General features: G+C 32.1%; 47 protein-coding genes and 5 tRNA genes (2 of these 52 cut by a window edge). 42 read left to right on the top strand and 10 right to left on the bottom strand.

Annotation, left to right across the window (positions count from 1 at the left end):
• The 5 genes from RBH29_RS03090 to RBH29_RS03070 form a co-directional block, all read left to right on the top strand.
• On the top strand, window positions 1-449 hold the 3' end of the coding sequence (locus RBH29_RS03090) for a tetratricopeptide repeat protein (RefSeq protein ID WP_306695056.1). Its footprint begins 1,324 nt before the window's first position; 449 of the gene's 1,773 nt are visible here — the last part of the coding sequence; its start codon lies off the left edge, out of view; it ends in the stop codon at window positions 447-449.
• Window positions 450-704: 255 nt separating this feature from the next.
• Complete coding sequence (locus tag RBH29_RS03085) at window positions 705-3,140, top strand: GH36-type glycosyl hydrolase domain-containing protein (protein ID WP_306695054.1); 2,436 nt, start codon at window positions 705-707, stop codon at window positions 3,138-3,140.
• Window positions 3,141-3,238: 98 nt separating this feature from the next.
• Window positions 3,239-4,054, top strand: coding sequence for a rhomboid family intramembrane serine protease (locus RBH29_RS03080; protein WP_306695052.1), 816 nt, complete (start codon window positions 3,239-3,241; stop codon window positions 4,052-4,054).
• A gap of 21 nt (window positions 4,055-4,075) precedes the next feature.
• Window positions 4,076-7,906, top strand: a complete 3,831-nt coding sequence (locus RBH29_RS03075) for a carbohydrate-binding protein (RefSeq protein ID WP_306695050.1) — start codon at window positions 4,076-4,078, stop codon at window positions 7,904-7,906.
• 163 nt (window positions 7,907-8,069) lie between these two features.
• Window positions 8,070-8,819, top strand: coding sequence for an alpha/beta hydrolase (locus RBH29_RS03070; protein WP_306695048.1), 750 nt, complete (start codon window positions 8,070-8,072; stop codon window positions 8,817-8,819).
• Between the two features lie 8 nt (window positions 8,820-8,827).
• On the opposite strand, the gene RBH29_RS03065 is transcribed toward RBH29_RS03070, so the two are convergent.
• The 8 genes from RBH29_RS03065 to argC all read right to left on the bottom strand — a co-directional run bounded on the left by RBH29_RS03065 (window position 8,828) and on the right by argC (window position 17,085).
• On the bottom strand, window positions 8,828-9,481 hold the full coding sequence (locus RBH29_RS03065) for a response regulator transcription factor (RefSeq protein ID WP_306695047.1): 654 nt from the start codon (window positions 9,479-9,481) through the stop codon (window positions 8,828-8,830).
• An 83-nt stretch (window positions 9,482-9,564) separates the two neighbouring features.
• Window positions 9,565-11,310: a sensor histidine kinase gene (locus RBH29_RS03060; protein ID WP_306695046.1), complete on the bottom strand. Its 1,746-nt coding sequence runs from the start codon at window positions 11,308-11,310 to the stop codon at window positions 9,565-9,567.
• A 28-nt stretch (window positions 11,311-11,338) separates the two neighbouring features.
• The gene (locus tag RBH29_RS03055) at window positions 11,339-11,812 is read right to left on the bottom strand and encodes a GNAT family N-acetyltransferase (protein ID WP_306695045.1); all 474 of its coding nucleotides are present in this window, start codon (window positions 11,810-11,812) and stop codon (window positions 11,339-11,341) included.
• 89 nt (window positions 11,813-11,901) lie between these two features.
• Window positions 11,902-12,819, bottom strand: coding sequence for an ornithine carbamoyltransferase (gene argF / locus RBH29_RS03050; protein WP_306695044.1), 918 nt, complete (start codon window positions 12,817-12,819; stop codon window positions 11,902-11,904).
• Between the two features lie 28 nt (window positions 12,820-12,847).
• Window positions 12,848-14,044, bottom strand: a complete 1,197-nt coding sequence (locus RBH29_RS03045; RefSeq protein WP_306695043.1) for an aspartate aminotransferase family protein — start codon at window positions 14,042-14,044, stop codon at window positions 12,848-12,850.
• A gap of 251 nt (window positions 14,045-14,295) precedes the next feature.
• Window positions 14,296-14,961, bottom strand: a complete 666-nt coding sequence (locus RBH29_RS03040) for a PilZ domain-containing protein (protein ID WP_306695042.1) — start codon at window positions 14,959-14,961, stop codon at window positions 14,296-14,298.
• Between the two features lie 106 nt (window positions 14,962-15,067).
• Window positions 15,068-15,964 (bottom strand): acetylglutamate kinase, encoded by an 897-nt coding sequence (gene argB, locus RBH29_RS03035; RefSeq protein WP_459076752.1) that lies wholly within the window; start codon window positions 15,962-15,964, stop codon window positions 15,068-15,070.
• An 80-nt stretch (window positions 15,965-16,044) separates the two neighbouring features.
• On the bottom strand, window positions 16,045-17,085 hold the full coding sequence (gene argC, locus RBH29_RS03030) for an N-acetyl-gamma-glutamyl-phosphate reductase (RefSeq protein ID WP_306695040.1): 1,041 nt from the start codon (window positions 17,083-17,085) through the stop codon (window positions 16,045-16,047).
• Window positions 17,086-17,427: 342 nt separating this feature from the next.
• Here argC and RBH29_RS03025 point away from each other — a divergent pair, with 342 nt between their 5' ends.
• The 15 genes from RBH29_RS03025 (at window position 17,428) to RBH29_RS02955 (ending at window position 28,037) form a co-directional block, all read left to right on the top strand.
• Window positions 17,428-18,540, top strand: a complete 1,113-nt coding sequence (locus RBH29_RS03025) for an ABC transporter ATP-binding protein (RefSeq protein ID WP_306695039.1) — start codon at window positions 17,428-17,430, stop codon at window positions 18,538-18,540.
• Window positions 18,541-18,736: 196 nt separating this feature from the next.
• Window positions 18,737-19,825 (top strand): PucR family transcriptional regulator, encoded by a 1,089-nt coding sequence (locus RBH29_RS03020; RefSeq protein WP_306695038.1) that lies wholly within the window; start codon window positions 18,737-18,739, stop codon window positions 19,823-19,825.
• A gap of 218 nt (window positions 19,826-20,043) precedes the next feature.
• Window positions 20,044-20,751, top strand: a complete 708-nt coding sequence (gene ftsE / locus RBH29_RS03015; protein ID WP_306695037.1) for a cell division ATP-binding protein FtsE — start codon at window positions 20,044-20,046, stop codon at window positions 20,749-20,751.
• The gene (ftsX, locus tag RBH29_RS03010) at window positions 20,720-21,604 is read left to right on the top strand and encodes a permease-like cell division protein FtsX (RefSeq protein ID WP_306695035.1); all 885 of its coding nucleotides are present in this window, start codon (window positions 20,720-20,722) and stop codon (window positions 21,602-21,604) included. The genes ftsE and ftsX overlap by 32 nt, the downstream gene beginning before the upstream one ends.
• Window positions 21,605-21,660: 56 nt before the next feature.
• Entirely contained in the window at window positions 21,661-22,785 is a 1,125-nt protein-coding gene (locus RBH29_RS03005) for a murein hydrolase activator EnvC family protein (protein ID WP_306695034.1), read from the top strand.
• A 138-nt stretch (window positions 22,786-22,923) separates the two neighbouring features.
• Window positions 22,924-24,207, top strand: coding sequence for a S41 family peptidase (locus RBH29_RS03000; RefSeq protein WP_306695033.1), 1,284 nt, complete (start codon window positions 22,924-22,926; stop codon window positions 24,205-24,207).
• Window positions 24,208-24,585: 378 nt separating this feature from the next.
• A complete protein-coding gene (locus RBH29_RS02995) occupies window positions 24,586-24,762 on the top strand; it encodes a small, acid-soluble spore protein, alpha/beta type (protein WP_306695032.1) in 177 nt (58 codons plus the stop codon).
• A 161-nt stretch (window positions 24,763-24,923) separates the two neighbouring features.
• Window positions 24,924-25,679 (top strand): class I SAM-dependent DNA methyltransferase, encoded by a 756-nt coding sequence (locus RBH29_RS02990; RefSeq protein ID WP_373463286.1) that lies wholly within the window; start codon window positions 24,924-24,926, stop codon window positions 25,677-25,679.
• 293 nt (window positions 25,680-25,972) lie between these two features.
• Window positions 25,973-26,176, top strand: coding sequence for a cold-shock protein (locus RBH29_RS02985; protein ID WP_306695031.1), 204 nt, complete (start codon window positions 25,973-25,975; stop codon window positions 26,174-26,176).
• Window positions 26,177-26,503: 327 nt separating this feature from the next.
• Window positions 26,504-27,382 carry an Hsp33 family molecular chaperone HslO gene (gene hslO, locus RBH29_RS02980; protein WP_306695030.1) on the top strand — a complete coding sequence of 293 codons (879 nt, stop codon included), beginning with the start codon at window positions 26,504-26,506 and terminating at the stop codon, window positions 27,380-27,382.
• A gap of 155 nt (window positions 27,383-27,537) precedes the next feature.
• Window positions 27,538-27,613, top strand: a tRNA-Val gene (locus tag RBH29_RS02975).
• Between the two features lie 5 nt (window positions 27,614-27,618).
• Window positions 27,619-27,695 (top strand) — tRNA-Asp (locus RBH29_RS02970).
• Window positions 27,696-27,699: 4 nt separating this feature from the next.
• Window positions 27,700-27,775: transfer RNA gene (locus tag RBH29_RS02965), tRNA-Phe, on the top strand.
• A gap of 54 nt (window positions 27,776-27,829) precedes the next feature.
• Window positions 27,830-27,904, top strand: a tRNA-Gly gene (locus RBH29_RS02960).
• A gap of 58 nt (window positions 27,905-27,962) precedes the next feature.
• Window positions 27,963-28,037, top strand: a tRNA-Cys gene (locus tag RBH29_RS02955).
• 210 nt (window positions 28,038-28,247) lie between these two features.
• Here the strand turns inward: RBH29_RS02955 and RBH29_RS02950 are convergent.
• A complete protein-coding gene (locus RBH29_RS02950; protein WP_306695029.1) occupies window positions 28,248-28,478 on the bottom strand; it encodes a hypothetical protein in 231 nt (76 codons plus the stop codon).
• Window positions 28,479-28,776: 298 nt separating this feature from the next.
• On the opposite strand from RBH29_RS02950, the gene RBH29_RS02945 reads away from it, so the two are divergent.
• From RBH29_RS02945 to RBH29_RS02920, 6 genes are all read left to right on the top strand, one after another.
• Complete coding sequence (locus RBH29_RS02945; RefSeq protein ID WP_306695028.1) at window positions 28,777-29,709, top strand: GGDEF domain-containing response regulator; 933 nt, start codon at window positions 28,777-28,779, stop codon at window positions 29,707-29,709.
• A 32-nt stretch (window positions 29,710-29,741) separates the two neighbouring features.
• On the top strand, window positions 29,742-30,602 hold the full coding sequence (locus tag RBH29_RS02940; RefSeq protein ID WP_306695027.1) for a HEAT repeat domain-containing protein: 861 nt from the start codon (window positions 29,742-29,744) through the stop codon (window positions 30,600-30,602).
• A gap of 56 nt (window positions 30,603-30,658) precedes the next feature.
• Entirely contained in the window at window positions 30,659-32,296 is a 1,638-nt protein-coding gene (locus RBH29_RS02935; protein WP_306695026.1) for a peptide ABC transporter substrate-binding protein, read from the top strand.
• 84 nt (window positions 32,297-32,380) lie between these two features.
• Entirely contained in the window at window positions 32,381-33,343 is a 963-nt protein-coding gene (locus RBH29_RS02930; RefSeq protein ID WP_306695025.1) for an ABC transporter permease, read from the top strand.
• Between the two features lie 69 nt (window positions 33,344-33,412).
• Entirely contained in the window at window positions 33,413-34,246 is an 834-nt protein-coding gene (locus tag RBH29_RS02925) for an ABC transporter permease (protein WP_306695024.1), read from the top strand.
• Between the two features lie 34 nt (window positions 34,247-34,280).
• The gene (locus tag RBH29_RS02920) at window positions 34,281-35,765 is read left to right on the top strand and encodes an ATP-binding cassette domain-containing protein (protein ID WP_306695023.1); all 1,485 of its coding nucleotides are present in this window, start codon (window positions 34,281-34,283) and stop codon (window positions 35,763-35,765) included.
• Here the strand turns inward: RBH29_RS02920 and RBH29_RS02915 are convergent.
• Window positions 35,743-37,455: a GAF domain-containing sensor histidine kinase gene (locus RBH29_RS02915; RefSeq protein WP_306695022.1), complete on the bottom strand. Its 1,713-nt coding sequence runs from the start codon at window positions 37,453-37,455 to the stop codon at window positions 35,743-35,745. The genes RBH29_RS02920 and RBH29_RS02915 overlap by 23 nt on opposite strands.
• A 319-nt stretch (window positions 37,456-37,774) precedes the next feature.
• On the opposite strand from RBH29_RS02915, the gene RBH29_RS02910 reads away from it, so the two are divergent.
• The 16 genes from RBH29_RS02910 to RBH29_RS02835 form a co-directional block, all read left to right on the top strand.
• A complete protein-coding gene (locus RBH29_RS02910; protein WP_306695021.1) occupies window positions 37,775-38,602 on the top strand; it encodes a dockerin type I repeat-containing protein in 828 nt (275 codons plus the stop codon).
• A gap of 236 nt (window positions 38,603-38,838) precedes the next feature.
• Complete coding sequence (locus tag RBH29_RS02905; RefSeq protein ID WP_306695020.1) at window positions 38,839-39,354, top strand: PH domain-containing protein; 516 nt, start codon at window positions 38,839-38,841, stop codon at window positions 39,352-39,354.
• Window positions 39,347-40,807: a PH domain-containing protein gene (locus RBH29_RS02900; protein ID WP_306695019.1), complete on the top strand. Its 1,461-nt coding sequence runs from the start codon at window positions 39,347-39,349 to the stop codon at window positions 40,805-40,807. The genes RBH29_RS02905 and RBH29_RS02900 overlap by 8 nt, the downstream gene beginning before the upstream one ends.
• Window positions 40,808-41,019: 212 nt before the next feature.
• A complete protein-coding gene (locus RBH29_RS02895; RefSeq protein WP_306695017.1) occupies window positions 41,020-42,018 on the top strand; it encodes a hypothetical protein in 999 nt (332 codons plus the stop codon).
• A gap of 443 nt (window positions 42,019-42,461) precedes the next feature.
• Window positions 42,462-44,186, top strand: coding sequence for a phage tail sheath family protein (locus RBH29_RS02890; RefSeq protein WP_306695016.1), 1,725 nt, complete (start codon window positions 42,462-42,464; stop codon window positions 44,184-44,186).
• A gap of 48 nt (window positions 44,187-44,234) precedes the next feature.
• Complete coding sequence (locus RBH29_RS02885; RefSeq protein ID WP_306695015.1) at window positions 44,235-44,657, top strand: phage tail protein; 423 nt, start codon at window positions 44,235-44,237, stop codon at window positions 44,655-44,657.
• 136 nt (window positions 44,658-44,793) lie between these two features.
• Window positions 44,794-45,165, top strand: coding sequence for a phage tail assembly protein (locus tag RBH29_RS02880; RefSeq protein WP_306695013.1), 372 nt, complete (start codon window positions 44,794-44,796; stop codon window positions 45,163-45,165).
• Complete coding sequence (locus tag RBH29_RS02875) at window positions 45,162-45,344, top strand: DUF6760 family protein (protein ID WP_306695068.1); 183 nt, start codon at window positions 45,162-45,164, stop codon at window positions 45,342-45,344. The genes RBH29_RS02880 and RBH29_RS02875 overlap by 4 nt, the downstream gene beginning before the upstream one ends.
• Complete coding sequence (locus RBH29_RS02870) at window positions 45,341-45,934, top strand: phage tail protein (protein WP_306695012.1); 594 nt, start codon at window positions 45,341-45,343, stop codon at window positions 45,932-45,934. The genes RBH29_RS02875 and RBH29_RS02870 overlap by 4 nt, the downstream gene beginning before the upstream one ends.
• Window positions 45,935-46,026: 92 nt before the next feature.
• Complete coding sequence (locus tag RBH29_RS02865) at window positions 46,027-49,365, top strand: hypothetical protein (RefSeq protein WP_306695011.1); 3,339 nt, start codon at window positions 46,027-46,029, stop codon at window positions 49,363-49,365.
• Window positions 49,366-49,404: 39 nt separating this feature from the next.
• Window positions 49,405-50,070, top strand: a complete 666-nt coding sequence (locus RBH29_RS02860) for a CIS tube protein (RefSeq protein WP_306695009.1) — start codon at window positions 49,405-49,407, stop codon at window positions 50,068-50,070.
• 64 nt (window positions 50,071-50,134) lie between these two features.
• Window positions 50,135-51,238 (top strand): phage late control D family protein, encoded by a 1,104-nt coding sequence (locus RBH29_RS02855; RefSeq protein ID WP_306695007.1) that lies wholly within the window; start codon window positions 50,135-50,137, stop codon window positions 51,236-51,238.
• Entirely contained in the window at window positions 51,235-52,005 is a 771-nt protein-coding gene (locus tag RBH29_RS02850; protein WP_306695005.1) for a phage baseplate assembly protein V, read from the top strand. Before RBH29_RS02855 ends, RBH29_RS02850 begins: the two co-directional genes overlap by 4 nt.
• Before the next feature lie 14 nt (window positions 52,006-52,019).
• Window positions 52,020-52,430, top strand: a complete 411-nt coding sequence (locus tag RBH29_RS02845; RefSeq protein ID WP_306695004.1) for a GPW/gp25 family protein — start codon at window positions 52,020-52,022, stop codon at window positions 52,428-52,430.
• A 37-nt stretch (window positions 52,431-52,467) separates the two neighbouring features.
• Window positions 52,468-55,464 carry a baseplate J/gp47 family protein gene (locus tag RBH29_RS02840; protein WP_306695003.1) on the top strand — a complete coding sequence of 999 codons (2,997 nt, stop codon included), beginning with the start codon at window positions 52,468-52,470 and terminating at the stop codon, window positions 55,462-55,464.
• Window positions 55,465-55,479: 15 nt separating this feature from the next.
• Window positions 55,480-57,671: the 5' portion of a baseplate J/gp47 family protein gene (locus RBH29_RS02835; protein WP_306695002.1), read on the top strand. Its footprint extends 7 nt past the window's final position; the window shows 2,192 of its 2,199 coding nt (coding positions 1-2,192); the start codon lies at window positions 55,480-55,482; its stop codon lies off the right edge, out of view.

The following is a 57,671-nucleotide window of genomic DNA, read 5'->3' as shown; positions in this document are numbered from 1 at the left end:
TTTTAGAAAAAGAAGATTACGATGAAGCAATAAAACATGCAGATATTGCAATTGAATTAAAGGAAAAAACTCATAAGGCTTATATTGTAAAAAGCGGAGCTTTCTTGGGAACCTATCAAGGGGAAGATGCTTTAGAGTACGCTTTAAAGGCTATAGATACAAAGCCTGACAGTTTTTTAGCATACAAAAGTAAAGGTCTAGCACTGGAAAGGCTAGGAGATTTAGAAGAGGCTGTTATTGCTTTTGATAAGGCAATTGAACTGGACTCTCATGGTGAAATAACTGATTTAGTGGAATATAGAAAAAGAAACGTGGAAGCAAAAATAGCACTTAGAAAAGTACTTACATTTTTTCTGGTACTTGTATTAATATCAGTTGTTTTAATAGTTATAATAATTATAAGGATGAGAAAAAGGAAAAAAGGTTCACAAAATAGAATGGACTTTTAAATGAGCATTAATAAAATACACTCTTGAATTATTAATCAAACCTCTATATAATAATTAAGAAGCGAAAGGGAATACTCTGTAAATAGTTGTATAATACTGTTTTAAAAAATGTAACTAAGGAATGCTTTAGAAATAACTGCGTGTTCTCAAGGACAAAACCTTAATGATTTAACGGGTATTGGACGATGAGAATCGGATTTTACTAATAATGAAAAACATAAATAAATTTTATAAAAACAAATAGGAGGATTAAAAATGAAATTTGGTTTTTTTGATGACGTAAATAAAGAGTATGTTATTACTCAACCCAAGACACCTTATCCGTGGATTAACTATTTAGGAACGGAAGAATTTTTTTCACTGGTTTCAAATACAGCTGGAGGATATTCATTTTACAGGGATGCAAGATTAAGACGTATTACAAGGTATAGGTATAATAATGTGCCTATAGATATGGGCGGTCGTTATTTTTACATACATGATAATGGGGATTTCTGGTCTCCAGGATGGTCACCTGTTAAAAAAGATCTTGAAAGCTATGAGTGTAGACATGGTTTGGGATATACAAAAATTAAGGGAAAGAGAAATGGAATAAGCAGTGAAGTTACATGCTTTGTTCCACTTAATTATAATGGTGAAGTGCAAAAGGTGGTCTTAAAAAATGAGACTTCAGAAAACAAAAAGATAACACTATTTTCATTTGTTGAATTTTGTTTGTGGAATGCACAGGATGATATGACAAACTTCCAGAGAAACTTTAATACTGGTGAAGTTGAAATTAAAGATTCTGTTATATACCATAAAACTGAGTATAAAGAGCGTAGAAATCACTATTCATTTTATTCTGTAAATGAAAAAATAACTGGATTTGACAGTGACAGAGAAAGTTTTATAGGGCTTTATAATGGTTTTGAAGCTCCTGATGCAGTTGTAAATGGAAAGTCTAAAAATTCTGTTGCTGATGGATGGTCCCCTGTAGCATCTCACAGCATTGATGTTGAATTAAAGCCAGGTGAGCAAAAAGATCTTGTGTTTATACTAGGCTATGTTGAGAATAAACAGGAAGAAAAGTGGGAGTCAAAAGGTGTAATCAACAAAAAGAAAGCTAATGAAATGATAGATAAGTTTAAGACGTCAGAAGATGTGGACAAGTCTTTAGAAGAGCTAAATAAATATTGGACGGATCTTCTTTCTAAGTATACAGTTGAAAGTAATGATGATAAATTAAACCGTATGGTTAACATATGGAACCAGTATCAGTGTATGGTTACATTTAATATGTCAAGAAGTGCATCATATTTTGAATCAGGTATAGGAAGGGGAATGGGCTTTAGAGACTCAAATCAGGACTTGTTAGGATTTGTTCATCAGATACCTGAAAGAGCAAAGGAAAGACTTCTAGATATTGCGGCGACACAGCTTGAAGATGGTGGAGCATATCACCAGTATCAGCCTCTTACTAAGAAAGGTAATAATGAAATAGGTGGAAATTTTAATGACGATCCACTATGGCTTATTATGGCAGTTGCTGCTTATATTAAGGAAACTGGAGATTATGCAATACTAGACGAAATGGTTCCGTTTGATAATGATGACAGCAAAGCAGATACAATGCTTGAGCACCTTAAGAGATCTTTCTATCATGTTATAAACAATTTAGGGCCTAATGGTCTACCTCTAATAGGAAGGGCAGACTGGAATGACTGTTTGAATTTAAACTGTTTCTCAAATGAACCAGGAGAATCTTTCCAGACAACTACAAGTAAGGATGGTAAGGTTGCAGAATCTGTTATGATTGCAGGTATGTTTGTATATATTGGAGATGACTATATTAAATTATGTGAACACAGAGGTCTTCATGATGAAGCTAAAGCTGCAAAAGGACATATTGACAAAATGAAGGAAACTGTAATGGAGCATGGCTATGATGGAGAATGGTTCTTAAGAGCATATGATGACTTTGGGAAAAAAGTTGGAAGCAAGGAAAATGAAGAGGGTAAGATTTTTATTGAATCCCAGGGTTTTTGTGTAATGGCAGGTCTTGGACTTGAAGATGGAAAGGCATTAAAGGCAATGGATTCAGTTAAAAAATATCTGGATACGCCTTATGGATTGGTTCTTCAAAATCCTGCATTTACAAAATACTATATTGAATATGGTGAAATATCCACTTACCCTGCTGGATATAAAGAAAATGCAGGAATCTTCTGTCACAATAATGCTTGGATAGTATGTGCAGAAACTGTTCTTGGAAGAGGGGACATGGCGTTTGACTATTATTCAAAGATTGCTCCTGCATATACAGAGGAGATTAGTGAAATACACAAACTTGAGCCATATGTATATGCTCAGATGGTTGCAGGTAAAGACGCTAAACGTCATGGTGAAGCAAAGAACTCATGGCTTACAGGAACAGCAGCTTGGAACTTTGTTGCAATATCCCAGTGGATACTTGGAATAAAGCCAGGATTTGACGGACTTGAAATTGATCCTTGTATTCCAAAAGACTGGGATGGATATAAAGTTTCAAGATGGTATAGAGGTTCAACTTATGAAATTACAGTGAAAAATCCTGACCGGGTTTCAAAAGGAGTGAAGAAGGTAGTTGTAGATGGAAAAGAAATAGAAGGTACTTCACTTCCAGTATTTAATGACGGCAAGGAGCACACTGTTGAAGTAACAATGGGCTAAAAATGAGACAGGTGAGACAGGGGGACGGTTCTCTTGTCTCACTTTTTTTGAAAGTGGGACAAGAGAACCGTCCCCCTGTCTTGCGAGGGAGAATTTTTATGAGATTACTTGATAAAATGGAAAGAAAGTTGGGAAGGTTTGCAATAAAGGGATTAATTATGCACATTGTAGTATTTAACATGCTTGTGTATCTATTAAGCTTTGTTCAAGATGATTTATTTAATGCTGATATCACCTTAAGACTTGCACTTATTCCCGAGCTTGTTATGCAGGGTGAAGTGTGGAGGCTTATAACATTTATCTTTATACCTCCTCCAGCAAGTCCTATATTTATTATCTTTGCTCTGCTTTTAATCTACAGGTTTGGAACAGGATTAGAGCAGGAGTGGGGAAGCTTTAAATTCAATATATACTATTTGGTAGGGATTTTGGCTACTATAGCAGGGGCGATGATTAGTGGTTACCCACATGTAAGTCCTCACTATTTAAATTTGTCTCTTTTATTTGGATTTGCAAGATTTCATCCAAATTATGAAATTCGATTATTACTAATGCTACCTGTTAAGTTGAAATATATAGCCTGGGCTAACTGGGGGCTTATGGGATACATGTTTTTAGGCGGAAACACACCTATAAGAATAGCAGTGGGAGCAGCGGTGCTTAATTATTTTCTTTTCTTTGGAAAAGAAATATTCTTTAAATCAAAAATGAGAAGTGGCTCTGTTGTTAGAAAGGCAAAATATCAACAAGGTTTAAAAATAAAAGATACCATCCATAAGTGTACAGTTTGTGGTATAACAGAAAAAGATGATCCCCAAATGGAGTTTAGATACTGTTCTACTTGTGAAGGTGATTATGAATACTGTATGGATCATCTTAAGAATCATGAACATATAAAAAAACCAAAATATTAAAAAAACTAAGGAGGAAAAAGAATGGCTAATTGTAGAAAAACTATTGCATTGCTCACAGTTATGGTTTTTACTTTGTCAGTGATTTCAGCAGTATCTTTTGCTGAAAGTGAAGAAGTAATATCATACTGTGAAAGAGTTGATGTACCTGTTATGGAAGTTAATTTGGGTGGGGAAGATGTTACTGTTGATGGGGCACCCTTTAGCGGGCAGAGAAATGTAGAAAATATAAAGACCTATGAGAGGGAACCTGTTGAGGTGGAAAGACCCCACAATACAGTAAACGCACTTTCGAGAATTGAAGCAGAGGACTTTACATTAAACAATGGTGTAGAGGTTGAAGATACGGGGGATGTTGATGGAAGGAAAAACCTTTCATATATTTCTAATGGGGACTATGTTTCTTATGAGGACATATATTTTCCAAAAGGTACAAAGGGATTTATAGCTCGTGTTGCAAGTGACACAGAAGGTGGATATATTGAATTAAGACTTAATTCACCATCAGGTGAATTGGTTGGAAGGACTCGAGTAAATAATACAGGAGATTGGCAGGATTATACGGAAGTTTACTGTGAGTTAAACAGAAATGTCTCAGGTGTGCACACACTTTATTTAGGTTTTGTAGGAGACAGAGAAGGACTTTTTAATGTTAACTGGTTCAGGTTCACAAAAAGTGCTTACGATCCTGTTAATGTAGATAGTTATGATGAAAAAGATAATGGTGCTTATAAATACAATTTTATGGACTTTGGAGAAGGTGGAAGATTAAATTTTAAGGCCGATTTTTCTCAAAAAGTAGATGGAACTATTGATGTGAGATTGGGAAGTCCTACCGCATCACCAATTGCATCAATTGATGCGTCAAATGAATCCAGTACATATATAAGTTCAAGTGTTAAAGGGGTAAACGAACTATATCTTACTGATAGTAAAAATGGTGAATTAATATCTAAAATGAATTGGTTTGTTTTTGAGCCTGAACAAAAAAAGATAAATTTTACTGATAGTAATTTCGATAAACTTTTTAATACAAGCATAAAAGGTTATACGGTGGATATTGAAGCTGATTTAGATAAAAATAATATATATGAAATATATATATATCCAACAGAATACCATAATACAAACAGGCAGGTATTTGATTTGTATATTAATGACGAGTTAGCTGATACAATTGATATGGAAGAAAATTATGGCGGATGGGATAGAAAAGGTCCCTACCTTACAAAAGTTTTAGATGACGGGAAGCTTTCAATTGAATGCAAATCAATACAGGGTTTGGCATCTATTGCAGCTGTTGAAATAAATAAAGTTACTTATACAGAAGAATTTGATGATGTAAATATTAGAGATTGGTTTTATATACCTGTAATGGAACTTGCTAGCCAGGGAGTTATTTTTGGAAAAGGAAATGATCAGTTTAGCCCTGGAGATCATATTATTGGAGAGCATGTTGCATACATGACATTTAATGTGATGAAAAGATCTATTGCAGAGAATGATAGTGATTTTAAACCAGAAAGGTACAGGCTTTTAGCGGATATATCTCCTGATTTTTGGGCATATCACTATATGAGTGCATACTATGATTACTTCTTTACTGAAAAAATGTTAAGATATGACCTTGAAACACGTATTCCTTACAGTGCAGAGGAATATCGACAAAACAGAAAGGTAAGGCGTGAAGAATTTGCAATGGCAATAATAGGTGCAAGACGTCTTGACTACAATGAAGATGGAAGAGTGTTTGTACTTGATCCAGAACTTGAACCTGGAGCAAACTTAAATAGATATACAGATAAAGACGCTGATGAAATTACAGATTCATATAGATATTTTATTGAACTAGCACTTGATAAAGGACTTATGAGAGGTGATCATTTAGGAAACTTAAATCCTAAAGATCCAGTTACCAGAGCAGAGGCAGCAGCATTTATTTATAATGCACTAAACTTAGAGGAAAATAACTTTATAAAACCAGAAGAGGAAGAAACTTTAGCTGTTCCAAGAATAACGGCTAAAAAGAGAGATGTTAATGTGGGAATTCTTATTTTGCCTGCACCTGCATGGGATTCTATAAATGACAAAGCTGTAGATGATCCAAATCCGGATTTTACTTTGCTAGAACTTCTAGACAGAAATATAAATAAGCCGATGGACTGGGTGTTGGTAAATCCTCATCCTCCTGCATTTGATAAAAGTGAATATAGAGACATTATGCACTTGAATTCGACAGAAATCCCCGGTATCGATAATGAGAGCTTTAGTGACTTTTCAAATTACTTCAATGACTTAAGAAGTGTTGCAAAGGCACAAACAGATTTAGAAGCTGATATAACTCACTCAGGAGTTGTAGGGTATACAGAAAACATAGACAAATCTAAATTCTTTAAGTACTGGGAAGTGTCAATTGACGATTCTTCATTGACACCTGAGCAGATAGCAAAAGATTATGATATTTTATTCCAGACATCCCATGGTGAAATCTCATATCCTGAAGACGTTCAGGATAAGGTTAAAGCCTTTTTAAATGCAGGTGGACAATTGTGGTGGGAAAACTGTGATGGACTTGTTATAGAACCTGGTGATGGCTTTACAGAAGCAGTTAGCTTTGAGTCAATAAGACCAGGTGGAAATATTAAGTTTCCTCAAATTCCTGTTCTAGATGATGATAAAAATATGCATCCGCTGTTTGACAATATTTTTAGAATTGATCCTGACAAATCAACACGAGTTATGGCACCGGGTATGTTTACAGAAACCAGTGAAATATCACTGTTAGGAGATGGAGAAGAATGGCTTAACGATGATAATCGTTATCTTGATGATTTGCTACCTACAGATGAAGTTATACTTCATATTGAGGATACAACAACCGGTGAAAAACTTCCTAATCTTGCTATAAGGAATATTAAAAATGAAGATGAGTCGGCAGGAAGAATTGTTATTACCACAAGTGATATAGGATGCGGCATTACAAAACATGTATATCGTGGAGGTGGAAAGGCGGTAGAAGATTATAAATTCTGCTATAACCTTTTCGGGTGGATGTCAAAGGTTGGAGTAAGCTTTGATGAAACCAGAGCAAATACATGGGATGGAGGAAATGAATTTTCAATAGAGGCTACCTTTACAAACCATGGTGCAAGAGCTCAGACATATGATATTGAAAAGATAATCGACACTGGTCTATGGGAAGTTACATCTACAACAGCTTTAAGAGATTATGAAATATACCATCCATGGATTAAGGAACTTGACGATAAAGGCTATCCAAAGAAAATAGAACTTGAACCAAATCAGTCAGAAGTTGTAGAGTATAGCCTTAGAATTAAAACACCGGATATTCAGTATTATAACTTTGCTCTAAGGGCAGCTGAGTCAGGAGTGGAGAATCCAAGGGATACAGTTGAAACTACATTTAGGCTTAATAATACTAGAATTGAGCCGCCTGTATTTACAGGATTTAGAGACAATGGATTTGATGTTACATTAAATGCTCCAGAAGAGATAAAATATGACTTAAGAACTGAGACATATGAGTTGTATCTCCGTTTTGAAAAAGATGGAAGGTTCATTGATCCTGAAAAAATATTTAAACACATTCAGATTGAGGAGAGCAATCTAACACCTGAATTAGAAGGTTTAACTTATAACTATATGGTAGATGGTAGAGGAAATTTATATGTCAGGGTAACTATAGATGATGTACTGTTTATGAGTACAGATGAAAGAATTAAGCTAAATGTCTTTTTAGAAGATGAAAACTATCAGGTAACAGGTAAAGCAGAAGTGTTTGATCCAGTTTCACGTCAGCGTAACTCTTTTTCAGATAAGGTAAGAGCAAGGTAAGTATAAACTGACAAAAAGCCGTCTCATTCGTTAAAATGAGGCGGCTTTTTTGGCTGTTAATATATTGTTTACAACTTTAAAACAAAAATCTTGTTGAAAAAGATAAACAATTATAATACAATTAGCTTTGTGACTAAAAATAGCACTTGGAGTTGTGACATTAATGAAATATAAAACAGGTTGTCTTATAATACACGGTTTTGGAGCAACTACTTCAGAAGTTGAGCCTTTAAGCAAATATCTTAAGTCGAAGGGGTTTGTGACATTTTGTCCATCCCTTAAATACAGTATGGAAAACAGAAAAGCATTTTCTAACACAAGCTATAGCGAATGGATACAGTCAGCAGAATCAAGCTTAAAGTATCTTAAATCTAAATGTAAAGACGTAGTAATAATAGGTTTTTATATGGGGGGGCTTATTGCGGCAAATTTTGCTGCAAGGTTTAAGATTTTTAGTTTAATTACCATAAACACGCCTATATATTACTGGAATATTAAAAACATCTATTATAATATACTAATAGATTGTAGGACAGGAAATTTCAACAATGTAAAAAGATACATGAAAACGCCAATTGAATTTTCAATATCTGAATTGATAAATTTTAGATTGCTTATTAAAAAGACAAAGCCTGTTTTTTCGAAGGTAAAAGTTCCAATGTTTATTGGACAAAGTCTTATGGATGATGCTGTTCAATATAGAAGTGCAGAATATATTTATAAAAAAGTGTCATCCAACTTAAAGGTTTTAAGGTGTTATGATAATCTAAACCGTGATTTGTCTAATTGTTCTAACTCAAACTTAGTTTTTACTGATATTGAAGAGTTTATAAAGCAAGTCACTAAAAGAGAAAATGGCATTGATAAAAGGTTGCTGCCTAGCTTTAAATACCTAGACGGTACTTACAATTGATAGTTTATCTACAGGATGTTATTTTTAACAGCAAAAACTGCAAGTTGTGTGCGATCTTTTAGGTCTAACTTGTCAAGCATTTGTGAAATGGCGTTTTTAACAGTTCCCTCAGTAATAAACATTTCTTTTGCAATTTCTTTGTTATTTTTCCCATCAACAATTAAATTTAAAATTTTAAGCTCTTTTTTACTTAGTCTTACATTTGTACCATTTGTTTTAACAGATTTCTTATTTTTCTTGTTAGACTTTTCCTTATTACCTGCAAAAGTACTTAATGTACTGTGATGCATTATACTAAATCCCCTAAAAACACTTTTTACGGCAAGAATTAATTCGTCAGGAGAAATATCCTTTAAAACATACCCATCTGCACCATTTTTTATTGCCTTTGATACATTTTCTTCGTCATTGAAGGTTGTTAAGATTATAACCTTAATTTTATCATATTTTGATTTAATAAGTTCTGTTCCTTCCACGCCATCACATTGAGGCATCATAATATCCATTAAAACAACATCAGGACTGAGTTGCTCACAAACAGATAATGCTTCCTTTCCGTTCCCTGCTAAGCCAACTACTTCTATATCACTATCTTGTTCAATAATAAACTTAAGGCTTTCACGTAATATAATTTGATCATCAACAATTATTACCTTAATCATATTAATTTGACACCTCTTTATCAAATATTATGGTTTTCTCCAAAAAGCACACTATAAGAATCAATTATTTAAAATATATATTTTTAATCCAGTGGAATTTTCAATCTAATATTAAAACCGCTTTCCCCGTCAGAACCAAAAACAATACTTCCACCTATATCTTTTACCCTTTGAGTCATTGAAGTCAACCCAAAGCCTTTTTTTAGTTTTGAGCAGCCTATTCCATCGTCAAAAATAAATAATTCTATTTTATTATTTATAGCTCTTAATATTATAGTAACATTTTTTGCCTTACCATGTCTAAGAGAATTTGTAAGGGCTTCCTGACAAATTCTAAATATAACGCTGGAAAATCTGGGGTTGATATCGATGTTTTCTATGTTATGTGAAAAATCAATATTTACGCCGGAAGGTTCAAAATCCTTTGTCAGGCTTTTAATAGAGCTTAGTATGTCTGAATTTTTTAAATTTTCCGGTGCCAGTCCCTTTATTGATCTTCTCAGTTCTTTAAGCCCCTCTCTGGCTACATTAAGTGCCTGGGAAAGCTTTTCTTCAGTTTTTTCAGGGCTTTTTTTACATGTAATATTGCTTACTTCTAATAGAGAAATGAGTAGAGTCATACTGTGTCCTAAAGTATCGTGGACATCTTTAGCAAATCGGTTTCTTTCTTTAGCTATGGAGAGTTCTTCAACTGTGGCTGCATACTCTGACAGCTGCTGGTTCATAGCTGTTAGCTCAGCATTTTTGTCATTTACTTCATCTAAAAGGTTTTTATAATCTGTTATATCGTTAAATAGAATAATTCGTCCTAAAAAATCTTGTTTTTTGCCAAACAAAGGTTGTATATTAACACGGAAGCTCTTTTTTTGTGGAGAAATTATATCTATTTGACCACTTTCACTGATAGCTGATGTATCATTTATGGCATTAATAAGTTTTTCGGATTCAGCAGTCAATGATACAGTTGACTTTAAATACTTTGTAAATGTTTCTATATCATCGTATATACGTATTTTTTGGGTGGTAGAAAAAGTATCTAAAAAAGATTTATTAAAATTATCTATTCTATTTAAACTATCTACAACTATTATTGACTCATTTAAATTGTAAACAATTTTTCTAAATGCAATGGGAACAATGTTTAAAAATCTATATTTAAACATTGCTATGGAAAACAGTAAAAGAGATATTGCAAAACTAACTGGAGTAGGATCATAGCCCTTAGGTATTATGTGTATATTAGTGGCAGCATTAACAATATAGAAAATATTAGCCAGTGTTGGTGTGATTGCGGCAAATATCAGTATAAATGTGCGTTTTCGTGCATAGCCTATGTTCATAATAGAATACCTTATAAGGAGAATAGTTCCAATCAATACGTATAAATAGGACAAACCTAAGTGAATCCAGAAAAAGGGGCCATAAACAGTCTCGTCCATTGTAAATTGAAGATAAAATTTGTTGTGCAAAGTATTTGTAAGCAAAGTAATGTATACTAAAATAGGTGGTAGAAACATAAAATATATTAGCTTTCTTTTTTTTAGAAAACTACTAAAAGTATAAATAAGGCAAAAAAGAAGCCAGCTTGAACCTACAAAGGAAATAGCTAAATATTGAAAGTATATAGAAATATACCGTGCTGTCAAATTATTTGAAAACAAAAATAAAATATGACCAAAAGACCATATAAAAATTATTATTTGACACCATAAATAATTATAAAGCAAAGGTGTTTTTTTTCCTTTTAAAATAAAGAAAATAATCATAAAGAGGGAAACTAAAACAGATATAGATTGAAGAAATATTTTTGTGTCAAAATAAAAATCCATGGTTCACCTCACAAAAAACCTTTTTAAACTAAAATTCTTTTACAAGAAGGGCTCTTACATAACCTTTATCCTTTGTTGTTGAGTCTATATAAAAACCTAAATTGTAATAAAAAGAAATTAGCTCCTTATAAGTTGAAGCAGTATGAAGAAAAACTTTTTTTACCTGTTTTGAAACAAGAAAGCTATCTACCAAGTTAATAAAAGCTTTTCCTATTCCAGCGTTGTGGTATTTAGGTAAAACTCCAAATCTACTTATATATGCACTTCTGTCATTTTGAATGGATACCCGTATAGTACCTGCTGGGATATTATCAACCAATGCTATAAAAACTTCCTTGTTTTTTATGTCATTTTTAACATCTTCTATTGTTTCGTTTACTGGCTCTATAGAAGCACTAATTCCAGTACGAACAATGTAATTGTTAAAAGCCTCTTTTACAATATTGTGGATTGTCTCTGCGTCAGATTCTATTGCTTTTCTAATAATAAATGAATAATTCATAAAACACCACTTTTTTTAAAATACTTATTTCTATTACATTCACCTGAAAGTAATATTATTCATGTATTAAGTTATTTCTAAGACATTTTTTATCCCATTAATAGAGCCATAACAGCTTTTTGTACATGTAGTCTGTTTTCCGCTTCATCCAATACAACTGAATGAGGACCATCTATTATATCACCTGTAACTTCATATCCTCTGTATGCTGGAAGACAGTGAAGAAAAATAGCATCTTCTTTAGCTTTTGAGAAAAGGGAAGAATTCACCTGATAAGGCATAAATGTTTTAATCCTATCTTCCTTTTCTGTTTCCTGTCCCATGCTTATCCAAGTATCGGTATATACAACATCTGCATCTTTAACAGCTTTTATAGGATCTTGGGTCAGTACAATGTTAGAGCCTGATTTCTTTGCATCTTCCAATGATTCTGATACAACCTGGCTGTTACATTGATAGTTTTCTGGTGATGCAACGTATATATCCATGCCTGTTTTGGCACATCCGTAAAGAAGAGAATGTGCTATATTGTTACCATCTCCAACATATGCAAGTTTTAACCCCTTTAAAGTTTTTTTGTGTTCATATATAGTAAATAGGTCAGCCAAAATTTGGCATGGATGAATCAAATCAGTGAGTCCATTTATAATAGGTATACTTCCATGCTTTGCCAAATCCTCTACATCACTTTGTTTGAAAGTACGTATCATTATGCCGTCTATATATCTAGAAAGCACTTGGGCAGTATCATATATTGACTCACCTCTGCCTAATTGAATGTCATTAGAACTTAAGAATATTGGATAACCTCCCAATTGGTACATTCCTGTTTCAAAGGATACTCTTGTTCTGGTGGAAGATTTTGCAAATATCATGCCAAGAGTTTTCCCAGACAGTATTTTATGGGGAGTTCCTTCTTTAAGTTGCTTTTTAAGTTTTTCAGCCAGAGTTAATATATTTTCTATGTTTTCAGTTTTTAAATGATGTAGACTGATTAAATGCTTCATATTGTACACCTCCATTAGTTTAAAAAATTTAAAACTCAGATAAAATATTATCTAACATGTCTGTCATTTTGTCAATATCCTCTTTTGAAATAATTAATGGGGGCAATATTCTAATAATGTTATTGCCTACGTTACCGATAAGATATCCCTTATCAAAACACTTATTTTTAATTTCTACAGCTATTTCTTTTGAAAACTGTATTGCTATCATAAGACCTTTCCCGCGTATATCTTCTATAAAATTATATTTTTTAGACAGTTCTGATAGTTTTTCTATAAAATAAGTGCCCATCTTTTCAGAGTTTTCAACCAGCTTTTCTTCCATAATAATTTCCATAGAAGCCAGTGCTGTACTACATGCAAGAGGGTTGCCTCCAAAAGTAGAACCGTGGTCTCCAGGTTCAAACGCATCTGCTACATGTTCTTTAGCACATAGCGCACCAATTGGGAATCCTCCACCTAAAGCTTTTGCTAGGGTGAATATATCTGGTTCAACATCAAAGTGCTGGTATGAAAAAAGTTTGCCTGTTCTTCCAAGACCACTTTGAACTTCGTCAAATATTAACATTATGCCTTTTTCATCACAGAGTTTTCTGACCCCTTTTAAGTATTCAGAAGTAGCTAGATTAACTCCGCTCTCCCCTTGAATTGGTTCAATCATCACGGCACAGGTGCTATCATTAATTGCCTTTTTCAGTGCATCAAGATTGTTAATAGGAACACTTAAAAAGCTTGGTGTAAGTGGGCAAAAAGGTTTTTGATATTTGTTTTGGCCAGTTGCAGCTATAGTTGCAAGGGTTCTGCCATGAAAGGAGTTGGATAAAGTAATTATTTCAAACTTTTCTCCCATTCCTTTTTTCTTAAAGTAAATTCTTGCAAGCTTAATAGCTCCTTCATTTGCTTCAGCACCACTGTTGGCAAAAAACACCTTATCAGCACAGGAGTTTTCAACAAGTAATTTTGCCAGCTTAGCTTGGGATTCTACGTAATAAAGGTTTGAACAGTGAATAAGTTTTTCAGCTTGGTTTTTTACAGCATTAACAAGCTTAGGATGAGAATGACCAACAGCACTTACTGCTATTCCAGCAAAAAAATCATAATATTTGTTTCCATCAAGATCCCATAAGTTTATGCCTTTTCCATAGTCAAAGCAGACAGGAGTTCGGGTTCCAAATGTATTCATAAAATATTTTTTATCAAAATCAATTATTTCATTTAAATTCATATATAAAACCTCCTAGAGAAATTTTACTTATAATTATACATAAAAATGCATAAAAATGCAATAGTTAAAATTAAAAAGAAGCATACAATAAATATAAAATTTATTCTATTAAAAAACATTTTAAAAGCAAGTTTTAAAAGATATGGGACTATAGTGAGAGAACTCGTTTAGCTAAAGCTAAACATCGAGGCTTCAGGTGCAGTTTTAGAATAAGATAAAAGAAAAGATTGATATAACTCATATAGAGTATATTAAAGGTGTTTTTTTATAGAGTTAACAAATTCACTTTGAAGTTTTGATTTAACTTCTTCAATATCAGTGAAGAAGTTAGAAAGACTATTGTTATTTTCTTCATGCATTTCAATATACTGAATTCCATAGTCAATAATATCATCATTTTTAAAAATAGTTCTTACAATTTTGCCTTTGGCAGAGATAGTTTGTTTATTTGGAAGATATATAAAGCATTCGATTTGTTTGTCTTCAGGTTCTAAAATGTCCTTGCAATAAAAAGCCATGCCTACAAGACTTATATCGTGAATTACTGCAAAATATTCCTGATTGTCATCCTCTAATTTTATGTTTGCAGCTAAATATGCATCAACTCGAGGGAAAACACGTTGGTTTTTTAGTTCAGTTACATTAAGAACATTAATTGTAACTGAACTAGGAAATTCAGGATCTACTTTTGTTACTTCTCCTTTAAATACATATTCTGAATTTTCATTTGAATATTTAATTAAAAAAGGCTGACCTGGCATAATAATACTTTCGAGATAGTCGGTTAAAAGGGCAACAGTAACCGAACGATTTTTTACTTTATATATAATATTTTGAGTCCAAACATTACAAAAAGATAGTCTGGTGCTAATTACCATACCTTCTTTTAGTAATGATGATACAATGTTTTTTCTCAAAACAACCAGGCCTCCTGTAATTTACAAAGTAGTGTCCCCTTTATCTATTCTTCTTTTTCTGTTAAAATCCTTCAAAATAGAGTGAAAAATATTATTTAACATGATTTCATAGCTTTTCGTTTTCAAAGTATAGATTTTTTTCTTTCATAATCATGGTGCCAATACCTTTATTGGTAAAAATCTCAAGGAGAAGACAATGGGGAATTCGACCGTCCACAATATGTGTTCTGCCAACTCCCTTTTCGAGAGCATCGATACAGCCTAAAACTTTTGGAATCATTCCACCGTTTATTACATCTTTATCAATTAGCTCATGAGCTTCTTTTGCAGTAAGTGCAGGAACTATTTTGTCATCCTTTGTTTTTACTCCTTCTACATCAGTTAAAAGCATTAATTTTTCGGCTTTTAAAGAAGCGGCTATTTCGCCTGCAACGGTGTCGGCATTTATATTATAGCTTTCACCGTTTTCCCCTACACCTATAGGAGCAACAATGGGTATATATTCGTCTTTTGCTACAAGTTCTATTAGCTTGGAATTAATCTTTTTTATCTTTCCCACATACCCTAAGTCTACTTCTTCTCCTTTCACAGAAGTTTTGTACTTTTCACACTCTATAAGCTTTCCATCTATTCCACTTAAACCAATTGCTTTTCCACCCATTTGATTAAGTAAAGAAACAATTTCCTTGTTTGTTTTACCAACAAGAACCATTTGAGCAGTTTCCATCGTTTCCTTATCAGTTACTCTAAGGCCGTTTATAAATTCACTTTTAATGTTGAATTTATTAAGGGCATTTGTTATATCAGGACCTCCACCGTGTATAACGACAGGATTCATTCCTATATATTTAAGAAGAGTGATATCTTCTATAACAGAGTTTTTTAACTCTTCATTTATCATTGCATTTCCACCGTATTTTATAACCACTGTTTTCCCAAAAAGTTTTTGGATATATGGCAGGGCTTCAATTAGTATCTCTGCCTTTTTTATAATGGTTTCCATAGATACTTTCAATTTAATACCTCCAAACAATCATTTTATAAACTGTATATTAATTCGTACATTTACTAAATACACCTGTTTTATAGATAAAGACTAGGAGTTTTAAGTCCTAAGTGTTCAGGCAGTCCAAACATAATATTTAAATCCTGTACTGCTTGCCCAGAGGCTCCTTTGCCTAAATTGTCCAAGGCTGACATTATAATCACTCTACCTAAACGCTGATCTACAACAAGCCCTATGTCTATATAATTTGAACCTGCTACGTATTTGGTTTCAGGTAAACTACCTTCATCCATTACTCTAACAAAGAATTCATCTTTATAGTATTCCTTGTACATGTCAATAATTTCCTTTGAGGATTTCTCACATGTTAAATCTGCGTACGTTGTACATAGCATGCCCCTTTTCATAGGTGCAAGATGGGGTGTGAAAGAAATCATTACATCTTCCTCAGCTAAAGAAGATAACTCCTGTTCAATTTCAGATGTATGTCTGTGATTTGAAACTTTATATGCTTTGAAGTTTCCAGTGCTTTCACAAAACTGAAAAGGTAAGTTGGTACTTCTTCCTGCACCTGTTATTCCAGAAGCTGCATCGACAATTATACCTTTTGTATTTATAAGTTTATTTTTTATTAATGGTGCAATGCCTAGTATGGAACAAGTAGGGTAGCAACCTGGGTTGCCAACTATTTTTGCATCTTTAATCCTGTCTCTATAAAGTTCAGGCAGTCCGTAAACAGACATATCGAGCAAATGGGGCATACCGTGTTGGGTATGATACCATTTTTCATAGACTTCAATTGAATTATAGCGAAAGTCCCCGCTGTGATCTACAACTCTTTTGTTTTTTTCTATAAGTTTTGGAATCACTTCTTTTGAAATTCCATGGGGCAGAGCAGTTATAAAAACATCTGCTTTGTCAGAAATATCATCTATATCAAGTTTTTCACACTCCATGTCAAATACATTCTTTAAATTTGGGTACACATCAGATATTTTCTGACCTGCAAAACTGTGTGAAACCACGGTGCTTATGTTGATTTCAGGATGATTTTGTAAAAGCCTTACTATTTCTATTCCTACATAACCAGTAGCCCCTATTATACCTACATTTAACATTTTACTTACCTCCATGCTTAAATATAATATTAAGAAAAATACTATTCTTTATATATGATATATTATTATAATTACCATCGTTATAATTATACATATTAATGCATAAAAATTCAATATCATTTTTGTATAGAGGGTAAATGCCCCTTAATTTTTGACATATATGTGGCGAAAAAACCTTTGAATAAGGAAGCATAAAACAAAAACATTATTAAATAGTATGTCCTTTTATGCAAATTTACTAAATAGAAAAAAATTTTTTGTTAAAAAGTATACTAGCAGAGGTTAGCCTGACATGTTATATTAATATTAAATACTGTTCAAAACAAAATAGGAGGGGAAAAAATGGCAAGTGTTAAGCTGAAAAATATGTATAAAGTGTACCCAGGTGGGGTTACAGCTGTTAATGATTTTAATTTAGATATTGAGGATAAGGAATTTATCATATTGGTTGGTCCTTCAGGGTGTGGTAAAACTACAACACTTAGGATGGTTGCAGGACTTGAAGAAATAACTGATGGAGAATTGTATATAGGAGACAAATTGGTAAATGATGTTGCTCCTAAAGACAGGGATATAGCAATGGTTTTCCAGAATTATGCGTTGTATCCTCATATGTCAGTGTTTGACAATATGGCTTTTGGTCTAAAACTTAGAAAAATGCCTAAAGATGAAATTAAGAGAAGAGTTTTAGAAGCTGCTAAGATACTTGATATTGAGCATCTTCTTGAAAGGAAACCTAAAGCATTATCTGGAGGTCAGAGACAGAGGGTTGCACTTGGTCGTGCAATAGTACGTGAACCTAAGGTTTTCTTGATGGATGAGCCTTTATCTAACCTTGATGCAAAGCTTAGAGTTCAGATGAGAACTGAGATAAGCAAATTGCACAACAAGCTTCAAACTACTATTATATATGTTACTCATGACCAAACAGAGGCCTTGACAATGGGTACAAGGATTGTTGTTATGAAAGATGGATACATACAGCAGGTTGACACTCCTACAAATCTTTATGAGCGTCCACAAAATATGTTTGTTGCAGGTTTTATTGGAAGTCCTCAGATGAATTTTATGGATGTAAAAGTTGAGAAGGTTGGAGATGGAGTTGACTTGAAGTTTGGTAAAAATACTGTGAAATTGCCAGAGGGCAAAGCAAAGAAGCTAATGTCAAGTGAATATGTTGGGAAAGAAGTTGTTATGGGTATAAGACCTGAAAACCTTCATGACGAAGCTGTTTACCTAGAATCAATGTCTGACAGTGTAGTAACTGCAAGAGTGGAAGTTGTGGAAATGCTTGGTTCTGAGACATTACTTTATGTAATAATAGAAGAAATTAACTTTGTTGCTAGGGTGAATCCAAGAACGAAAGCTCAAGTTGGAGATTTAATTAAAATTGCTTTTGATACAAATAAAGCTCATCTGTTTGACAAGGAAACAGAAAAAACAATAATGAATTAATTTGATAAAAACTAAAAAATACCAAAGAGGGAAGGTCAAAAAAGACTTTCCCTTTTGTTTTTTTATTTATATAATAATATAAGGGTGTATATATTAAATGTGAAGAACAATATTTTACAATGTTTATTCAATATTTTTATTCATTAAATAACATGCACCCTGGTTTTAATGATAAGTAATTGAGGGGGATGTTAAATTGAGAATTAAACTTTATCAGAATCTTGTAAATCAAGTAAAAAGCATTATTAACGAAGAGTTGGGACTTATGGATGATTCGGGGATTATTGCAGTGTGTTCAAATGAAAAGAAAGTTGGAATGAAAAATCCATTGATATCAGAAATAATGAAATCTGAAAAAACTTTTAATGTTTTTGAAAATCAGTCTTTTCAAAAAATTTATATAAAAAACAAGTTGGAGTTTATCGCATATATTAATTCCACAAATGAGAACAATGCTAAATTTCTCTCTCTTTTATCTATGAATGTTGTTAATTTAAAATCTTATTATGAGGATAAATATGACAAGGCAAATTTTATTAAGAATATAATTATGGATAATATTTTATTAGGAGATATTACATTAAAGGCAAAAGAGCTTCGACTTCCTAATAATGTTTATCGTGTTGCACTTTTGATAAAGACTTTGAAAATAAAAGATATATACCCGTATGAGGTTGTTGAAGGGCTATTTCCAAATAGGAACAAGGATTTTGTCATAATTCTTGATGATGAAACTACAGTTTTAATTAAAGAACTAAAGGAAGAAAATGACTTCAAAGAACTGGAAAATATTTCAAAAGTAATAGTGGATACACTTTCTACGGAAGCAATGATAAAGGCTAAAATTGGAATTGGTACAATTGTTGACAGTATAAGAGACTTGGGAAAATCTTTTAAAGAAGCTAGAATGGCTCTTCAAATAGGCGAGATATTTGAAAGTGAAAAGTCGGTTATAAACTATAATAAATTAGGAATAGGAAGACTTATATATCAATTACCAACAACGCTTTGTGAATTATTTTTGGCTGAAGTGTTTCAAAAGGGAGGATTTGAAACGCTAGACAAGGAAACAATGGATACAATTCAAAAATTCTTTGAAAATAATTTAAATATCAGTGAAACGTCAAGGCAGTTATATATTCACAGAAATACCTTGGTTTACAGACTTGACAAAATTCAAAAGAGTACTGGGCTGGATATAAAAATGTTTGATGATGCAATTATTTTTAAAGTTGCAGTTATGGTAAAAAAATATCTTGACAGCAATCAAGCTTTTAACTATTAATTTTATTCTAAAGCAAACTAAGTTAAAATAAGAAAAATACTCTAGACTGTGAAACTTAAGTTTCTGTAATGATTTCAAACACAATTATTAAATGCATACCTAGGTTCAAAAAAATTATTGCGATTAAAAGAATTTTAATATAAAATAATTAGAGAAGAGGATTTAATCCTTTAATATAGAATAAAACAAATATGGGTTTGACTTTTAAGGAGGTCAACGTGGTAGATTTTAAATCAGTATCAAAAAAATATACAAATGGAACATTAGCACTAAATAAAATAGATCTTCATATTAATAAAGGAGAGTTTGTATTTATTGTTGGACCTAGTGGCTCGGGCAAGTCCACATTGATAAAACTTGTACTAAAGGAAGAAAAAGTTACAGGGGGAAATATACATGTAAATGGTTTTAATGTTTCTAATTTAAAGTCAAAGGAAGTACCTTACTTGCGAAGAAGTATGGGCGTAGTTTTTCAAGATTTTAGGTTGCTTTCTAAAAAAACTGTTTATGAAAATGTTGAATTTGCAATGCACATTACAGAAGCCTCTCCAAAAGAAATGAGAAGACAGGTGCCGATGTCTTTAGGTTTGGTTGGTTTGAGTAAAAAAGCTGATGTATATCCAAACGAGCTTTCAGGAGGCGAACAGCAAAGGGTGGCTTTAGCTAGAGCTTTGGTAAATAATCCATCTTTGTTAATTGCAGATGAGCCGACAGGAAATTTGGATCCCGAAACATCATGGGAAATAATGAAATTAATAGAAGATATAAATTATAGAGGTACCACTGTTATTGTGGCTACGCATGAAAAGGGAATAGTAAATTCTATGAAAAAGAGGGTAATTGCTATTGAAAAAGGTCAAATTATGAGGGATCAGGAGAAAGGACAATACGAAAATGAAGCTGAGAACAAGCAAATATATATTTAAAGAAGGTATTATCAACACATATAAAAATATATTGATGTCTTTTGCTTCTATGGCTGTAGTTGCAGCTTCACTAATTGTACTTGGTGGATTTTTGGCGACTATGTCAAATATAAATCATAATGTAGAGCTGCAAAGTGAAAAGCCGGAGATGGAAGTGTTTTGTGATGCGGAACTTGATGATTCGCAAATTGGGTCTATTGAATGGCTTATCATGGGAGATGACAGAATAAGGGAATATACCATGGTCACGAGAGAAGAGGCCTATGAACAGATGCAGGAAATATTAGGAGACAACAAATCTATAATGGAAGGTCTTGGTGATGATTTTTTATCTGTTTCCTTTACAGTAAGTTTAAATAATTCTGAAGATGCAGAAGATGTAAAGGAGAAATTGCTAGCTTTTCCAGGAGTGTATAATGTAGCATATTCAGAAGAAGCAATAGACTTTATGAGTAGAATCAGTCATTGGGTTAGAGTAGGAAGCAGTTTTGTGCTTTTACTACTGATTATAGTGTCTATTGTAATTATATCTAACACCATTAAATTAGCTGTGTTTTCAAGGAAGAAAGAAATCAATATAATGAAATATATAGGTGCAACTGACTGGTTTATTCGCTTGCCATTTATTGTAGAAGGTGTTATTATAGGTTTGATAGGAGCGATTTTAAGTTTTAGTATAGTGAATTTTGTTTATTCTAAAGTGTTTGATAGATTTGATTTAAATATTTATGGTTTGGAGATAGTTGATAAAAGTGAGATTTATTTTAGTCTTATTTCAAGTATGTTGTTAATAGGTGTACTTGTAGGGGCTTTAGGAAGTGCAGTTTCAATACGTAAATATTTGCGTGTCTAAGAATTTAAATATTCTTAGACGTTTAAATTCAATCTTTTTTTGGGAGGTAGAAATTGGTGAAAAAAGTAATACAACTTAGTGTATTAATATCAATGATGCTTATGGTTATAATTCCAGCATATTCTGATACTCTAAGCAACACACAGAACCAAAGAGACAATGTTCAAAGTGAAATTAATGAGGTTACGTCTCAACAAAGGGATGAAGAACAGAGGTTAAACTCAGTAAGAAATGAACAGCAATACTTAGAGACAGAACAGGGCAGAGCAGAAAGGGAATATAATGAGCTTCTTCAAAAAGTAGATGAATTAAATGGAATTTTAGAAGAGTTAGATGAAGCAATACTTGAAAGTGAAAAAGATTATGAAAAACAGCTGGAAAAGTTTAAGGTAAGGCTTAATGTTATGTATCAGAATTCTAATATGTCATACCTTGAAATTATAGCAGAGTCAAAAAGTATACCTGACTTTTTTAGAAGACTTGATCTTATTTCAGCTATAAGTCAAAAGGATAAAGAGCTTGTAGAGGGGATAGAGAAGGCTAAGAAAGAAATAGAATATAAAAGACAGCTTGCTGAAGATGAGAGAACTGATTTTGAGAGCAAAGCTTCTGGTGCATTAACAGATTTAAATGATATAAAGGCTACAACTCAAGAGTTGGAAGTTCAGATAAGAAGTATTAACTCTAGGCTTAGTAGTTTGGAGAGACGAGAAAATGAATTAATCGCAAAGTCCAGAAGGTTGGAAAATCAGATAAAAAATCTCCAAAAAACCGCAGATTATACTGGTGGAGTTATGACTTGGCCAGTTCCAAGTTCAACTAGAGTAACATCTCCTTTTGGAAACAGACTTCACCCTATTTTGAATGAATATAGAATGCATACAGGTATAGATGTTCCAGCAAACACAGGTGCATCAATAGTTGCGGCTAATGATGGAACAGTAATAATGTCAGGATGGCAGGGGGGATATGGATATACAGTTGTTATTGACCACGGGGGTGGAATTACAACACTTTATGCCCATTGCAGTCAGTTGCTGGTTAGTAGTGGTGCTTCAGTAAATGCAGGAGATGAAATAGCCAAGATAGGAAGTACCGGCCTATCTACTGGACCTCATTTGCATTTTGAAGTAAGAGAAAATGGTACGCCTGTTGATCCTATGTCATATGTTTCAGGTTAAGCAAAAACAAATCCGGGCTTTCCGGATTTTGCTATATTATAAAGAAAATAAGCATATGATATAATTAGAAATTAACAAAAAGAAAGGGAAAAATATGAAACAAAATGTAGTAAAAAATAATATGGGGAGTGTGAGATTTTGAATAATAGTTTTACCAAAAAAGTACTTCCGATAGTGCTTGCCGTTATTGCCTCAGTTACAGTTACATCCTGTGGTTTTTTAGTTTGGCATATAACCAATCCACATATTGTTGTTGTTCCTGCTGATGACCTAGATGATGTTGACAATAGTGGAAGACGAAGTTTTGATCCATCATATGCCATAACTTTTGATAGTAATAAGGTGGATTATGAAAATGTAAAAAGATACAAAAACGTATATAATCTTTTAAACGAGTATTTTTATAAAGAAGTTGATGAAGATGTTTTGCTTGAAGGTTCCATTGCCGGTATGGCGAATTCGTTGGAAGATCCTTATACTGTCTACTTTACAAAAGATCAGATGGAGCTTTTTATGGAGAGATCTCAAGGCAGTTATGTTGGTATTGGTGTGACAGTTAATATGCCTGATGATGGTATTTTAACTGTAGTTGAACCATTTGAAGATTCGCCGGCTATGGAGGCGGGAATGAAGATGGGTGATAAGATAGTAGAGGTTGATGGTGAAGACGTTACTACTATAGGAGACGACAGCATGATTGTAAGCATGATAAAGGGTAAGGAAAACACAGAAGTTGATATTACTGTGTATAGACCATCGGAAGAAAAGTATATTGATTTTACAATTGTCAGAAAGACAATAAAAATAGTGAATGTAAACAGCGAAATGTTGGAAAACAATATAGGCTATATTAGATTATCAATGTTTGATGCCGAGTCTGCTAATTATTTTGGAAATCATTTAAGCAAACTCATTGATAAAGGAATGGAAGGTTTGATTATAGATGTCAGAGACAACCCAGGAGGAGATTTTGAGCAGGTTGTTAAAATTGCAAGTCGTTTGATACATGAAGAACTTATTGTTTATATGGAGGACAGAGCTGGAAACAGGATGGAACAAAATTCAGGAAAATCAGAACTTGATAAACCTATATCAGTTTTGATTAATGAGTTCAGTGCAAGTGCATCAGAAATTTTAGCAGGAGCCATTAAAGACCATGATAAGGGTACGCTTGTGGGGCAAACTACATTTGGTAAAGGTTTGGTTCAGAACATAGCAGAACTGGATGGCGGTGCAGGTTTAAAATTTACTACTGCAACTTATTTTACACCTTTAGGAACAAATATCCATGAAAAGGGCATTGAACCTCATGTGGAGATTGAGCTAGATGAAGAAAACAAGTATCTTCCAGTTTCGCAAGTACCAAGAGAGCAAGATAAACAGCTTCAGGAAGCTATCAAAGCGATAAAAGAGCAGTTATAATTACAAAAAACTTAGCTCTTTTAGGAAAAAGTTTATTACTAATGGATGAACGCTATTTTCTTTAGATTTTATTATATGGCTTCTGTATTAAGTTTGTTAGAGAATTTAATGCAGGAGCATCTAGTAGATGATTTTTCTAAAACTAAACAGTTATACAATCTTTTGCAAACAATATATCAGTAAATTCCTTTAGCTTTACCTAAACATTAGAGCCTAATGTCCAGTCTTAGAGAAAGATAAAGAATATAAACATAAATGTATTATTTTAACGTAACAAATAATGGAGTCTTTTGTAAAGATTTTGTTAAAAGAAATAATATATATTTGTACATATATTTAGCTCAAGTTGTAAATAATACTTTATGGAGGTGGTGCACTTTGGAAAATATAGATGAAAAAATAAAATACGAAGTGGTTACAGAATTAGGATTATTTGAAAAGGTTAAAAAAGAGGGATGGAAAAGTTTAACCGCAAAAGAGACAGGTAGAATAGGCGGACTGATTACAAAGAGAAAAAAATTGATGCAGATGGAAAAAAAGCAAAAGGCACAATGAGGTTTAAGCGTATCTAAGACTCTGCTTTCTACAAGGTGGAGTTTCTTTTTTAAAGCGTAGGAATTTATAAGAATTTAGTTTTTGTAAATTTCTAGGCTAGGGAGCAGCCTTAGAGGGGAATTATAGGGGGCCCTAGCGAATTTTCTTGAGGGGGTTTTTAAATGGATGAGAGTTTTGCTTATGCAGATTTTGCGTATGTATATGATAAATTGATGTACGATGTGGACTATAAAAATTGGGCAGATTTTATTGAGAATATTTTTAAGGTTCATAAAATAAAACCTTCTCTTATGCTTGACCTAGCCTGTGGCACAGGAAGCTTTACTGTTGAAATGGCTAAAAGAGGCTATGATATGATTGGAGTAGATATATCCACTGATATGTTAAACTGTGCAAAACATAAGTCCTTTGATTTTAAAAATATTTTATACTTAAATCAAGACATGATAGACTTTGAGCTTTACGGAACTGTTGATACCATCATATGTCTTATGGATAGTTTAAATTATATTTTATATAAAAAAGATGTAAAAAAGTTATTAAAAAATGTATATAATTATTTGAATGATGGAGGATTGTTTATTTTTGATATAAACACACCTTTTAAGTTTAAAAATATATTGAAAAACAATGTGTTTTACGATGTGTCAGAAGAAATAACTTATATATGGCAAAATTATTTTGACAGCAAAAAAAATATATGTGAATTTGACTTGACAGTATTCATGAAAGAAAATAATATATATAAAAGAATTGATGAAGTTCATTTAGAAAGATGCTATGAGATAAATGATTTAAAAAAGATGATAAGTGAAAGTGGCTTGAAACTTTTAAATATATATGACAATTTGAAGTTGCGTAAAATATCTTCAAAGACTCAAAGAGGATTTTTTGTTTGCAAAAAAGAAATTAATTAAGTGAACTTTTTTAGCTTTAGAAAAACAAAAATAGTTATATTTATGAAAAAAGAAAACAAAAATATCATTTAGTCTTAAAATGAATAAATTTTAAGAGTTAAGGAAAAATAAAATTATAAAAAATAAAAAGTGGCTCAAACTATGTAAAACGTATGTTACAGCAATAGGGATAAAATATAAGCAAAAAAATCAGATTGACAAGCAATGCAAAAATATGATACAATGTTATAGATTTAGTAAGAGCATGTAAAATGCAAGCTAAGTTAAAGTATTAAGTTCAGGAGGCGTGCAGGATGGAAAAAGGTAAAGTAAAATGGTTTAATTCTGAAAAAGGGTTTGGTTTTATTGAGAGAGATGAAGGAAACGATGTTTTTGTACATTTCTCAGCAATAAACATGGATGGCTACAAGACATTAGAGGAAGGTACTGAAGTTGAATTTGAAGTGGTTGAAGGTGCTAAAGGACCTCAGGCTTCAAATGTTAGCAGGTGCCAATAAGGCGTTACATTTGATTAAAAAATAGCCTAAGTACCCCGGTATGAAAAAGTACCGGGGTTTTCAATTGTCTTTTTTTAAAGTATAGAAATTCATAAAAGTTCTAGTTTTTGTAAATTACTATAATGGAAATTGACGAAAAATTCTATTCATTAGAAGGTTATAAAAGTAACTTGCACTAAAAGATAGGTACTAGTGCAAGACACAGTAATTATGTGAGCATATTTTAATGCTCAAAACAATCATAAATGATTATGAATTTACGAAATTTTGCACTAGAATAAGATAAAAAAGTTGACTATACAATAGTTTATAAGGTGGGATTAGCAAATGAAAGATTATATTGTAAGAGCTACTGCAGAAGAAGGTAAAATAAGGGTGGTAGCAGCAGTAACTACTGATACAGTAAAGCATGCACAAAAAGTTCATAACTTATCGCCGCTAGCTTCTGTTGCTATGGGGAGAACTCTTACAGCCTCAGCTTTAATGTCTGTTTTTTTAAAAGGGGATAAGGATACGCAAACAATACAAATTAAAGGAGATGGACCTTTAGGTGGTATTGTTGCAGTTTCTGATTCTAAGGCAAATGTAAGGGGATATGTCCATAATCCATTGATTTATCTTCCATTAAATGATCAGGGGAAGTTTGATGTAGCAGGTGCTGTTGGTAAGGGGTACTTAAATGTAGTTAAAGATATGGGTTTAAAAGAGCCATATGTAGGATATGTGGATTTAGTATCAGGCGAGATTGGTGAAGATGTAGCATATTACTATGCTTATTCTGAACAAATTCCTACCAGTGTGGCTTTAGGAGTTTTGGCTAGTTCAGAAAAGATTATAGAAAGTGCAGGAGGGTTTATTATTCAGCTAATGCCTGATGCAGGAGAAGAGACCATTAGTTTTATTGAAGAAAGAATTAACAAATTACCTTCAGTTACAGGTTTGCTAAAAGAGGGAAAGACACCGGAAGATATACTGGATATAATATTTTCTGAAAAAGGATTAAAAGTTGTAGAAAAAGCTCCCTGTAATTATAAGTGCAATTGTTCAAGACAGCGTATGTATAAAAATATAATCAGTCTTGGAAAAGAGGAGATAATTGACATATTAAAAAAACAGCAGGGAATAGAGACACAGTGCCATTTTTGTAATATGAAATATCAATTTTCTGATTCAGAGCTAAAAGAAATAATTGAAAGCAAAAATTAATATCGATGGTGATTTAAAACAATGAATTTATGAGTATTATAAAGTATGTTAGAGATATAGAGGCATAAATTCAAAAAAATAAAGTTTTAGGTGTTGACTTTATGAAATAAATTTTGTATACTATTTATTGTCGCTTAAATAAAGCACACTCATGTGGGCGCTTAGCTCAGCTGGGAGAGCATCTGCCTTACAAGCAGGGGGTCACAGGTTCGAGCCCTGTAGTGCCCACCACATGAGGCCCGGTAGTTCAGTTGGTTAGAATGCCAGCCTGTCACGCTGGAGGTCGAGGGTTCGAGTCCCTTCCGGGTCGCCAGTATGCCCAGATAGCTCAGTCGGTAGAGCAGTGGACTGAAAATCCTCGTGTCGGTGGTTCGATTCCGCCTCTGGGCACCAAGGATTTTTGCGAAGCAAATGACCAATGGTGGTTTGCTTCGCAAAAACAAATATGCGGGTTTAACTCAGTGGTAGAGTGTCACCTTGCCAAGGTGAAAGTCGCGAGTTCAAATCTCGTAACCCGCTCCACAAAAGTTCACTGGGATATCGGTGTTTTACACTAACTGATATCCTGTATTTAATATATGGCGCCATAGCCAAGTGGTAAGGCCGAGGTCTGCAAAACCTCTATTCCCCAGTTCAAATCTGGGTGGCGCCTCCAAAAAAGAAGCTATAGAGTTACTAACACTATAGCTTCTTCTTTTATTTAATCTTATAAATCTCCACTTTCTTTTAAAACAAACTTAACTTGAGTTTTTTTCTCAAGCACACCCTCATATATAGATTATTTTATAATTTGAAGCCTTTTTATGTGGGACTTATTAATGGAGAAAAGAAAACATATCAATAATTGAATAAAAAAAAGAAAGTCCTATTCGGAACTTTCTTCATCTTTTTTATCATGTAAATTATAAGTTACACATTTTGAAGACCTTCTTGTACGTGTAGTTTTAGGTTTTTCTTTTGCAGTTTCAGTGCTCTTTTTTGAGGATGCACGCTTTTTAGCTGAAGAACTGGGCTTAGCGGATACCTTGTAACTGCAATTTTTGTTTGTACACTTCTCATCGATCATTAATGATCCGCAAGTACAAAATTGTGCCAAATATATCACTCCTTTAATATGATGAGGGTAAAATATGTCTCTTACCTTTACTGGCACCTGGTACGGATTACCACATAAGGTTATAAGTGTATATTTCGTGCCTCTTTAAAACGGTGTGTTGTAATTATTCCCGTTGTTATAAGTATATCACAAAAAGCCTGTAGTTAGTTATATTTTTTCACTTTTCAAAAATATCTTTTTAAGATATAATGGGCATTGTGATATTATTTTTTCATATATTTTTTCCGATACTTATTTTAGTAGGTATATAAATTAACTTCGATGGGAGCTTTCAGTAATGTTTAAAAAAAAGATATTGATAATTGAAGATACTGGGTTCATGAGAAAATTAATTTCGGATATTTTAATAGATTCCGATTACGATGTTGTAACTGCTTCTACTGGTCCTCAGGGTATTCAAAGGGTTAGGGAAGAAAAACCTGATTTAGTACTTTTAGATGTGGTAATGCCGGGCATGGATGGATTTGAAGTGTGCAAGGTTTTAAGAGAGGATGAAAGTAACAATCTTATGCCTATTATAATGCTTACTGCACAGGAAAATGAAGATGATAAACTTGAAGGATTGGAGATTGGTGCAGATGATTACATAATTAAGCCTTTTAACAGCAGAGAATTGGTGAGCAGAGTTAGAAATACATTAAAGCGAATTGATAGAAACAGATGGGCAAATCCCTTGACAGGCCTTAGAGGAAATATTGAGATTCAAACAGAAATCAATCAAAGAATTGCAACAAGTAAAATGTTTGCAGTTATATATTGTGACCTTGACAATTTTAAAGCATATAATGATGTCTATGGTTTTGCAAGTGGGGACAGAGTTATAAAACTGACGGCGGATGTATTGATAGACTGTACTCATACACATGGAAATAGCTCCGACTTTATTGGGCATATTGGAGGAGATGATTTTGTTATAATAACTACACCTGATAAGGTTGATGTAATTTCTAAAAATATTATAAGGGATCTTGATATAAAAATTAAAGAGTTATATTGTAAAGAAGATGTTGACAGAGGTTATATTGTTACAAGTAACAGACAGGGACAGATTATGAAATTTCCGATAGTGTCTATATCTTTATCAGTTGTTACTAATGAAGAAAGAGAGCTGATAAGTCATGTGCAGATAGCGGAAATAGCTGCGGAATTAAAGAAAAAGGCAAAATCAATGCCTGGGAGTGTATATGTTAAAGATAGAAGAAAAGGTTAGGTAAAGCTTTATTTTTGAGGGAGGATAAAATCTTGGATAGAAAAAAGTTATTATTTGAAAGCTATAATAAGGCAATAGAAAAAGGTTATGACAGGCTGTTTAACGACACAAAGCCTGAAAATATTTTAAAAATAAAAGAAGGAGATGCATCAGCTTTTTTAGATGAGGAATTAAAGGAGTGGGAGAGCACGGAATTGGATATTTTAGGAGGAATTAGTCCTGAAAAATATTTCGACAGTATAGATGACTTGAATAATTTAATAGATATGTTTAAAACAGCATCTAAAATATGTGACGTTGACGTGCCTGAAGTGCTTGTGCGTAAATTGGAATATCATGGCGAAAATGCTTTGGATAAATTGATAGAACTAGCTTCTTCGCCTTCTTTAATAAAAGATGAGGAAGAAAAGCTTATTTCTTTGATGGCAATAAGATTTCTTGGAAGGTTAAAGTATGAAAAGGCTGTAAGTACGCTGATAGAACTTTTATATGATGTAGATTTTAAAAATGAAGTTATAATAGAAGAAATAAATGGTGCCTTGGTAAATATTGGTGGTGCCTGTACAACTAAAATAGTAAGTATATTGAGAAGCACAAAAGAAATTGGAAATCTTGAAGAGTATCTTTTATATACATTGGTTCAAATTGGTATAAATACTTGCGAAAAGTCTAATTATGAGGATATATATTCATGCATTAAGGATACATTTATAGAAATGGACAATAAGATTATTGGTGCTATTTGCATTGGAGATTTAGGTGATAAAAGAGCAATAACCTTCTTAAGGGGTTATGTTGAAAAAAATATGGATTCAATTGATTATGATACGTTTTGTGAGATTAAGGCAGCTGTTCACAAACTAGGTGGAAATATGGATGATATAAACTTTTGAACTAAGTATTATGCAAAAATTTAATATTGGAGTTAAATTATAGGAGGTAGTTTTCTATGAAGAAAAATTTGTTCTATTCGTTGTTGTTAATTTTTTTGATGTGTGTAAGTCTTCTACTTTCTGGTTGCAGCAGTGCTGATGCAGTTTCTAATGAAATAACAATAAACTTAGGAGATGAACCCTACACTATTGATCCACAACTGGTTTTTGACGCTACCTCAATGAGAGTGATAAATGCTATGTTTGAAGGTTTGGTAAGAAGTGATGAAAATGGTGAACCTGTCGCAGGAGTGGCAAGTTCATGGGAAGTAAGTGATGACGGACTTACATACACCTTTTATCTTAGAGAAGAGGCAAAATGGTGGGATGGAACGGATGTCACTGCATATCACTTCAGGGATGGGTGGCTTAGGGCAATTGATCCACAGCCACAAAATCATGAGCCTTCATACATGGGAGATCTTCTATTTTGCATAGAAGGAGCTTTAGAATACGCATATGGAGAAGGGGACAAAGAAGATGTTGCTATTGTAGCAGAAGACGAAAAAACTCTCTCAGTTACATTACAAAGCCCAGCTCCATATTTTTTAAGCCTTATATCTAATAGCACATTCATGCCTTTAAATACCGATTTTTACAATGACCAGCCTATTGAAAACAATACCACTACATATGCACTGGAATCTGAGACAATTATAGGTAACGGTCCTTTTGAAATAGCTTCATGGGATCATCAACAGGGTATTGTTCTTAAAAAGAATCATTCATACTGGAATTCTGAAAACATACATTTAGAAAAAGTAAATTTTAAAGTGATAACTGATAATTCAGCTGCTTTTACTGCTTTTAAGTCAGGTGAAATAGATGTTATAGATATAACACATGACAGGCAAAAAGAGCAACTAAAAGATAGCAGGTTTCACCTTGACAATTATGATTCTGGAGTTACACAGTACGTATCTATAAACAATGAAGATGATGTATTGAAAAATAGAAATATCAGAAAAGCTCTTGCGTATTCTTTAGATAGGAAAACATTGGTTGAGGAGATTGTTGGCAGCAGTTCTAAAGAGGCTTTAGCATTTGTCAATCCAATTGTAAGAGGAAAAAATCGCTCATTTAGAAATGAAGCAGGGAATTTTTTCAATGACAATGATGTGAAAAGAGCAAAATGTTTATTAAAAACTGGCTTAGCCCAGTTGGGTTTGACTAGCTTGCCTGAATTGACGCTTTTAGTTGATGATAAGGAAACATCAAAGAGGGATGCTCAGGCTTTTCAGGATATGTGGAGAGAAAATTTAGGAATTGAAGTAGAAATACAAGTTATGCCTTTTGATGCTATGACAGATAGAATGATGCAAAAGAATTATCAACTTTCTCTATTGATGTGGGCAGGAGATTTTAACGATCCTTTAGCATATCTTGATATCTTTAGCGCACATAACCCTTTTAACGTGGCATTTTATAATAATACTGATTTTGATAGTCTTTTAGCCAGAGCAACTAGTGAGACGGATAGAGAAAAAAGAATAGATATGTTGATTGAAGCAGAAGAAATGGTCATGGAGGATATGCCGATAGTGCCGGTTTACTATTTAGCACTTGATTATGCCATAAATCCAAGGGTTAATGGATTGGTAAGAGGAAACAGTCCAATTCAGGACATAGATTTATACTGGACTTATATTGAATAGTGAACTCGTTTAGCTAAAGCTAAACATCGAGGCTTCAGCTGGAGTCTTAAAATAAGATTAAAAATCCCCTTTTAGAAAGAAGGGATGAAATTGATATTTTTTGTTATTAGAAGAATTGTGTTCTGCCTTCTAACTATATGGTTGGTTATTACTCTGACCTTTATTCTTATGCATTTTTTGCCTGGAGACCCCTTTACTTCGGATAAAATGGTTCATCCTCAAATTTTGGACAACCTTAAAGAACGATATGGTATTGAAGAGCCAGTGCATGAAAGGTATGTTACATATTTAAGAGGGATAGCAAAAGGTGATTTGGGCATATCCATGGTCTATAGAAATAGAAGTGTGAATTCAATTATAAAAAGGACTTTTCCAGTATCATTAGATTTAGGCCTTAGAGCATTTATAACAGCAGTTTTTGTTGGCTTGTTTTTTGGTATAATGTCGGCAGTTTATAAAGGCAAATTAATTGATTATTTTACTCTTACAATATCTATGATTGGAGTAGCCGTTCCGGGATTCATCCTAGCTACAATTTTCCAATACTTTTTCTGTTACAGGTTTACAGAACTTGTCCGAGGGTTTTTAGGAGTGAATTACAGGGTGTTTCCCGTTACGGGGTGGGAAGGTTTTAGATATACGATTGTGCCTTCAATGGCACTGGCATTTGGAGCCTTTGGAATAATCGCAAGAATGATGAGAGAAAGCATGATAAATACTTACAAGAAAAACTATATTCTAGCTGCAAGGGCAAAGGGCTTGAAGGAAAAAGAAATTGTTTTAAAGCATGTTTTGAAAAATGCAGCATTACCTGTATTATCTTTGCTAGGTCCTCTTTTTACTTCAATAATTCTAGGTTCTTTTGTAATTGAAAGCATTTTTTCAATACCAGGTCTGGGACAACACCTAGTTTCCAGTGTTAAAGCTGGAGATTATACGATGGTTTTAGGACTTTCAATGTTCACTTCTTTTGTTGTTATTATTGTAAATACGTTGACAGATATATTATATACTTTTATTGACCCAAGAGTGAGAATTGAAAAGTGAATTGGTCTAGCTTTAGATAAATATTGGGTTTTAAGTGTAGTATTAGAAAATATTAGGAGTGCAGATGTCGTGGTTTACACTGTAAAAAAAATTATCTTTTGCATAAAAAAAAATAAACTGGCATTGTGCTGTGCTGTTTTTTTAACTCTGATTATCTTGTTATCTATTTTTGTTCCCTTATTGTCAAAAAACAGCTCTTATGCCCAAGATTTAAAAAATACTTTCAGTCCACCGTTGTCAAAGGGTCATTTATTTGGAACTGATGAATTCGGAAGAGACTTATTTGTGAGAGTGTGGGAGGGGGCGAGAATTTCCCTTTTAGTAGGTTTTGTTGCAGCAGTTGTTCAAATAATTATAGGTTCTATATATGGAAGCATATCGGGTATTTTAGGCGGATTGATGGATGAGATATTGATGAGAGTAGTAGATATAATATATTCTATTCCCGATTTAATTATTGTTATACTTTTTACAATGATAATGGGAAGTAGTCCCTTAGCAATTATTTTTGCTCTTTCCCTGACTTCCTGGACAGGGGTGGCGAGAATTGTAAGGGGACAGACTCTAATGCTCAGGGAAATGGAATTTGTTCATGCCGCAAAGCTATTGGGAGCAGGAAATGGAGACATTGTATTTAGGCATATACTTCCGAATTGTAGCGGTTCGATTATGGTTAATTTAATGTTTAGCATACCAGGAGCTATTTTTGCAGAGAGCTTTTTAAGTTTTTTAGGACTTGGAATTAGCATACCAAAAGCAAGTCTAGGAACTTTAGCAAGTGATGGTTTTAGATTTATTATGTATTATCCTTGGCTTGTTATGATACCAATAGTTATAATTGCTCTTACAATGATAAGCTTTAATATTTTAGGAGATATCATAAAATATTGTTTAGAAGAGTGAAAAAAGCGAAACTTTTTAAAAGGTGGTTTAATCTATGGAAGAGCTTCTCAAAGTTTCTGATTTTTCAGTGCAGCACAAAAATAAAAAAATATTGGATAGTGTCAATTTAAGTTTATATGAAAGAGAGATTTTGGCATTGGTTGGAGAGTCGGGAAGTGGCAAAAGCATGCTGGCAAGGTCTATCTTAAAGTTAAATGATGAATACGCATTTGAAAAATCTGGACAATTGATTTTTGAAGAAAAAGACATAGAATGCCTTAGTGAGAGACAAATGTCTAAAATACGTGGAAATAGGATAGGAATGATATTTCAAGAACCTCTATCATATTTGAATCCTGTTTTAAAAATGAAAAATCAGATAACAGAGTGGTTAATCAAACATAGAAATGTTGATAAAAGAGAAGCACTTAAGATAATAATAGATTTACTTAAAAAAATGAAAATAGATAATCCAGAAGAGTATTTAAACTTATATCCTCATGAGCTTAGTGGAGGCATGGCACAAAGAGGAATTATCGCAGGAGTATTTTCTAGTGCTCCGAGAATAATTATTGCAGATGAACCTACTAGTTCTCTTGATGTGAATACTCAGTTATCTATCGTAGGACTTTTAAAAGAAATGTCTCGTATGTACGGTGTTTCTGTTATTTTTATAACTCATGATTTGGATTTAGCTAAAGAAGTATCGGATAGAGTTTCTGTTATGAGCAGGGGAAAAATTGTTGAGGAAGGATTGACTGAAAAAATATACAATAATCCGGTGAAAAGTGAGACAAAGAATTTGTTAAATGCTTGGGATTTTAAAAAAGAAAAAAGCATTAGAGAAGATGAAAAACTTTCGATTATTAAAATTCATAATTTAAAAAAATATTATAAAACAGGGAAAGAAACTGTTAAAAAAGCATTAGACGGAATTGACATTAATATATACAAAGGTGAAACGCTAGGGATATTAGGTGAAAGTGGTTGTGGAAAAACTACATTGGCACGTGTTTTGACAAGAATCCAGTCACCTTGTTCAGGTAAAATATTATATGACGGGAAAGATATATTTAGAGATGAGAAATACCATAAATATGTTCAAATAATTTTCCAGGATCCATACAGTTCTCTAAATCCTAAAATGAAAGTTTTAGATATAGTTGCAGAAGGAATAGATATACAGAAAAAATATAACCATAGAGAGCGTTTTGATATTGTAATAAATTTTCTTGAGAAAGTCGGGTTAGATGAAAGTTTTCATGACAGATTTCCTCATCAGTTAAGCGGGGGACAACGACAGAGAGTGAGCATCGCCAGAGCTATAATAGTAAAGCCTGAAGTGCTTATATGTGACGAGCCCACTTCATATTTAGATACAATATCTCAAAAACAAGTAATTGAGCTCTTTAAAAAATTAAAAAGTCATATGAACTTAACATGTGTTTTTATAAGCCATAATATAAAAGTGTTAAACGCTATAAGTAATCGTATAGCAATTATAAAACAGGGTAAAATTATTTCAATGGAACATAAATAGTTACGCATGTTCCCTTTTTCACTTCAGAATCTATGCTAACTTTTCCTTTGACAAGCTCAGCACGTTCTTTAAGACCGTTTAATCCAAATCCACTTTGTATTTTTTCAGGATTTTTAATTTGTTCTTTTACATTAAAACCTATACCATCATCTGTTATAGAAACAAGTACTTTGTCATCATAAACACTAAAGTCAACTGTTACGTTTTGAGCTTTAGCATGTTTAGATATGTTAGACAGTGATTCCTGAACCATTCTGTATATATTTGAGGCTAAATAGTATTCTACATGGTGGGATGATCCATTTATCTTGAAATCAACTTTAATGCCTGTATTTTCCTCGAAAATAGTAAGTCTGTTTTGTAGTGCAGTTACAAGTCCTTCTTCTAAATATGAAGGTTTTAAATCGTATAGTATAGTTCGAATTTCTTTTGAAGTAGACTTAATAGATGAATTTATATTATCAAGTTCCTCCATGCCCTTTTCAAACATTGAATTTTTAAAATACTTTTTTATCAGATCAACTTTAAGAGAAAGATTCACAACAGATTGAGCAGGGCCGTCGTGTATTTCCCTTGCAATTCTTTTTCGCTCTTCTTCGTGTGATATAAGTATCTTTTGGCTTAATTTTTCCAATTCTATATTTTGCTCTTTATAGTTGCCCAAAAGGTTTTTCATATTTTTATATAGAGTATTATTTTCAAGGGCAACTGCAGCCTGACCGGCAAGTGAATTCATAATTAATTCGTCACTTCGATTATAGGTAATAATGTTATCTAAATAAGATTTATCAGAAAAAATTAACTTTTCATGTTTATTTTTCTTTTTATTAAGTAATTGGATTACTCCTGAAATATTGTTTTCATGATCTTTCATTGGTATGGTAAGAATAGATTTAGTTACATATCCAGTATAGTTGTCAAAGCTGTCATTGTGTTTGTATTTACTTTTAGGACTGATATTGTAAGCATCATCAACTCTAATTGCTTTTCCAGTAACTACAGAATAACCAAAAAGGCTTTCTTCTGTAATAGGAGAAGTGTATGTTTCTAGGTTTATATCAAGGCTCATATTTTTTGCAATGATAAATTTTAAAATTTTATCATCATATTGGTTGCCTTTTATAGAAGTCCAGTTAAAGGTGTTCTTATCAATTACAAGATAAATAGTACCTGCATCTGATGAAGTAAGATTTATAGAGCTAGTTACAATCATATCAAGAAGTTTAACGGTATCTTTTTGTGAAGATAAAGATTTACCTATTTCATAAAATTCTTTTAATTCGTACTTAAGAGAAAGTATTTTATTTTTGATATTTATTTCATTCATTAATTTTTTAAAAAACAAATCCATTTTATGATTATTTACATTTATGAATTCAAATAAATTGTCATATTCATTTAAAGAATCAGGGAAGCTATTGTCGAATGCTATAAGTATATAGTCCTGATTTGAGTATGCGGAGTTAAGGTAAGTGTAGGTATCATCTAAATGTGAGTATTCAACAAATAAGATGAAAAAATCAGAGTCTTTCTGAGGGCTTTTTGAAGTATGGTTTTTCATATCATTAATAAAATAATTTTCATTTAAGTAAAATCTTAATTGAGGTAGATTTTTTTTTAACATATCAAAAAATATGTCATATTTAGAGTTTTCAGAGTTGCATATAAGGGATATACTTTTATTTATCATTTTAGGACTCCTTATGGTATTTTGATTAAATGTTCAGTAATTTTAGATACATGATTTGCAAAAACTAATTTTGCAAATCATATAATTTAGTTATTGTAATGAAAAAAGCTATATGGAAAGAAATCTTAACGTAATATATTATACAATAAAATTATAATTAATTCAAATCTCGCTTCGTTCAAACAATGTGTTCCCTTTCCACGTCGTATTAACATGCTCTATTAGGTGTAATCTATTCATATAATATAGCCCTAAAAATAAATTATTGTTCGAATAAATAAAACGAGAGGAAAAATATAGAGAAAGGAAGATTAATGCTATGAAAAATAAGTCAATAATTGCACTGTGTATTGTTTTCTTGCTTAGCATGTCGGGTTTTACATGTATTGCTTATTCAGATCAGTTTGTATATGGAGATGTTGATGGAAATGGTAGCGTTGATTCATCTGACTACTCATTGGTGAAAAGATATGTATTAGGTATTCAAGATTCTTTTTCATACCAATATGGAGAAATAGCAGCAGATGTAAATGGTGATGGTATAATAGATTCTAGTGACTATGTTCTGATTGTAAGATACATATTAGATATTATATCAGAGTTTCCTGTATCCACGCAGCAGCCACCAATACCAACACCGGAGCCAACGCCAGAGGTGAGTGGAAATGTAACGTATACAATTTTTAGAGCAGAAAATCCTACTTCTGAAGAACAGGACGCTTACAGGCGGATAGAAGAGGCTATGGAAACAGCAGTATCATATTATAACACCTATACCACGATAACAAAGGAACTAGTTGTGTTGTATGAACCGTCTGTTCCAACAGCTGATGGAAATATAAACGGTACAATAAGATTTGGTAATACCAGTTATATGAATCATGTTACTGCAATGCATGAGATTGCACATACTGTTGGAGTAGGAACATCCCATAGCTGGAGAAATCTTATAGTAGATGGTACTTATGCTGGCGAAAATGCAACAAAAGAACTACGAGCTATTACAGGAGATGATAGTGCAACTTTAAAAGGTGACGGGCAACATTTTTGGCCATATGGATTAAACTACGTACATGAGGCTGAGACAGAAGAGGATCTTATAAATCATTGTAGAATAGTAAATGCTATGAAAAAAGACGGACTTTAATATTTGGAGTCAGGCTTGAATAATTTACTTACTCAATATTGAGTAAGTAAATTATTCAAGCCTGACTCCATTATTTTTACTATAGATATTAAAAGTTAATTTGATAAAAATACTAAATTCGTGTTAGAATTAGAATACTTCCAATTAATAAGAAGTGAACTCGTTTAGCTAAAGCTAAACATCGAGGCTTCAAGTGGAGTCTTAAAATAAGATAAAAATGACGAGCAGGAGATTTCATGAGAGCAAAACACAAAAAAGGTGATGATATGGAGTTTAAAAAACCAAGTGAAAAAATGGATCCAATAGCTAAAAGGGCTTGGATTTTGAGTGGATGTGTGTCTTTTGTAGTATATATAACAATAACTATAGTCTTTTACATTTTAAATGACTTATATTTTTCTTTGCCCAATTTTATTACATGGATACTATTAGGGATGAGCATTACTTTGGGAGTTCTTGAGATTTTAATAGTACCTTCTATTAGAATGTATCATTGGTGTTATGAAATAAAAGAAACAGAAGTAGATATACAAAATGGCATTATAGTTATTAAAAGAACTTTAATACCTACGGCTAGAATCCAACATGTTGATACAGAGCAAGGACCTATTTTGCGTTTTTTTAAATTAGCCACATTATCAATTTCTACTGCTGGGAGTGTCCACAAAATACCGGCCATTAAAATGGAAAAAGCTTTATTTTTAAGGTCTAAAATATCAGAACTAGCAAAGGTGAGTGATGATGATGTTTAAAGAAAGAAGAGTTCATCCTATCACCATGTTAAATGAGTTCTTAAAAAAGGCTAAAGCTTTTTTTCTTTATGCCCTAATTATTATAATAGGTCAAAGCAGAAGTGAAGGAGAAGTACATTTTGGTGGATATTTTCTTTATTCTGCAATAATACTAATTGTTTTATATATTGTATATATTTTTTTGAACTGGTTCTTTTTTAAGTATTCTTTTGAAGATGGTATCTTACATATAAAGTCAGGTATATTTATAAAAAAGGAAAGGTATATAAAAAGAGAACGGGTGCAAACAATAAATTTTAAGGCAGGTATTTTATTTAGAATATTTAATTTAGTAACTTTAGAAATTGAAACAGCAGGAGGCTTTTTAGAACCTGAGGTACATATTTATGCAATAAATAAAGAATATGCAGAAACAATAAAAAAAGAACTAACAAAGATAGATGATGTTACTGTTTGTGATGAGTTTAAGGAAGTTAAAAAGACTCAAAATGATGTTAGAAAGTCTTCGAATTGGAAAATTAGTAATAAAAGAATAATATTAGCAGGGATGACTTCTGAAGGGATAGGTTTTATTTTTTCCGTGCTTGCTTTTTTGTTTTCTCAGGGCACTCAAATAATTCCAGAAACAGTTTTAGACAATGCATTAGAATTTCTAAGTGAATTAAGTGTTAGTATAATAGCATTTTTTATTATAATAATCTTTTTAATATCTTGGATGATTTCTATTATAATTGTTTTTATACGGTACGGAGAGTTTGTAGTTTCTAATGACAATGATGAAATTCAATTATCTAGAGGGATAGTTGAAAAAAAGAAGTTAAGTTTTAAACGCCATAGAATTCAAGCGGTGAAAATAATAGAATCCCCTATCAGGCAGATGTTAGGATACGGGTGTATTGAAGTAGTTGTTGCGGGAGGAATAAACTCTGAAAAAGATAAAAAGACAATAATTCATCCTATGATAAAAAAAGAGGAAATAAAGAAGTTTTTAGAGTTTATATCACCAGATAGAATTTATGAAACTGAGTATTGTCCTTTGCCCAAAAGAGCTTTGAAAAGGTATATTATAAGAGGTGTAGCTCCTTTTTTGCTAATACCAATAATAAACTTAATTTTAATGTCTTACTTTGATATTGGTAATTGGATTTGGCTAAATTTGACTTTGTTAGTATTAGGAGTATTCCTTGGATATATAAGATACAAAGATGGTGGTTACAAAATAATTTCTAATAATATAATTATAAGAAATAGATTATTTTCTAGAAAAACTATTTTAATCAAGAAAAAACAGATGCAAAATTTATCATTAGATGCTAATATAATTCAAAGGTTGAATAGTCTAACAACCTTTAAAACAACTGTTTTAAGTCCTATGATATGTGAAAGTTATACTCTAAAGGATATTGATTTTAGTAATGGACACAAAATTTGGAGTTGGTTTTCTAATGGTTAATATAAAGGACAAAATCCCTATTATTTTAACGAGATTTGGACGATGAGAATCGGATACTATTTTTTAGCCATTACAAAGTGTAGTGTTATCGTTTGTAAAGTAGATTATGTAATATGTCGATAAAATATTAGGTGGTTTATAAATATTTAAAAGGGCAATTTTGCATAAGCTGTTCTAAATTCATCTACTCTAATAAAGGAGTGGCAAGTGTTATGTATTCAAAAAAAAGCGGTATTGAAAGAAAAGCAAAAGGTGTTCAAAATAAAATATCTAAAAAGTCTTCTAAGCAGAATGAGGAGCATGACATTTTAAAGTTTCAAAAAAATGCAGGAAACCTAGCTGCAACTCAAATTTTATCAACAGTTTTAGAAAGAGATACAGAAGAAGACGTTGATAAATCACAAAAAGCAGAAAACATACCAAAGCCAGAACATATCAAAGATATTGATTTAATTAAGGAAAAAAAACTAAAAAGCTATAATCCCACCATTAAGCAAAAAAGAGAAGGAGAAGAACCTGAGAAAATGATGGAAATTTCTATGACAAACGGAGAAATTGAAGGTGGAATAAATAAAGATAATGAAGTAACTTTAGTTTCTTCATTAAAGAATACTAAAGATCAAACTGTTAATGAAGGATATATGAAAAGGGTAGATGGGGAGAGATCAAAAAAAGTTGGAATAGAAGAAGAGACTTTTTTGTCAAAAGATAAAAAAGATAGTTCAATAGCTTTAGTTTCAAAAGATTTAAATAAACCAGGTCAACTAGAAAAAGATATAAAAAAAGCTATAAAAAATAATATTGGAACTACATATGAAAAGTTACTATGCTTTTTCTCAAGTGAAAAGGAACAAAAAATTATTGAGGAACTTAACAAAAGAGTTGAGCTTATTTGTGACAGTCAAAGGGTTATTGAGGCAGATACATATTTAAAAAGTCTTGACATAGAAAGTCTTTCAGAGGGCAAGGAAATACTGAATTTATTAAAGGACAGTTTTACAAAGAAAATAGATGGTTATCAAAAAACGGTAGAAAAAAAAGAGCAGATAAAAAAGGTGATGGTTCAAAAGGTTTGTAACACATTAAATAAATTTGAAGCTAAGGATTTATTAATAGAAGAACTCTTAATTATAATGAAAAAAATAGATGAAGATGAAGAAGAAAAAGAAAAAGAAAAAGAACTCCAGCCACAAGAAATAGATAGTGAATAACATTTTTACCAATAAAAAACCTTAAAATAAAGAAGGGAATTATATATATTTGTAGAAAGATAAATAGAGTCACTATTTATAATGACAAGGTAATTATGTAAACATTGTAAATTAAAACTTATCTTTTGTGCAATGCCTTAAGCTTTGGTTTGTCTAGCAAGTAATAAAATATTTTAAAACTTTTAATATTTTATTAAGTTATTGCTATTAATGTTCGATATTAAATGATACAAAAGTTTTTCTGTAAAATGATACAAAAGTTTTTCTGTAAAAAGTTTTTCTGTAATTTTCATAAATAATATACATAACCAAGTAATGTATATTATTATCAAAAAGCAATGTATCTAGTTGTTAAAAATTAAAAACTGAAGGGAGGCATCTGGTTTCAGACGGATAGAATATGATGTTTCTTGTACGACTATTCGATTTGAAATCGGGCAATTATGGCAGAGTATTTATCTCCAGGTGTGTATGTTGAAGAATTTGAATCTGGTGGAAGGCCAATGGAAGGCGTTAGTACAAGCACAGCTGGCTTTATTGGTCTTGCAGAAAGAGGGTCTTTAGAAGGTAACCCAGTGCTTGTAACTAACATATCAGACTTTAAGAGAAAGTTTGGTGGTTATCTATCAGAAAGTGAATTTGGAGAATACCGTTTTTTGGCTTCATCTGTAGAGCATTTCTTTTTAAACGGAGGGGCAAGATGCTTTGTAATGAGAGTTGCACCAAAGGATTCAAAAGTAGCGACTAACCCACAAGACTCATGTCTTAAGGTTTTGGCTAAAAATCCTGGTGCATGGGCAAATAAGGTGAAAATTGTTATTACACCGTCGTCAAAGGCAAAGACTCAAATAATGGGAATAGAGGAAGACAGTGGTGCTGGAACAAAATATCTTGTCAAAAGTTCAGTAGGATTTTTAGAAGGCGATGTAGTTGTATTTAATGACGGCAGCAGCAAAGTATACAATAAGGTGGTAAAAGTACAGGATAATGTACTGCAATTCCAGGAGGACTTTCAGGGTGATGTAGTGGATAAGGACTTATTACCATCAAAAACAATTTCGACATGTGAATTCAATATGGAAGTAAAATATGATGATGTAGTTGAAGAATATGAAAATGTTTCATTTAACGTTCAAGCACCAAACTTTATTGAAAAAAAGATATCAAAATCAGACTTAATTGAGATAAAGTTGGCAGCGGAAAAAACGGAGGAAATAGTTGCACCATACCAAATGGTAGCTGGTGAATCAGATGATTCATATATTATTTCCCTTATTGGAGGAAGTAATGGGACAGCTGCAAAGGTAAAAGCTTCTGATTTTATGGGTGAGGACAATGGACCTGGAAAAAGAACCGGTATTCAATCTTTTATTGATAATGGTGAAGTAAGTATAATGGCCATTCCTGGAATAACTGATCCAAATGTTCAACTGACATTGGTTGCTCATTGTGAAAATTTAGCCAGTAGATTTGCTATTTTAGATATTCCAAAAGACAGCAAAAAAGTTGATGATGTTATAAATCACAGAAACATGTTTGATAGTGATTATGTTGCAATGTATCATCCGTGGCTGGAAGTATATGACATGCTGGATAAAAAGAATACATATATACCTCCGTCAGGTTCAATAGCTGGTATTTATGCAAGGTCAGATCAGGAAAGAGGAGTTCAAAAGGCTCCTGCAAACGAAGTTATACGTGGGTGCGTAGGGTTAGATTGTACTTACAATAAAGGAGAGCAGGATATATTAAATCCTAAAGGCGTTAATATAATAAGAAGCTTTGTTGGTCAGGGAATAAGAGTGTGGGGGGCTAGAACATGTTCTTCAAACTCTAATTGGAAATATATAAACGTAAGGAGATTGTTTATATTCCTTGAAGAGTCAATTAAAGCAAATACTAACTGGGCTGTATTTGAACCTAATGATGAACTTCTCTGGGTAAGAGTGAAGCGTACTATAGATGTATTCCTTACTAATTTGTGGAGGAATGGGGCATTAGCAGGAAGTAGTTCTGATGAAGCTTTTTTTGTGGATATTGGAAGAAATACCATGACTCAGGACGATATTGATAATGGAAGATTGATTTGTGTAATAGGAGTAGCACCAGTAAAACCTGCTGAATTCGTAATCTTTAGAATTACTCAGAAAGTAAATGAGCAGCAGTAATAAAAAGCTCAATTATTTTGATGCTAAGTTGAAAGGAGAGAGTTTGCTATGAATCCTTATAAAAATTTTAGATTCAGACTGGAGATAGATGGTATAGATGAGGCAGGTTTTAGCGAAGTCACAGGATTTGATGCCTCTGTAGATGTTGTTGAATATAGAGAGGGGGATGCACCAGTCCCTACACCTGTGAAGCTCCCGGGATTAACTAAATATGGTAACATAACTCTTAAATGGGGTGTTACCGATTCTATGGTGCTTTATGAATGGCTTCAAGGTATTACTGATGGAAATATTGAAAGGAAAACTGTTACAATAACTGTGCTGGACGATGAAGGAGAGTCTAAAGCTTCTTGGCAGCTAATAAATGCATGGCCGGTAAAGTATACAGCTCCAGACTTTAATGGTATGGGTTCGGAAGTTGCAATGGAGTCACTGGAAATTGCTCATGAGGGATTGAGCAGAACAGAATAGCTTATAACTATAATAAAAATTATTTTTTTGGTGGGAGGCAGAAAACAGATGTAAATCTGTTTTTTGCCTGAGCCAAACACTTGGAAAGAGATAAAAGTTTTGGCTATTTTATTATTAAAAAACGGAGGGGAAATTTATGGCATTTCAAACAGAGTATAATTTTGAGCTTCCTAAAGGTTACATTGATGAAAATGGAAATTTACACAAAAAAGGTGTAATGAGGCTTGCTACTGCAGCAGATGAAATTCTTCCTATGAAAGATCCAAGAGTCCAGTCTAATCCTGGATATTTAACCATTATTCTTCTTTCAAGGGTTATTGATAAATTGGGAGATATAAAAGGAATTGATACTAAAACTGTTGAGAAGCTTTTTACCACAGATCTTGCTTATCTACAGGACTTATATCAGAGAATAAACCAGATGGAGAATCCATCATACAAAACAGCTTGCCCAAAGTGCGGTCATAATTACGAGGCTCCTGTAAATTTTTTGGAGGCGGGGGAATAAGTGTCTACCCAGCTGAAAAGCTTTACAAAGAGGTAGCATTTATTGCCTATTATTTTCACTGGAACCATGACGATATTATGGCAATGGATCACAGAGAAAGAAAACGCTGGTGCGAGGAGATATCTAGGATAAACAGCCAGTTAAATGATTCTCCTAAAAATATATTTGAGGGATTTTGATATACTTTCTGGAGGTGTTTATTATAGACATAGATTTATCAGCTAAAAATGTAGCGAGAAAAGCTCGGTCTTTGCTACTTAACAGATATCCCGTTTCAGGTAATTATTTTATAGTGCTTTTTGGTAAAGCTCTGTTTAGTTTTTCTAAAATAACAGGACTTGAGTCAGACATAGAATATGACACAATTGTGGAAGGCGGAGTAAACTCCCACTGTCATGTTCTTCCTAGAGCTAAAGCCAGTGAAAAAAAAATTGTATTTGAAAAGGGGATAGGTCTTTTTGATTCAAAGAAGATATTAAAGGCATTTCAATTAGGAGTTGCCAGTGATACGGCAGGTACAATTTTGGTTATGAGCAGTGATTTACGGTGTATGAGAATAATAACTATAGATGCACCTTTATTACCTGTTAGATGGAATGCTTCTGATCTTGATTCTTTGAGCAATGATGTAATGGTTGAGAGTTTTGAAATAGTTCACTGCGGACTTAATCCAGAAATACCTAGTTTGGCTAAAGGTATTCTTGTGTCTTCAGCAGTAAGACTTGCTAAAGAAGGAAATCAGATGTTAAATGATGCTTTGTTTGTTTAAACCTAGAAACATACTAAGAAAGTGAGTGAACAAACATTAAACCCTTAAATATAAATATAAATTTAATAGATGCTGGATTTTCTCTTAAAATTATGAAAGACTATTTATATGGAAGTGGCGATAATTGGAAGGGTGTCCAGCTAATTTTGCATAAGGATTACAACTTAGACAATCAGGATGCTTATGGCAGTATTAGCAATTTGCAAAATTATAATAATATATACAATCTTTTTTTGCAATTAAATACAGAAAATTATAATAATATATCTAATACTGTTAATACTGCCTTCCATAAAAAAAACATCCAAAAAATTATTAAAGCCAGCATGCATTATTTGGAATATTCAGGCTTATCTTTTAACCATGCACATAAAAATTTTGAAAATCAGGCAATGAATTTTTTAAAAAACAATAGTGTAATATACAAAAAGTATGTTTTAAACCATGAAAAAAAACGCAATTTTAGCAAGCCTGAAGTGGAGAGTAAAAAAGATTCAAAAGTTCAAGTAGACTCAGTAAAAAGAAAAAATAAAAAAAAGTATAATCAAAAACATATAGCTTCAGATGGTATAAATAATCAAATAGCTAATAAGGCTGAAAATGGACATTTTTTATTTAGAGAATGTAGTTATAATTTTAATGAGAAAATGTTAAACAGTACACATGAAATTTCTAAAATCTTTAAAAGTGTTTTTTTATTAAATGAATATAAGGACAAAGAAAAATACAATAATGAAGTATTTAACATAAAAAATGAAATTTCCAGTCAAGATAGTTTTACAAGTATACTTAACAATAGATACAATAAGAATAAAAAATACAATAACTGGTCAACAGAAACTAATAACCCAAGTAATGTTTTTGAATATTATACGCTGGAAGAAAACAATTTTAAACATAATGGCATTTATCAAAAAAATAATTGTTTTTTTGATGGTAATTTTAAAAAATTAAATGACATAACATTAATTAATAGCGTTAATTCAACTGAAAAGCCAGTGAATTTAAGCGGATATACTGTTGGGAAAATATTCAAATCAATATTCAAAAATAATTATAAAAGTACAGCGTCATTTAATATGAACAAAATTGATAAAAGCAATATAGAAGAGTATGCTAACATATTTAATGATGAAGGTAAAAGAGTTTTTAATGAAGAGTATGCCAACATATTTAATGATGAAGCTGAAAGGGTTTTTAATAAAGTAGATTTTAATAAAAATTTTATATCAAATACCGATGACTCTAATAAATATTATAGTAAAAAAAATGATTTTATAAACAATACTATATACTCAGATTTTAAAGACTTTTCAAATATTATAAATCAATGGAGCGAGCATACAAATTTTGTGCTATCTAATGGGAATAATGAAATTTTTAACATCACAAAAGAGGCATGTAAAGATATAAATTCAATGCAATTCATTAAGAAGTTCATATTATCTGAGAAAACAAAAAAAGATACCGACAGAATCGAAATTGGTGAAAAAGATGGAAGGTTAAATGAAAAAGTTATAAGAGATTACAAAGAAACATATTATGGTAATAAAATTAATTATTACCATAACGTATTAACAGATACAAGTGAAATAAACGGTGATTTAAAAAAGCAAAATTCAAAAGATATTCGTTTACATTATATTGATGATATTACAAATTACAAGTTGCTAGATTTAAGCAGACACATTGGCCAAAAAGTTGTCAGCTCAATATTGAAAAGTGATTATAAAAGTTTTAACAATAAAAATACATCATCTATTTACGTAGAAATAAACAGGCTAAATAAAAATAACAAAAAAGAAGTTACAAGTACATTTAGCGATGAAAACAGGAGTATTTTTGAACTTGTTAAGGGTGGTTTAATAACTGAAAAAGTAATGAATTCAAACAGCTATCTTGTAGAAAAAATATGTAACTTTATTATAAAAAACAGATTTATAAAAAACAAATCTATCAAAAATAACACAGAATCTAAAGATATAAATATCTTTAGAGAATATGAAAGCAATAATTATAAAAACAGCAAGCTATATTACAAAAAACAGAGCATATTAAAAAAATTATTGGACAATCAACCGTTTAAAGTCCACAAAAATTTAAAAAACAGTGATATATCTCAAAAGGATATAAAACAAAAGCCACAGGTGTACAGAAAAAAAAGTCTTGAAAGAGTATTAGATAAAAAAGTTATACAACATGAAAGTATTTTAAATAGAGAAAGTCATGATTACATAGATAAGCTCAAAATTAAGGAAAAATCAAAAGTCAAAGAAAAGGCAACTAAAGAATATTATAACAATATTAAGAAAACAGAACATTCAAAAAATGCTGGTAATATGTCACAGATTACAGTATATTTATTGACTCAGTGGAAAAATTGGTATAAGGATAATTACGTAAATGCTTTTAAGGTTGGAATAAATGCAACTGGAAACAAAATCTTAAACAGTATTTTTACAACAAACTCACATAATAGACTTATAAATTTTAATGAATCAGTTGACAATAAAGTATTTTCGTTAAAAGATGTACTGCGTCATAAGATGCCTTTTGAAGAGTTTGTGGATGTTGATAAAAAATCACACAATTTAAATAAAGAGATTGAAGATTACAATGAAAGAAATATACACAGGATATTTGACACAGTGGTCAACAAAAAAAACTTCGAAATAACAAGTGACATAGATATTTTAAAGAAAAAAGAGAATAAAAAATTATTTTATGACATTGATAAACAATATGAACTTATACAAGTTAAGGAAAGAAATAATATATTTACAAAATTAAATGAAAAGCTAAACATACAAAAAAATAAGTTAACATTCATTAAACTAAAAAGCCTCTCGAACGGGGAAGAAACAGATTATGCTAATAGTATTATGAAAATAGGTAATACATTTTTGCACAAAGAACTTAAAAGCATATTTGCAAATAAAAAAAGTGAAACTGAATTATTAGCAAAAAACATACAAGAAATTGAAGAAATAGACACTGTAATAACAAAGAAAGTAAATACAAAAACAATCCTAGGTGGAATATTTGAAAAATATGACAGACACATAAATACAACTGATCTTATTAACAGTGAAAGTACATTGTCAATAATAAAGCATTCTGACAAACTAGATATTAAAGAACATGGACATGCTGACAAAAAAGGACAGGATGAAAATTATAAAAAAAACTACCCTAATATGGTGCTTAAGGCAAATGAAAAAGAGAAGAATGAGAATACAAATTTAAATGAACACAAAAAAGACAGTTTGAAACAGGTTCAGAAGAATGAGCAAATAAAAGAAAATATTCAGAGCTTAGATAGCAGTAAATCTAAAAAAATTGACATTGACATTAATAGCATTATGGAGAAAGTCTATGATAAATTAGAACGAAAGCTGGATTTTGAAAGAAAAAGAAGGGGGATATTTTGACTACTATATTTTTAATAATTTAAAGAGAGGGTGAAGAGAGTGGGATTAGACAAGGCGAAAATTTACTATGAAAAAGATAATGAAACAAAGGAAATAGAAGTTCATTTTAATCCAAGCGAATACACTATATCCGCTGGAAATGAAATAGGTTTCACACCAATAACGGGAACAAATGAAAATGTAGCCCAGTTTAACGCAGGAAATGTTAGGCAACTTGATATGGATTTGCATTTTGATACCTATAAAAAATATATTTTAGAGTCAAAAGAAAACAAAGATGCAAAATGTGAAGATGTAAGAGAAAAAACAGATAAAATTACAGATCTTCTTAATGTAGAGCCTACAACACATAGACCCCCGTTATGTCATTTTGTGTGGGGGTCACTAAACTTTGCTGGATACTTAGAAAGTGCAGATCAAAATTTTACTATGTTTATGAGTGATGGCAAGCCTGTGAGGGCAAAGCTTAAAGTGGTTTTTAAAGAAGTAACTGTTGAAGAGAGTTCTAATAGTAAAGAAAAGCCTTTAGAGTCTCCGGATAGAACCAAGCAAAGAATACTAAAGGGAAGCGATCAGCTTTGGACACTATCTAATGAAGAGTATGACGACCCTGCTATGTGGAGAGTTATTGCAAATGAAAACAAGATATTGAATCCAAGAAAAGTAAAGTCTGGAATGGTTTTTAAATTGCCTTCAATAAACTGATTTAAAACCTACAGGTATTTTATTAAGATGCATAAGACACAGATAAAGAAAGGACTTTAAGTTTATGACACAAAAAAACTTGATGAGTAGTGAAAAATATAAATATTCGGATTTAAAAAAACACTATATGGATTTTTCCGTTCCAACTTTCAAAATTTTAATTAATAATAATGATCCTGTGGAAAAAGAGCGGGTTGTAATTAATGATATAAATATAGAGTTAACGGTAGGTTATGAAGCTAGTGCGTGCTCTTTTTCGGTTTTGAACATATATGATAAAGTGGCGAGACGTTTTAAAAAAGAATTAATGGATAAATATTTTGATTTGGGAAAAATTGTAGAAGTTCAGGTTGGATATATAAAGACAGTTAAGGTTTTCAAAGGATATATATCAGAAATCTCAGCAGACTTTTCAGATGATGTGCCGGCCATTCATATAAGGTGTATGGATGTTAAAGGTGCTATGATGAATAACAGATTATCCCAAGTCACAAGTGAAAAAAATGTTGGTAAAGTTGTTGAAGCTTTAATTAAAAAGTATTCCGTGCTATGTAAAAATAATGAAATAAAGGTAGATAAGCTAGCGGATAGAGAAGATTATGTGGAAATAAGTTCTAAAAGTGATTATGAGTTTATAAAAAAATCTGCAGAAGAGCTTAACTGGGAATTTTTCGTTTTTCAAGGAATAGTTTATTTTAGAAAACCTAAAAAGATTACTCCGCCTGTTATTAATTTGGAATGGGGAGTAAATTTGCTTAGTTTTTCACGGGAAATAGGTCTTATGGGACAAGTTTCTGAAGTTATTGTAAGAAGCAGCAATGAACTTCAAAAGGACATATTTGAAAGCAAGGCAAAAAAGACAATCAAACTTGGGAAGTCAGGAGAAAGTGTCATAAAAGATGTTAAGACTCTAATTGTGGATCAGTCAATCAAATCACAAAAGGAAGCAGATATCAGGGCAAAAGCTGAGCTGGAGAAGATTGGGGAAAATCTTGGCAGTGGAAAAGGAAAATGTATAGGCTTGCCAGAAATCGTTCCTGGAAGATTTATTCAATTATCAAAAATGGGTGAAGGTATAAATGGAAATTATTACATTGCAAAAGTAACACACAATATTGGAAGTAGAGGTTTTATAACTTCCTTTGATGTAGGAGTTGATAATTTATGAGTATATATGATCTTTTGTTAGAACCTGTAAAAGATGAAAAAGATGTTATCTACGGGGTTATGATAGGTATTGTTGTAGACAACAACAACGAGAAATTCCCTGGAATGGTAAAGGTTGAGCTTTTAACAAGGGAACCTAAAAAAAATATAACCGACTGGATAAGAGTTGCTACATTAGCAGCAGGAAAGAATCGAGGAACCTATTTTATACCGGAAATAGGAGATGAAGTTTTAGTGGCATTTATCGAAGGTAACATTAACAAACCTTATGTTATAGGATGCCTTTGGAATAATATAGACAAAGTTCCAGACAAGACTTTTAACAAGGACAATCATGTAAAAAAAATAAAGACCAAAGGTGGACATGAGATTGTTTTTAATGATGAAAAGGGGAAGGAATATATTGATATTCATACGCCAGGAGATTTTCAGATGAGGATGGATGATGAAAAAAACAACATTTTATTAAAAGATAAAGATGGAAGCAATTTAATGGAGATAGATACAAAGAAAGGAACTGTGACAGTAAAGGGGAAAAGCAAAGTGGTTGTCGAATCTGGGTCATCTAATATGCAAATTGACGGTGATTCAGGAAGTGTTAAGTTAAAAAGCAATAATATACAGATAGATGGAAGCCAGTCTATCAAACTTAAGACTCAGAGTATGAGTATAGAAGCAGGAATGTTAAATATTAAAGCTTCATCAAATTTAAATGTTAAATCTGATGGAGCTGCAAATATAAAAGGTGCCGTAGTAAAGATAAACTAAGGAGGTGGCTTGTTTTGGAAAATGAGGTCAAAGGATTTTTAGGTCGGGGTTGGAAATTTCCTATTAGGGTAGACAAAAAGACTGGAAGAATAAAAACTTCAGAATACGAAGAGGACATAAAGGAAGCCATCTACATAATACTAATGACCCGGAAAGGAGAACGGGTTATGATGCCAGATTTTGGATGCGATATTCAGAAGTATTTGTTTGATACCAATGACTATACAACATTAAAACTTATGGAGACAGAAGTGAAAAATGCATTGGTGCAGTGGGAACCAAGAATAAGCGAGATATTAGTTGAGTTAACAAAAGACGATGGGGATGCCCATAAACTGTTAATCAATATAAGCTACGTTGTTAGAGCAACTAACAACCCGTATAATCTTGTTTATCCATTCTACATTAATGAGGGAATAGGGTAAAAATACATTCGCAAAAAAAGAGGGGGTAGTTTTCAAGTTGAATATACCTAATATAGATAAAAGAACAAAGGATGACATAATTAAATATATTAAAGAGGTTTCAAAGCATTATACCCCTGAGTGGAGATTTGACACTGATAATCCTGATGTTGGGTCAGCTCTTGCATTGCTGTTTGCAGATATGTTTGAAGAAACAGTCTCACGGATTAATCAGGTACCATATAAAAACTATATATCTTTTTTGAATTTGATTGACATAAAGCTCTTGCCGTCTATATCTGCACAGGGAATTGTTACTTTTAAGCTAAGTTCAGCTATTAGCGAAGGGATATTTGTCAAAAAAAATACCGGTCTTCTATCCCAAACAAATGATGATTCTGATAAGATTGTATTTGAAACTCAAAATGAAGTTTATGTTACTCCCTCACAAATTAAAGATATCTATTTTTTGAGCAGAATTAAAGACAAAATTATAAGGGCATATAGTGATGAAGAGGAGGGTAAATCTGTAAGTTTTTTTGATTTTAATAATTATAAGAATCTTCAAAAACATGCAATTTACTTTTGCCATGATGATGTTTTAAAACTAAAAAATAAGGCCTTAGTTGAACTTACTATACAGTTTCCTGAGGATGAAGAAAACAAGGATAAAACTCTTTATAACCTTACAGATGACAGATATACAAGGTGGGTTTATAGGAGTAATGGAAAATGGTTTGAATTTAGTGAAGTAATTAAAAATGATGATAAAATCATTCTTATGAAAGATGATGACCATCACATAGAAAACGAAGAATTTGAAGAGTATAAAAGCTGCTGGATAGGTTGTGAAGCTAGGGATGTACATGGCATTTCACAAACTCCTATAGACAGTATCTTTTTAAAAACAGAAAACACGGACATAAAGCCTGAAAAAGTTTTTTCACAGGATATAGAAAAGGATATCAGTGGATTTTATCCTTTTGGAGATGAGTTTTCAGTTTACAATGATTGTTATATTTCTTGTCAGGAGGCACTTTCTAAAAAAGCCTCTAACGTAAAAATTAATTTTAAGCTAAAGTTTAATAAGCATAAGCTTGATGTAGTATCACCTGATACAGATATTAACTGGAAAATGATTATGAAAAAGTCCAAGTTTAAAAAACCTGAGGAATATAATATAACAGCAGATAAAGTTGTTTGGGAATATTGGAACGGAGCGGGTTGGGCAAGGCTGTTTATAGATGAAAAATATGACTCTGTGTTTGGAAGTTGTGAAGAAGGAGAAATAACAATAAATTTTACCTGTCCTTCTGACATTGAGCCTGTATGGGTAAATGCCTTTTATAATTACTGGATAAGAGTAAGACTTATATCTGTAGGAAATAGTTTTAAAACAAATGGTTATTATATATCACCATGGATAGAGGATGTATCTTTTAATTACAAGTATACTGACAAAGGACTTAATCCAGAAAAAATATTTGCAATGGATAACACTAAAATCAGTGATGTTACAGGTTCTATTACCACTTCAAATCAAAGTATAGAAATATTTAACATTCCAGAAGATAGAGAACCGTCAATGTACGTAGGTTTTGATAAAAACCTTCAGGGTTCACCTATTAATATATTTTTTAATTTAAAAAATAAAAGTAAAAATCCTCTTCCTTCTTTAAGATGGGAGTATTATTCTGACTTGGGAGAAAAAGAATGCTGGAAAGACTTAAAAGTAGTTGATAATACAGAAAACTTTGAACAAAGTGGGATAATTGCTTTTGCAGGACCTAAAGGCTTAAAAAAATGCAATTTATTTGGAAAAGAAAGATATTGGATTAGGGCTGTTAATATAGACAAGCAGTATGATGCATATTTAGAAAGCTTACTTCCTCAGATTGAAGGAATATATTTAAATTCTACTAGAATTATGAATGTGGAGACAGTGCCAGAAGAGATGTTTTTTATAGATTTACAAGAAGCTAATAAAATGTGTCAGCTTTCACATAAAAAAGTACAACGACACGAGGTGTGGGTAAATGAAAAGGATTTTTTAAGTGAAGCACAGATTGAGTATCAAAAAGATTTATCTACTGAAATAATTTGGGATGAAGTGGGAAGTATTCAAGAAATCTGGGTTATGTGGAGAGAAGTTGATAGCTTTATAAATTCAAACGAATATGACAGACATTATATAATAGATAGAAATGAAGGTAAAGTGTTCTTTGGGGATGGAATACGGGGAAAAATCCCTCCGTCACAGGAAACTGAGAGCATAAAAATAAAGTATGGTACAGGTGGAGGCGAAGTTGGAAATTTAGATGCATGTGAGATTACAAGATCTATAGAAGGCTTACGCTTTGTAAATGAGATATTTAATCCAGTACCCTCTTATGGAGGCTACGACAGAGAGACAATAAAAAAGTCTACAAGGCGTGGAAAGGACATTTTAAAGCACAGAGGGAGAGCTGTAACCACAGGTGATTATGAGGCTCTTGCTATGGAAGCCTCAAGAAATGTAATCAGGGCAAAATGTTTTTCCAATATAAATAAAATGGGTAAAAAAGAAGCTGGCTGTGTTACTTTAGTGCTTCTACAAAGAAATTACAGGCAAAGTGAGACTTATTTTGCATATGAAAGAGAAAAAATTGAAGCATATTTTAAAGGTAAAACTATGGAAACTTTGATGCCCTTTAAATTTAATATAATTGAACCTGATTTCATTGAATTTTCTATAAAAGTATGGATAAAGGTAGAAAGTATTAATTATGTATTTGAGGTGCAGCGTGAAGTATATGAAAAGCTTGAGCAATTTCTTAATCCGATAAATGGTAATTTTAGCAAAAAAGGATGGGATATAGGCAACCTGCCAAATAGAACTCAAATATATACCTATTTAAAAACAATAAAAAAAGTCAATATAATTGATAAAATGTTTATAACAGCTAGTAAAAATTGCGAAAAAGGCAAAAAAGAATGGAATATTGACGAGATTCATAATATACCTTTTGCAGTAATAATAAGCGGAAAACATGAGGTTGAAGTTGAAGTCTTATAGAAAGGTGGAAATCAAGTGCTGCCATTACCTAATTTAGATAATCAAAACTATAAAGAAATATTAGAAGGTATGATAAAAAAAATACCTAGGGTGTCACCCCAATGGACTGACCAAAACTATCATGATCCAGGTATTACGTTGCTACAGTTGTTTTCCTGGCTCAAGGAAATGCAGCAGTATTATATAAACCAGGTGGGAGATAAAAATAATTTAAAGTTTTTAAAACTATTAGGTTTTGCACCTAGAAAGACTGTTCCTGCCACTTCGGATGTGTTTTTTAGAAATATTGTTAAGGATACAGTGTTACCTAAAGGTACAAAGCTTCAGGCGAATGATGTAGTTTTTGAGATACTGGACACTGTAAACTTAGTAGATAATAAAATAAAAAAGATAATATCGGAAAATAATTCTGATAAAGTGGATATTTCAAATGTTACATACTCTAACCAGTCACTTGGGTTTATCTTTGGGAAAACACCAAAAACAGGTTCTAAACTATATATAGCATTTGAGAAGCCTCTTAAAGTAAAGTCGAAAATATCCATGTTTGTAGATATTTATAATAATTATTTTGTAAAACGAAACACAATAGATGATTGTGCTTTTACTCCTTTAGCCTTATTGAAGTGGGAGTATTTCACAAAAGATGGATGGAAGCCATTAAAAATAATAAAAGATGAGACATATTCCTTTTTGAATACGGGCTATATGTTGTTTTTTCCAGAGCAAGAAATGGCTAAAGATAAAGCAGATGATGAAAACTTTTATTGGATAAGATGTACCCTTGAAAAAAATAATTACGATGTTGCTCCAAGAATTAAATCACTTAATCTAAACGCATATAAAACAGTGCAACAAAACACATTAAGCGAGGTGTTAACTTTTAATGGAAATGGAGGGAGCAGACAGGTTTACTCCATTGACTCATATCTTTCATTGTATGGCAGCATAGATATTCAGGTATGGGATGATAAAGGTTTTTGGAGGTTTTGGGATGATAAAAAAGGTACAAGTGGACAGCATCTTTTAAAAAATGTCTATTGTATTGAAACTAAAGAAAATGTAAAACAGCTTATTTTTGATAAATCATTTTGTGAAAATGTCCCCGATAAAGGGAGTTCTAATATACGGGTAATATTAAGAGATGATAATTTATTGACAAATAAAATTTTAGGTGGAAGTACAGGATATCCTGATCAGGAATTTGAAATAGGTGCTAAATCAATAATGGAAAAAAATCTTATGTTACAGGTTGGTAAAGTATCAGATAATGGTGAGATGGTCTGGGAAGACTGGGAAAGGACAGATGATCTTGATTCATCAAAGGCAAATGCCAAACACTATATTCTAAATTCAAAAGAGGGAAAGATAATGTTTGGCAATAATGAAAAAGGCAGTATTCCACCCTCAGGGACTGACAACATTTTGATAATTTCATGTTCTACCTGTCAAGGCAGCAAAGGTAACGTAAAAAAAGGGGAAATAAATAGTTTTTATGCAGAGGAATTTTTGGAGAATAGAGCTTTTTTAAATATAAATTTGTCAAACGGTGACCACGCTTTAAATGGGACAGATAAAGAGACAATAGAAGATGCAATAGAAAGGTTCAGAAAAGATTTAGGCAGTTCAGGGCGTGCGATAACCCTTGAAGATTACGAGGATATAGTAATGAACACTCCTGGACTAATGATTCAAAAAGCAAAGGCTATTGCAAATTTTAAGTCTAGCCATTCTTATGAAGCAGCTGGAGAAGCTAGCAATTGTATCGGACTTGTTGTAAAACCCTTTAGTGAATATGAAAGACCATGCCTTAGTGATATATACATAAAAAACATAAAAAAACAAGTGGATAAGTATAGGCTTATTACTACTGAGGTACGTATTATGTCTCCTGAATATATAGGCATTGAAGTTTATGGTGAAATAGCCTCAAAGTCACATTATAAAAATGCAATGAGGGATATTAAAAGTGTTATTTTCAAATTTTTTGGTGTTTCAGACAATGGTGACAACAGAGGATGGGAATTTGGCAGCACTGTACAGTATGCAGAAATATACGAAATAATTGAAGGACAAGAATGTGTTGATTATATAGTAAGTCTTACATTAAATGCCCAGGGAAAAGGCGTGGAGAGAAATATAAACGGAGATATTATTATTCCTCCTAATGGGCTTGTATACCTTAAAAGTTATGATGTATTTGTTAA

It is taken from the genome of Herbivorax alkaliphila (assembly GCF_030848475.1).
Taxonomy (GTDB): domain Bacteria; phylum Bacillota; class Clostridia; order Acetivibrionales; family Acetivibrionaceae; genus Herbivorax.
This window is presented reverse-complemented; position numbering and strand designations above follow the sequence as displayed.

Excerpts from the sequence above, each read along its gene's own strand:
- RBH29_RS03045 (WP_306695043.1), bottom strand. The coding sequence starts at position 14,044 with ATGAATTTAAATGAAATAATTGATTTTGATAAAAAATATTTTATGAAT.
- RBH29_RS02930 (WP_306695025.1), top strand. The coding sequence starts at position 32,381 with ATGAAATTGATATTTTTTGTTATTAGAAGAATTGTGTTCTGCCTTCTA.
- RBH29_RS03055 (WP_306695045.1), bottom strand. The coding sequence starts at position 11,812 with ATGAATTATTCATTTATTATTAGAAAAGCAATAGAATCTGACGCAGAG.
- RBH29_RS03025 (WP_306695039.1), top strand. The coding sequence starts at position 17,428 with ATGGCAAGTGTTAAGCTGAAAAATATGTATAAAGTGTACCCAGGTGGG.
- RBH29_RS02880 (WP_306695013.1), top strand. The coding sequence starts at position 44,794 with ATGGCATTTCAAACAGAGTATAATTTTGAGCTTCCTAAAGGTTACATT.
- RBH29_RS02990 (WP_373463286.1), top strand. The coding sequence starts at position 24,924 with ATGGATGAGAGTTTTGCTTATGCAGATTTTGCGTATGTATATGATAAA.
- argB (WP_459076752.1), bottom strand. The coding sequence starts at position 15,964 with ATGGAAACCATTATAAAAAAGGCAGAGATACTAATTGAAGCCCTGCCA.
- RBH29_RS02935 (WP_306695026.1), top strand. The coding sequence starts at position 30,659 with ATGAAGAAAAATTTGTTCTATTCGTTGTTGTTAATTTTTTTGATGTGT.
- RBH29_RS03075 (WP_306695050.1), top strand. The coding sequence starts at position 4,076 with ATGGCTAATTGTAGAAAAACTATTGCATTGCTCACAGTTATGGTTTTT.
- ftsX (WP_306695035.1), top strand. The coding sequence starts at position 20,720 with ATGAAGCTGAGAACAAGCAAATATATATTTAAAGAAGGTATTATCAAC.
- RBH29_RS02895 (WP_306695017.1), top strand. The coding sequence starts at position 41,020 with ATGTATTCAAAAAAAAGCGGTATTGAAAGAAAAGCAAAAGGTGTTCAA.
- RBH29_RS03080 (WP_306695052.1), top strand. The coding sequence starts at position 3,239 with ATGAGATTACTTGATAAAATGGAAAGAAAGTTGGGAAGGTTTGCAATA.
- RBH29_RS02885 (WP_306695015.1), top strand. The coding sequence starts at position 44,235 with ATGAATCCTTATAAAAATTTTAGATTCAGACTGGAGATAGATGGTATA.
- RBH29_RS02855 (WP_306695007.1), top strand. The coding sequence starts at position 50,135 with ATGACACAAAAAAACTTGATGAGTAGTGAAAAATATAAATATTCGGAT.
- RBH29_RS02920 (WP_306695023.1), top strand. The coding sequence starts at position 34,281 with ATGGAAGAGCTTCTCAAAGTTTCTGATTTTTCAGTGCAGCACAAAAAT.
- RBH29_RS03065 (WP_306695047.1), bottom strand. The coding sequence starts at position 9,481 with ATGATTAAGGTAATAATTGTTGATGATCAAATTATATTACGTGAAAGC.
- RBH29_RS03085 (WP_306695054.1), top strand. The coding sequence starts at position 705 with ATGAAATTTGGTTTTTTTGATGACGTAAATAAAGAGTATGTTATTACT.
- RBH29_RS02850 (WP_306695005.1), top strand. The coding sequence starts at position 51,235 with ATGAGTATATATGATCTTTTGTTAGAACCTGTAAAAGATGAAAAAGAT.
- RBH29_RS02890 (WP_306695016.1), top strand. The coding sequence starts at position 42,462 with ATGGCAGAGTATTTATCTCCAGGTGTGTATGTTGAAGAATTTGAATCT.
- RBH29_RS02910 (WP_306695021.1), top strand. The coding sequence starts at position 37,775 with ATGAAAAATAAGTCAATAATTGCACTGTGTATTGTTTTCTTGCTTAGC.
- RBH29_RS02865 (WP_306695011.1), top strand. The coding sequence starts at position 46,027 with ATGAAAGACTATTTATATGGAAGTGGCGATAATTGGAAGGGTGTCCAG.
- RBH29_RS02945 (WP_306695028.1), top strand. The coding sequence starts at position 28,777 with ATGTTTAAAAAAAAGATATTGATAATTGAAGATACTGGGTTCATGAGA.
- RBH29_RS02905 (WP_306695020.1), top strand. The coding sequence starts at position 38,839 with ATGAGAGCAAAACACAAAAAAGGTGATGATATGGAGTTTAAAAAACCA.
- RBH29_RS02985 (WP_306695031.1), top strand. The coding sequence starts at position 25,973 with ATGGAAAAAGGTAAAGTAAAATGGTTTAATTCTGAAAAAGGGTTTGGT.
- RBH29_RS02915 (WP_306695022.1), bottom strand. The coding sequence starts at position 37,455 with ATGATAAATAAAAGTATATCCCTTATATGCAACTCTGAAAACTCTAAA.
- argC (WP_306695040.1), bottom strand. The coding sequence starts at position 17,085 with ATGTTAAATGTAGGTATAATAGGGGCTACTGGTTATGTAGGAATAGAA.
- hslO (WP_306695030.1), top strand. The coding sequence starts at position 26,504 with ATGAAAGATTATATTGTAAGAGCTACTGCAGAAGAAGGTAAAATAAGG.
- RBH29_RS03060 (WP_306695046.1), bottom strand. The coding sequence starts at position 11,310 with ATGGATTTTTATTTTGACACAAAAATATTTCTTCAATCTATATCTGTT.
- RBH29_RS02900 (WP_306695019.1), top strand. The coding sequence starts at position 39,347 with ATGTTTAAAGAAAGAAGAGTTCATCCTATCACCATGTTAAATGAGTTC.
- argF (WP_306695044.1), bottom strand. The coding sequence starts at position 12,819 with ATGAAGCATTTAATCAGTCTACATCATTTAAAAACTGAAAACATAGAA.
- RBH29_RS03070 (WP_306695048.1), top strand. The coding sequence starts at position 8,070 with ATGAAATATAAAACAGGTTGTCTTATAATACACGGTTTTGGAGCAACT.